The organism is Ochrobactrum sp. 19YEA23 (genome assembly GCF_029909865.1).
GTDB classification, from domain to species: Bacteria; Pseudomonadota; Alphaproteobacteria; order Rhizobiales; family Rhizobiaceae; genus Brucella; species Brucella gambitense.
On sequence record NZ_JASAMQ010000015.1, the window covers coordinates 1 to 57,671 of the forward strand.

The following is a 57,671-nucleotide window of genomic DNA, read 5'->3' on the forward strand; positions in this document are numbered from 1 at the left end:
GTTTGCTCGGCAACAGCGGTGCAATAATCGACCATTCTCGTTCTGTGAGTTCATAGCGGCGACGTGACATCAAAGACCTCCAAATCCGAGGTCTTCAAATAACTAATCCATTCAAATAGCTAGCCTATTTATGAGTGCACGGCCTAGCACATAACAAAACCACTTCTAGTGGTTCAAGCGTAGCGTCCCAAACCTCCACCTCTGGTGGAGGTCATGACTTGATCACGCGCTGTTACTGTCATCAACTCTACTGTCAGGATGTGAGAATTAACTGTACCGCATATTGATATCCGTCGATCCATCGCCATTTGCAGAAAACGGCGTCCGGAACCCGATCGTATATGAGCCCCTCATGGCGATCTTTTATGTTTCCAGATTGAGAGTGAAACCGACAGACGGATACTATATGGCGAAGACAACCAAACGTCGCGCATTGCTGATCGTGAACCCCAATGCCCGCAACGGGAAGGGGTTTGGCGGCCAAATGAGAACGGAACTCGAGCGTGGCGGAATGGAGTTGTTTGAGCACCAGCCCCGTGAAGGCGAGACGATTTCTGATATTATCCTGCGCGAGCGGGATCATGATCTGGTCGTCATCGGCGGCGGAGACGGTTCACTCAATGCAGCGGCAAAAGGGCTGATGGAGACAGGGATGCCGCTCGCCATTCTGCCGCTTGGAACAGCCAATGATTTTGCCCGCACTGTAGGTATTCCAGCCGACCCGGTGGAGGCGGCCCGCCTGCTCGTGGCCTATAACACCCATCCAATCGATCTGGGCGAGGTGAACGGTCATCTTTATTTCAACGTTGCTAGCATCGGTTTCAGCGCCGAGCTTGCGCAGCAACTGAGTGCGGATGCGAAAAAGAAATGGGGCAAGCTCGGTTACGGTCTTGTCGCAGCGCGTATTCTGATGCGCTCAGAGCTGTTTACAGCCTATCTTGAACATGACGGCATGACCGAAAAGATCAAAACCCTGCAGGTGTCGGTCGGCAATGGCAAATTCTACGGTGGCGGTATGGCTGTTGAGAAAGACGCTGCCATTGATGATGGTAAGCTGGATTTCTACAGTCTTGAAGTCGACCATTGGTGGCATTTGCTGCGGCTGTTGCCGAGTTTGCGGCGCGGCACACAGTCGAAATGGCGTGATGTGCGGGCCTTTCCCACCACGGAAGTAATTATCCGCACCAAGAAGCCGCGCGCGGTGAATACCGATGGTGAGCTTTCCACCTGGACGCCGGCGCATTTCAAGTTGCATCGGCAGGCAATTAACGCACTTATTCCCCCGCCATCGGCGCGTAGTCGCTGAAATTTAGTCAAAAAAAAGGGCCCGCAGCTATGAAGCGCGGGCCTAATCATGACGTTAGGTGACTGGCTCAGAGGTCAAGAGAGCCACTTCTAAAACGGGATACTCCTCCGAATGTTCCCTCTTTAGAAGAAAAAATACCAGATAATCAGCACGAGGATGAATGGTACGCCCAGAAGCCACAGAATGAGTGCTCGAAACATGATGTTCTCCTTGTTGTATGTTTCCAACTCTGTGGGAGGCTGGTTGGTTCCACAATTCAGGGAGGCGACGGGCTGGGCTGTTAATCATCTTGTGCGTGTAGCGACTCAAATTACAGCTTTTCTGAAAGTTTTAATGATCCGTCAATAAATCGGTGACATCACTGGATTTATGTAAAGTGCAGCCAGCGTTCTTGGCTGCCTGTCGAGTAACGGGCGTGTGGCGTATGAGTTCGAAGCGTGGGCTGAAAATTTCGGTCAGCGAGAAGGCGGCGATGTTGCGTGACAAGCGCGGCTCGGTCGCCATGATGACCTTCATGGCTCTGGCCGTTGCATTGGCCGGTTGCGCCACGCCCCCACAGGGCAAACCTAAGCAAAAGCGCTCCAAGGAATATTTCGCCGAGTCCAAATATGGCGTGAAGGCCAGCCCGCGTGTTGCCTATGGCACTGGTAAGCCTCTGCCGCGTGGCGGCGGACGTGATCAGACCGGCCAGCCTTACAAGGTCAAGGGCCGCTGGTACTATCCGAAAGAAGACAAGAACTATACGGCTGTCGGGCGTGCATCCTGGTATGGCGAGGCTTTCCATGGTCGTCTGACCGCCAATGGCGAAGTCTATGATATGGCGCATCTGACCGCAGCACATCCGACCATGCCGCTGCCGAGCTACGCCCGCGTGACCAATATGGATACCGGCAGCTCCGTCATTGTGCGCGTCAATGATCGCGGCCCCTACGAATATAACCGCGTGATCGATCTGTCGCAAAAGGCGGCGGAAATGCTAGATTACCAGCATCATGGCACCGCCAATGTGAAGGTGGAATATGTCGGGCGCGCACCGCTGGAAGGCAACGACGACGCCTATCTGATCGCATCCTACCGTCCGTCCGGCGGTGATATGATCGGTCAGCCGGCATCTGGCGTTATGATGGCCATGAACGGCCCGACGCCAACATCGCCGAAATCCCGCATTCCGATGCCAGCCATGGCGCCGCAGAGTGCGCCTATGCCGGGCTATGCACCAGTTCCGCAGGAATCGCCGTTCTCGGTTAATCCGGCTTATGGTGATGCTTCCGGCCCCGCACCGATTTTGCCGCCGAATGTGCCGACGCCCTCGCGCAAGCCGAATTCCAGCTTTGGCATGGCCAATGCCGGTCATATCAACGGACTGGCAGGTTATGCGTCTGACCGGATCGCCGCGAGCGCTTATACCGAAGAGCGCACCTATGGCAGCATCCTGACGCCGAGCGCAATTTCCAACGCATGGAAGCGCCGCAATGCCGAAGAGCATGGCGAATATGTAGAGCTAGGTCTGTTCGACACGCTTGCTGCTGCTGAAAAGATGCAGCGTGCGCTCCCGAAAACAGCTAAAATCAGTCGCACAAAGGTGCCGACTGAAAAGGGCGAGTTCTACGAGTTGACAGCAGTTGCGGAAAAGGGCGGTGACGACGCCCTGCTGCGCGCCGCCTGGAAGGCTGGAGCGAGCAACGCATTCGTCGTGCGCATGGACTGAGTGTCTGACCTAAAAGTCGCCATGCCGGTCTGCAAATGGCAATTTCTGTGCTTCCGGTGCTCACGTACCCAAATGTACGCTGCGCTCCGGTTCTCGAAATCACCATTTTCGCCACGGCCTGACACTTTTTGATTCAGACACTAAACGTTGCTCAACCGCATCATATTTGAGTGATGCGGTTTGAAGGATTGATTTTGGTCGAATTCGTTGCGTAAGCTTGCGTTCAGTGCGGTCGTGACAGGATTTCCATGGGGCTTCATTCGAGAATTGCTGGGGTTTTAGCAGCAGGAACGGTGGGAATCGCTACCGTTCTGACGTCTTTTGCCGTTGTTGCTGCACCGGTCGAGACTTCGCTCGTGGTCAAGGCTCCGCAAGCCCTGCTGGTCGATGACCGAAGCGGCACTGTGCTTCTCTCAAAAGGTGCAGAAACCCCGATCCCGCCCGCATCGCTTGCCAAGCTGATGACGGCGGAAGTGGTGTTTGAAGCGCTTGAGAAGGGCCAGACAACACTTGAAACACCCTACACGGTCAGTGAAAATGCCTGGCGCACCGGCGGCGCGCCATCGGGCACTTCGACCATGTTCGCCCGCATCAAATCCTCGCCGACCGTTGCGGATCTTCTTCAGGGGCTGATTGTTCAGTCGGCTAACGATGGTGCAATCATTCTGGCCGAAGGACTGGCTGGAAGCGAGCAAAGCTTCGCGGAGCGGATGAACCAGCGCGCCAAGGAACTCGGTCTTACCCATTCCGTGTTCGTGAATTCGACCGGTTTGCCAGCAAGCGGTCAGTCGGTCACGCTGGATGATCTGGCCAAACTTGCGCGCCATATTCACTCGGCTCACCCGGATTTCTATAAGTATTATTCGCAGGAAGCCTTTACCTGGAACAACATAACGCAGCGCAACCGCAATCCGCTGTTGCGGCTGGACGTCGGCGCGGATGGTATGGGCACGGGGTATACGGAGGCGTCGGGCTATGCGCTTGTCGCCTCGGCTCAGCAAAACGGACGGCGTCTGTTCCTCGCATTGAGCGGTCTTGGCAGCGTCAAGGAACGCGAAGAAGAGGCGAGAAAGCTCATTCAGTGGGGCATGACGTCGTTTGACGATATGCGTCTTTATTCGGCAAACGATATTGTCGGTGAAGCGCAGGTCTTTGGCGGCACGCAGGCCAGTGTTTCGCTGAAAGTCAAAGATGATGTTGAATTGCTGCTGCCAAAAGAGGGTCGCGAGAAGCTGAAAGCGCGGTTCATTTATGAGGGACCGCTGCATGCGCCGATTGAAGCGGACAGCAAGGTCGGACTTCTGGAATTCGACCTCAACGGCAATATGGTCCAGCAAGTGCCGCTGTTTGCGGCACAGTCTGTCGAAGAAGGCTCTCTCGCTCAGAGGGCATGGAGCAGCGCGGTCGAACTTTCGACCGGTTGGCTGCGGAAATATCTTTAGACAGTTTTGAGGATGTGCTCAAAATTCTCGACCTGACCGCCAAAGGCCGGTATGAACTTGAATCAAGCTCTTGTGGCGATTGACTCTTTTCAGAACGTAATGCGGAAGCCAGAGTGTCAGGATTATTCATCACATTCGAAGGCGGCGAAGGTGCAGGCAAGTCGACGCAGATCGCCTTGCTGGCCAAATATTTGCGCGCAAACGGATTTGATCCCGTCATTACGCGTGAGCCCGGCGGTTCGCCGGGTGCCGAGGCTGTGCGGCACGTTATCCTGAGCGGCAATGCCGAAAGCTATGGTCCGGCCATGGAGGCAATGTTGTTTGCAGCTGCCCGCGCCGATCATGTTGACCAGCTGATCCGCCCGGCACTGGCCGAGGGCCGCGTGGTGCTGTGTGATCGGTTCATCGATTCCAGCCGTGCCTATCAGGGTGTGACGGGTAATCTCGATGCGACCTATATGGCGGCGATTGAACGCATAGCAATCGATGGGGCCGTTCCCGATATGACGGTCATTCTCGATATTCCGGCTGAAAAAGGGCTTTCCCGTGCCGGGAAACGCCGCGGAAACGAGACTGCGGATCGTTTTGAAAAGGAAGATATTGCCGTGCATGAGGCGCGCCGTCAGGCATTTCTGGCTATTGCGGAAGCGGAGCCTGAGCGCTGCAAGGTTGTTGCGGCTGATCGACCGCAGGAAGAAATTGCCGAGGATATCGGCGCACTGGCCAGTGAACTCCTGAAGAAGAAGGGGCTGTTGTGATCGACGAACTCGACGTCCCCAAGGCGCATGATTCCATTGAAGGCATTCCGGAGCCGTCCGCGAGCGATTACCTGACCGGCCACGGAGAGGTGACGCGCTTTCTGGCGCAGGCCTATCGCGAAGGCCGGATGCATCATGCGTTGCTGCTTCAGGGCGAGCAGGGCATTGGCAAGGCGACGCTGGGCTTCCATCTGGCAGGGCACATGCTGAGCCATGGCGATCAGGCTAATGCACCGGAAGACATCGGCACGCCGGACTTCGCGAGGCCGCTTTGGCGACAGATCGCGGGGGGAATGCACCCGGCGGTGTTGCACATCAACCGCCCATTCGATCAGAAAACCGGCAAATTTCGTACCGGCATCACGGTGGAGGAAATCCGCCGCGTCACGCATTTTCTGACACGCACCGCTTCGGACCATGCATGGCGCATCGTTATCGTCGATCCTGCCGATGACATGAACCGTAATGCGGCCAATGCGCTTTTGAAAACGCTGGAAGAACCGCCAGCGCGTGCGCTGTTCGTTCTGGTATCGCACTCATCCGGTCGCCTTTTGCCGACCATCCGCTCGCGTTGCCAGAGCATCCAGCTGCGCCCGCTGGACGAGGCGGCAATGAAGGATGCGCTGTCCCATGTGGGTGCGCATATCGGACTGGATGCGTCAAGTGTCACGCCGACGCTTTTGGAACGCGCCGAAGGCAGCGTACGCAAGGCGCTTCTGCTTCTCGCGCATGGCGGCATTGAGATTTCAGACACGGTTGATGGAATACTGGAAAGGCCCGCTTTCGATCTGCCCAAGGCGCAGGCGCTCGCCGGTGTACTGACAGGGCGTGAGGCGGAAATACAGTATCAACTGTTCCGCGACCATCTGATGGAGCGCATCGCCGCCGAAGCGCGCAGGCGCGCCGAGGCCGGACAATTGCGCGAGGCCGATCAGTGGTCGCGATTTTGGAGCGATCTCGGTCGCGAGATCATCGATGCCGAAACCTATAATCTTGATCGCAAGCAAGCGGTTGTGATCTTGCTGGAGAAGACGCATCGCGCTTTTCACACCGGCGCCGGGTCGTAGCTCCAGATCAGCCAAACTTGCTGCACTGCGGCGTGACATGACCGCTCACATGGTTTATGTCACAGCCGACGATTTTCTCTTGTGTGTGTCTGGTGATCGTTCCCGCAAACGGTCAGGCGCGCTTTCAAACATCGAAAGACCGGGTCCATAATGAGCCGCGAAAAATACTATATCACCACCGCGATTGCTTACCCCAATGGCAAGCCGCATATCGGTCACGCTTATGAACTGATTGCGACCGACGCGATGGCGCGTTTTCAGCGCCTGAACGGCAAGGATGTGCATTTCCTCACCGGTACGGACGAGCATGGTATCAAGATGCTGCAAAGCGCGCGCAAGGAAGGCATCACGCCTCGCGAGCTTGCAGACCGCAATACCGAAGCTTTCCGTCGCATGGCCGAGGTTCTGAACAGCTCGAACGACGATTATATCCGCACCTCCGAAGAGCGCCATTACAAGGCTAGCCAGGCCATCTGGCAGGCAATGGCCGCCAATGGCGACATCTACAAGGGTGGTTATGCGGGCTGGTACTCGGTTCGCGACGAAGCCTATTATGGCGAGGAAGAAACCGAAGTCCGTGCGGATAATGTTCGCTACGGTCCACAAGGTACGCCTGTCGAGTGGGTTGAAGAGGAAAGCTATTTCTTCCGTCTTTCGCAATATCAGGACAAGCTGCTCGAGCTTTATGAAAAGAATCCGGGCTTCATCATGCCTGCCGAACGCCGCAATGAAATTGTGAGCTTCGTGAAGTCCGGTCTGAAGGACCTGTCGATTTCGCGCACCACTTTCGATTGGGGCATTCCGGTGCCGGGCGACGAAAAGCACGTCATGTATGTCTGGGTCGATGCGCTGACCAACTACATCACGGCGCTTGGCTATCCCGATACGACCAGCGACAAGTGGGCTTATTGGCCAGCCGATGCGCATATTATCGGCAAGGATATTTCGCGTTTCCACGCCGTCTACTGGCCTGCATTCCTGATGTCGGCAGGTATTCCGCTGCCAAAGCGCGTCTTTGCACACGGCTTTCTGTTCAACCGCGGCGAGAAAATGTCGAAGTCGCTTGGCAACGTGATCGATCCGTTCGGTCTGGTCGAGCGTTACGGACTGGATCAGCTGCGCTACTTCCTGATGCGCGAAGTGCCGTTCGGTCAGGATGGCAGCTACAGCCATGACGCCATCGTCAACCGCACCAATGCCGATCTCGCCAACGACCTTGGCAATCTGGCGCAGCGTTCGCTGTCGATGATTGCCAAGAATTGCGAAGGCAAGGTTCCGCAGCCGGGCGAATTCTCGGATGCCGACAAGGCCATTCTCGATCAGGCTGACGCGGCGCTGGAAACGGCGCGTAAAGCCATGGACGATCAGGCGCTGCATCTGGCGCTCGGCGCGATCTTCGCCGTTGTCGCGGAAGCCAACCGTTATTTCGCAGGGCAGGAGCCTTGGGCGCTGCGCAAGACCGATCCGGCGCGCATGGGCACTGTGCTCTATGTGACGGCGGAAGTCATTCGCCGCGTCGGCATCATGGTGCAGCCTTTCATCCCGCAGTCAGCTGAGAAGCTGCTCGACATTCTGGCGGTCCCTGCCGACAAGCGTCAGTTTACCGACGTGGCGGCAAGCCAGCTGGTTGGCGGTGCCGATCTGCCAGCCCCGCAGCCGGTTTTCCCGCGCTATGTGGAAACAGAAGAGCAGAACTGAGTTCGATGATGCTTGTCGATAGCCATTGTCACCTCGACTTTGCTGATTTCGAGCCGGAGCGCGATGCTGTTGTGCAGCGCGCGCTCGACGCCGGGATCAAGCGTATGGTGACGATCTCCACGCGGGTTCGCAAATTCGATACGATCCGCGCCATCGCGGAAGCCTATGAGTCCGTCTATTGCTCGGTCGGCACCCATCCAAACAACGCGCATGAAGAACTGGATATCACGGCTGATGATCTCGTGCGCCTTGCGGAACATCCGAAAGTTGTCGCCATAGGCGAGGCGGGTCTTGATTATCATTACGACTACGCTCCGCCCGAAGCGCAGCGTCAGGGGTTTCTCGTTCACATCGAAGCCGCGCGCCGGACACAGCTGCCGCTTGTCATCCATGCGCGCAGTGCAGACGACGACATGGCCGAAATTCTGGAACAGGAAACGGCCAAGGGTGCTTTCCCTTTCATCCTCCATTGCTTTTCTTCCGGACGAGCACTGGCGGAAAAAGGCATTGAACTTGGCGGCTATGTTTCCTTCTCGGGCATTCTGACTTTCAAGAACTCGCCGGAAATTCGTGAAATAGCCACCATTGTTCCGCGTGACCGCCTGCTGGTGGAAACGGATGCGCCGTTCCTTGCTCCGCTGCCGCATCGCGGCAAGCGCAACGAACCGTCTTTTGTGCAGCATACCGCTGCCATGCTGGCCGACACGATTGGCGTGAGCAATGACGAAGTCGCGCGTATCACGAGCGACAACGTGTTCAGGCTGTTCTCCAAAATGCCTCGGCCGTCAGAGGAAGTTTGAGCGTGGCTTCTCCCCGAAATTGCTTGCGTTTCACGGTTCTGGGCTGCGGTTCGTCGCCCGGTGTACCGCGCATCAATGGCGATTGGGGCAATTGCGATCCGCAGAACCCGAAAAACCGTCGCACCCGCACATCCTTGCTGGTGGAACGTTTCAACGCGAGCGGTAACCACACCACGGTGGTGATCGATACGGGGCCGGATTTCCGCACGCAGATGATCAATGCCAGCGTGCATTCGCTGGATGCGGCGGTCTATACCCATCCGCATGCCGACCATATTCACGGCATCGACGATCTGCGCACCTATGTGGTGGATAATCGGCGGTTGATGGATGTCTACGCCAACCGCTTCACGCGTAACCGGCTTTACGACGCCTTCGGTTATTGTTTTGAGACACCAGCAGGCTCAAGCTACCCGCCGATCCTGAGCCTGCATGATATCGCAGCCGAGACACCCTTCACCATTGAGGGTGCAGGCGGCGAAATCCGGTTTGAGCCCTTCCGGCAGATCCATGGTGATATCGAGTCACTCGGCTTCCGCATTGGCAATGTTGTCTATTGCACGGATGTCAGCGCGTTCCCGGATGAGAGCCTGCGTTATGTCCGTCATGCCGATGTGCTGATCCTCGGCGCTTTGCAGTATCGCCCGCATCCGAGCCATTTCTCGCTTGAGCAGGCGCTGGAATGGATCGAGCTATTTGCGCCAAAGCGGGCAATCCTCACGCATATGCATGTGCCGCTCGACTACGAGACGGTGCTGCGTGAAACGCCTGATAATGTTGAGCCCGGTTATGACGGGCTCCGGTTTGAAATTCCTGCCTAAAATTAAAAGCCCGGCAGAGATGCCGGGCTTTTTGTCGTTTGCTGTCTCAGCAATCAGGCGCGCGCCGGGAAGGGCATCACATTGCTGCCTTCTGCGTTATCTTCTGCGCTGCTCTCAGCAGGTTTTTTGGTCTGCTTGTCTTCGAGAGCCAGACCACCGGCACGGAGCAGGTCGGAGAAACGACCGCCACGGGCTGCAAGCTCATCAAAGCTGCCGCGTTCGACCAGATGGCCCTTGTCCATGAACAGAACCTGATCCGCCGAACGGACCGTCGACAGACGGTGCGCGATGATGAAGGTGGTGCGGTTATGACTAAGATCATCCACAGCCTGCTTCACCTTTTCTTCGGTCTCGACGTCGAGCGCGCTTGTCGCTTCGTCGAGCACGAGGATCGGAGAATCCTTCAGGATCGCACGAGCAATAGCCAGACGCTGGCGTTCACCACCGGAAAGCTGCGAACCGCGCTCGCCGACGACCGTGTCGTAACCATTGGCCTTGGCAAGAACGAAGTCATGCGCTGCGGCAGCCTTGGCGGCGGCATGGACTTCTTCATGCGAGGCGTTTTCACGACCGACGCGGATATTTTCCTCAACGGTACGGTTGAAGAGGCCGGCATCCTGAAACACGGTGGCAATGGCATGACGCAGCGAGCGACGGCTGACAGTGCGCGTATCGACACCGTCGATCAGCACGCGACCGGCCGCCGGGTCGAACACACGCTGCAGAATATTGATCAGCGTGGTCTTGCCTGCACCGGTCGGACCGACGATGGCGACCGTCTGGCCGGGCTTTACCTCGAACGACACGTCATAGACGCCCTGACCGGAATTCGGGAATTCAAAGGTGACATTGTCGAAAATGATGTCGCCCTTGACGTTTTCCAGATCGGCCACATTCTGCGGTTCCTGACGGTCGGCAGTTGCGTCTTCCATTTCGAAGAATTCTTCAAGCTTGGCGCGTGCCGTCACGGTCTGGTTGATGAAGGCGCTGATCTGGTCGAGACGTCCAATCATCAGCTGTGCAAAGCCGATAAAGGCAATCACATCACCAACGCGCATTTGACCCTTAGTCACGAAGTAAGCGCCGAGAACCAGCACGACCACCATGGAGAAGGTCGAAGCCATGCGGTTCAGACCGCTGGCAAGCGCCCACCAGTTGAGAACTGGAAACTGTACCTTTTCCAGATTGCGCGCATAGTCGCGCAGCGCCTGTGTTTCAGAGGCAATGCGGTTATAGCTCTGCACGACCGAGACATTGCTGATCGTATCGCTGACATGCTCGAACAGCTTGTGATGGTGCTTTTCGACAGCCATCTGGCCGTCCTTGGTCTTGCGCATGACCAGCTGACCGATCATGACATAGATCACGCCGAGCACGATCAGGACGAGCGACATGCGCATGTCCATGTTCATGGCGACCGGAATAAGCGTAGCCAGAGCCACAACGGTGGTCAGGTGCTGACGCATGAATTCGAGCCAGAGCGTGAAGAGCGAATCCGTGGCGCGGATCAGCGTGTGCAGGGCATTGGACGTGCCGCGCTTCTGATGCCAGCCGAGCGGCATGGTGATCAGGCGCTCATAGGAGTCGATCATCACGCCGAGACGGCGGCGATGCGCAAGCCTATCCGCACCACGCGCCACGAAAACGGCTGCGATGATGTTGAAGACGCCAAGTGCGGCCCACATGGACAAAGGCGAGACAATGTCTCCCTTATCCGAGATAGCCTGAATGACCTGACCGAACAGGATTGGTTCGGCCAGCGTAACAAGGGCAACGAGGACACTCGCAACACACATCGATATCGTTGCGGCTTTCTCGGCCGCAAGATATTCCATGGCTCGCCAGTATATCTTGAGCAATGACACTTTCGCACTCCCGCTCGTTCTATTTAGGGGGCTAAATGGTACGACCCCACTGTTCTATCAATATCTAATGTCGGGAAGAAGTGGCTATTGGGTGTCAGAACCAACCATAAATTAAAAACGTGTGTAACTGAGTGTGAAGATTCAGGCCTTTTTCGCCCATTATCGGCTGGAAGCGGCGTGAAAGGCTTCAAATCGCAGTTTTCCGGAATTGCACTAGCAATCGGGGAAACTCACGTCTATTGACAGGATTAACGAGTTGGCGCGCACGGTCGCGCCCCAAAAGATATTGATCGGGTTTCTCCATGGCAGGCGTTGAACAGAAGATTGTGGATACGAGCGAGGCGGGCATGCGTCTCGACCGCTGGTTCAAGGTTCACTTTCCTGGGCTGGGCTTCGGTCATCTGCAAAAACTGCTGCGTTCCGGTCAGGTTCGCGTGGATGGCGGTCGTGCCAAGGCCGATACGCGCCTTCAGGCCAACCAGATGGTTCGTGTTCCGCCGCTGGGCGTCGATGAAAAGGCGAAAGGTCCGGTTACAGCGCGCACCATCCGCAGCCAGCAGGACGGCGACGTTCTTTCGCAGATGCTGATCTATGAAGACCCGAAAGTGTTCGTCTTCAACAAGCCTGCCGGTCTGGCGGTGCAGGGCGGTTCGGGGTTGACGCGTCATGTTGACGGCATGCTGGAAGCCTGGCGCAATAAAAGAGGCGAGAAACCCCGTCTGGTGCACCGCATCGACCGCGATACGTCCGGCGTGCTGGTCGTTGCCCGTACACGTGGCGCCGCGCAGGCTTTGACCGCCGCATTTCGCGAGCGGGACACGAAGAAGACCTACTGGGCCTTGGTGAAGGGCGTTCCACGCAAGCGCGAAGACAAGATTTCGACCTGGCTGGTCAAGGAACAGACGCCGGATGGCGACAAGATGCGCGTTTGCCAGCACGGCGAGCCGGATTCCGATCATGCGGTTTCCTATTACCGCATCATCGAAAAGGCGGGCAACAATCTGACCTGGCTGGAAATGGAGCCGTATACGGGCCGCACGCACCAGCTACGTGTCCATGCCGCCTATATCGGCCATCCGATCATTGGTGACCCGAAATATTTCGAAGCCGACCAGAACTGGGAGTTCCCCGGCGGCATCCAGAAGCGCCTGCATCTGCACGCGCGTCGCATCCGCATCCCCAACCCATCGGGCGGTGTGATCGACGTGACTGCGCCGTTGCCGCCGCATATGGTGCAATCGTGGAACCTGCTTGGCTTCGACGAGGACAGTGCGGAAGACTGACAACATAAAGAAGAAGTGAAATGGCAGGGGAAAATGGGGGGACGGCGCAAAGCCGGGCTTCTTTCGATGGGCTGGCCATTGCTCTGGTCATCTTCATCATGTTCAGCTGGGGGCTCAATCAGGTTGCCGTGAAGATCGGCAATCAGGGTTTCAATCCGATGCTGATGGCATCCGCCCGGTCGGTTCTGGGCGGCATATGTGTGTTTCTCTGGTGTTTCTGGCGGCGCATTCCGCTGTTCAGGAAAGATGGAACTTTGCTGCCCGGCATCCTTGCCGGATTGCTTTTCGGCACCGAATTCGTGCTGATTTTCATCTCGATGGACCTGACAAATGTTAGCCGCGTGACCCTGATGATGAATGTCATGCCGTTCTGGGTGGCGATCGGCAGCCATTTCCTGCTTGGCGAGCGCATGTCCGTCAGGGCCTTTGTCGGCATGTGTGTGGCCTTTCTGGGGGTATTTGTCGTCTTTTCCGACCATGTCAGCCGACCGGGGCCTTACGCGTTCTATGGCGACGTACTGGCGCTCGTTTCCGGTATCCTCTGGGGATTGACCACACTCGTCATCAAGCGCAGCAAGCTTGCTTATGCCGTTCCGGAGAAGATTCTGCTCTACCAGCTTGTCATTGCGACTTTGGTTCCGTTGCCGTTTATCGGCCTTGCCGGTCCGCTCGTTCGCGATCCGAATGTGCTTTCGGTGATTTCGCTGCTGTTTCAGTCCTTCTTCGTGGTCGCGTTCACCTATCCGCTCTGGTTCTGGATGGTGAACCGCTATCCGGCGTCGAAACTTTCCAACTTTGCCTTTCTCACGCCCGCCTTTGGCGTATTGTTGAGTGGCATTGTTCTGGGTGAAGCGTTGAGCTGGAAGATATTCGCAGCCTTGATCCTGATCGGTCTCGGCTTGATAATCATCAATCGACCGGCAAAGGTGGCAACAGCACGATGAAACTTGTTCTTTTCGATTGCGACGGCACTCTGGTCGATAGTGGTGATTTTATTCATCGTTGCATGGTGGAAAGTTTTGCCGATGCGGGGCTGACGCCGCCAGAACAAGCCCAGACGCATTCGATCATCGGTCTGTCGCTTCCTTTGGCCATAGCGCGATTGCTGGGGCGCGAGCCAGACGAGCAGGTCGATTGGCTGACGCAGCGCTATAAGGAAAATTTCATCCGCTTGCGTCAGGCACCGGATTTTGCGGAACCGCTTTATGATGGCATTCTGCCGCTTCTGACCGAACTTGGAGAGCGGGACGATCTTCTCCTGGGTATTGTCACCGGCAAGTCGCGTCGCGGCGTCCATGCGGTGTTCGAGCGCCATGGCATCGGCAAGCATTTTCTGGTTATCCGCACGGCAGACGATTGCCCGTCCAAGCCGCATCCGGCAATGGTGCTTGAATCCTGCGCTGAAATGGGGATAGAACCCGACCGAACCATTGTTATCGGCGATGCGATCTACGATATGCAGATGGCTCGCTCAGCGGGCGCTCTGGCGGCAGGTGTGTCGTGGGGTTATCATGACCACCAAGCGCTCGTCGAAGCCGGTGCACAGCATATATTGAGCACGCCGCACGACCTTCATCCGTTGCTCAAAGCGATGGATGCACTGTAAAAAGTTGGAAAGACCCCCATGCGTGATACTTTGAGCGATCTTGAAGCCGGAAAGCAGCTTTCCGACGAGAACCCCATCATTCGGGCCCAGAAGCTGATGCAGGCACAGCTGCCGAAGCGCTTCTATGAACAGGTGGACATCGCCGAAGTGGATGATGGCTTTGCGGTTCATCTCGATGGTCGCCCGGTGAAGACGCCAGCGCGCAGTCTGCTGCTGCTGCCGACAGCTGCTGCGGCAGAAATCATCGCGGAAGAGTTCCGCGCGCAGGAAAAGGTTATCGATCCGGGTAAAATGCCTGCCACCCGGCTTGTGAACACCGCTATTGACGGCATCGCACAGGATCCGCAGGCGGTGCTTGAGGATGTGTTGCGTTTCGCAGGCACCGATTTGCTGTGCTATCGCGCCGACGCACCACAGGAACTTGTTTCCCGCCAGACGGCGCGCTGGGATCCGCTGATCGATTGGGCGGAAACCCTTGGCGCTCGGTTTGCGCTCGCCGAAGGTGTGATGCATGTCGAGCAGCCGCGTGAGGCGATCACGGCATTTGGCATTCATCTGTCGGTGTTCAACGATCCGATTGCGCTCGCGTCGCTTCATACGATGACGACACTGACCGGTTCGGCCATCATCGCGCTGGCTATTGCCAAGGACGAAGTGTCCGCCGAAGACGGCTGGGCTTTGGCGCATATCGATGAAGACTGGACGACTGAGCAGTGGGGCGAAGACGCCGAAGCTGCAGCGCGACGCAAGGCACGCGAAATTGAAATGATGATTGCGGCGCGTATACTCAAGGCGCTCTGAATTCAATTCTTAGAGCTGTACGCATTATCCTACGCAAAACCGCTACGCACTTTTGCTGGAAATGCTCTAGATAGCTTCTTCAAAGTACTGAATACAAAAAGAAAACCCGGCCATAAGACCGGGTTTTCTTTTGCGCGTTTTTAAAAACGCGTCGTTCCCCTCGGTAACTCTTGGAGTTGCGGGAGCGCAAGCGCCCCCGCTTACCCGTTGATTAGACCGAGTAGTACATGTCGAATTCGACCGGATGCGGGGTCATTTCGTAACGCATCACTTCGGCCATCTTCAGTTCGATGAACGAGTCGATCTGGTCGTCGGTGAACACGCCGCCGGCCTTCAGGAATTCGCGATCCTTGTCGACTGCCTGCAGCGCTTCACGAAGCGAGCCGCAAACGGTTGGGATCTTCTTCAGTTCCTTTGCCGGCAGGTCGTACAGATCCTTGTCCATGGCCTGGCCAGGATGGATCTTGTTCTTGATGCCGTCGAGGCCAGCCATCAGCAGCGCTGCGAAGCAGAGATATGGATTGGCAGCCGGATCCGGGAAGCGAACTTCCAAACGCTTCGACTTCGGCGAGGAGCCGAATGGAATACGGCAGGAAGCCGAACGGTTGCGTGCCGAGTAGGCCAGCAGAACCGGAGCTTCATAGCCCGGAACCAGACGCTTGTACGAGTTGGTCGACGGGTTGGTGAATGCGTTCACAGCCTTGGCATGCTTGATGACGCCGCCGATGAAGAACAGGCAGTTTTCCGACAGACCGGCATATTCATTGCCAGCAAAGGTCGGCTTGCCATCTTTCCAGATCGAGAAGTGAACGTGCATGCCCGAGCCGTTGTCGCCGAAAATCGGCTTCGGCATGAAGGTTGCGGTCTTGCCATAGGCATTGGCAACCTGATGCACGACATATTTGAAGATCTGCATCTTGTCGGCGTTGCGAACGAGCGAGTCGAACTTGACGCCCAGTTCGTGCTGTGCAGCCGCCACTTCGTGGTGATGCTTTTCAACCGTTACGCCCATTTCCGTGAGAACGGTGAGCATTTCAGAACGCATGTCCTGGCAGCTGTCGATCGGCGGAACAGGGAAATAGCCGCCCTTGACGCGCGGACGGTGGCCGAGATTGCCGGTTTCATAGTCGGTGTCGTCGTTGGACGGCAGTTCGGTCGAGTCAAGCTTGAAGCCAGTATTGTACGGGTCAGCCTTGTACTTCACGTCATCGAAGACGAAGAATTCAGCTTCCGGGCCGACATAGACCGTGTCGCCGATGCCGAGCGACTTCATGTAGGCTTCTGCCTTCTTTGCGGTCGTGCGCGGATCGCGGCTGTAAGCCTCGCCCGAGATCGGCTCGAGAATGTCGCAAAGAATGACCAGCGTGGACTGTGCGAAGAACGGATCGATATGAGCCGTTGTCGGATCAGGCATCAGAACCATGTCGGATTCGTTGATGGCCTTCCAGCCAGCGATCGACGAACCGTCGAACATGACGCCGTCAACGAACATTTCTTCGTCAACAAGGCCGATATCCATCGTGACGTGCTGGAGCTTGCCCTTCGGATCGGTGAAGCGAAGGTCGACAAACTTGATGTCGTTGTCTTTGATCTGTTTCAGAATATCGTTGGCGGTCGTCATTTTAATTCCCTGTTTGCACGACGAAGGATAGGTAGGCTGATGTCAATCAGATGGCGTCCACGCCGGATTCACCGGTGCGGATACGAATGACTTCTTCAATGTTGGAGACGAAAATCTTGCCGTCGCCGATGCGACCCGTCTGGGCTGCCTTGCGGATGGCTTCAATCGCGTTGTCCACGGTTTCATCCGCTACAATGACTTCGACTTTCACCTTGGGAAGAAAGTCGACGACATATTCGGCGCCGCGGTAAAGCTCGGTATGACCTTTCTGTCGTCCAAAACCCTTGGCTTCGATGACAGTAATGCCCTGCAAGCCGACTTCCTGAAGGGCTTCCTTCACTTCATCGAGTTTGAAGGGCTTAATAATGGCTTCGATCTTTTTCATCAGAGAATGGTCTCCGCTTTTCTTCAGAAATGAGCGTTGTGCCCGTTTCACTGTAGGAGAAGCATGAAGCGTGCCAGTTTGGAAAACTTAGGCAAAATTTTCTCTTCTCTTCCATTTCCTTAGCAGAGTGGCACTAAAGGCGGCACATTTGCAAGGCGGTGCCTGTTGCTGGGGTGTGGAAGAGTGATCCCGATACTGAATGTATGATTAAAAAGTAATCAATTTGCGACAAATATAGGCTCTCTTGCACAAAGCCCTCTGCCGCGTGTTTAATCACCCCAAAACCCGTCTTACGAAACAGGTGTGCGATGTTGGAATTGCTTTCGCCCGACGAAATGGCCGCAGCGGACCGCTGGACCATGGATAATGGCGTACGAGACGGCTTTTCCCTGATGTTGGCGGCTGGACGGGCCGTGGCGGATGTCGCACGGCGCATGTTCGCCAACAAGGGACCCGTCGCAGTTTTGTGCGGGCCGGGCAATAATGGCGGTGACGGTTATGTCGCAGCACAATATCTTCTGGAAGCAGGTTTTGAAGTGGTGTGCTTCAGTGTCGCGTCGCCACGAAAGGGCAGTGATGCGCTTCGGGCCTCGCTGTTTCACAAGGGCGAGGTGCGCAGCATCAACGAATTTTCGCCTGCGAGTTTTTCGGGCGTCATCGATGCAATCTACGGTGCGGGACTGACCCGCGACGTTCATGGTGCGGAAGGCGTGGCAATCGACGCCATCAACGCTTCTGACATTCCGGTTGTCGCCGTCGATCTGCCAAGCGGTGTGTCGGGCGCCAGCGGGCAGATACTGGGCGTGGCCGTCAAGGCACGGGCGACGGTTACATTCTTTCGCAAAAAGTCCGGCCATTTATTGCAGCCGGGTAGGGGCTTATGCGGCGTTCTTCATGTTGCGGATATTGGAATTCCGGATCGCGTTTTGGACACTATTCACCCGCAGGCGCATGAAAATGCCCCGGGATTGTGGCTTGAAAACCTGCCAGTCCTGAGCGTCAACGCGCATAAATACAGCCGTGGCCATGTCGCGGTCTTTTCCGGCGGGATGCACGCCACAGGGGCAGCGCGGCTGTCGGCGCTGGCTGCGGCCAGAAGCGGTGCCGGAGCCGTAACGCTGTTGTCGCCGCCAGACGCCGTGTCCATAAACGCCGCCCATGTCACCAGCATTATGGTGCGTGAAACCCGTAGCGCCAAGGATGTACGGGACTTCGTCGCTGATCGAAAAGTCGCATCAGTTGTGCTCGGCCCCGGCTATGGAAATGCGGTTCTCGCACGCGAGCATGCGCTCATGCTGGCCGCAGGTTCGGCATCGGCGTTTCCCGCGCTTAACGGGCTTGTGCTGGATGCGGATGGCATAACGGCATTTGAAAAGAACCCGCGTGAACTGTTTGAGGCCAGAAAAGACGCAACGACTGCCCTTGTTCTGACGCCTCACGAAGGGGAGTTCCGTCGGCTCTTCCCGGATGTCGCGAGCGAAGATGCGTCAAAGCTGGACAAGGCGCGCAAAGCTGCGGCTCTCGCCAATGGGGTGGTGATCTATAAGGGACCGGATACGGTCATCGCCGCACCGGATGGTCGCGCCGCGATCAATGCGAATGGAACACCACTTCTGGCCACCGCCGGGTCTGGCGATGTTCTGGCAGGCATTGTGGGCGGATTGCTGGCGCAGGGAATGCCGTCCTTCGAGGCGGCCTGTGCGGCTGTCTGGGCACATGCCGATGCCGGTCGGCGTTTCGGTCACGGATTGATTGCAGAAGACTTGCCCGACCTGCTGCCAGCCGTCTGGTCGGCATTGGCGGTTGCAGCGAGGAGCTAAGGATTATCGGTGACGGGAGCCGCCTCTGCCAGTGCCGACATCGATGATGATATCGCCGGAGACAGAAACATCGGTGTTGCCGACCCGAAAATTCTTCCAGCTGCCTGCTGGCGTTCCATCCGGCTCCGGGGCGGGCGGCGGAGCCGAGACGAGCGGCTTTTGCGGTTCAACGCCCGGAAGACCGGGCGCAGATTTTTCCTGAGCGAAAGCGCCTGATACCAAAACAGTTGAAAAAGCCAGCGTAACAAACTGAAAAACTGTATTTTTCACCGTTCTTTATCCTTTCAGACGGGGTCTGCGACCGCGTCGATCAGCTGTTCAGCCATTTCGAGGGTGAACTCGTCATAATGCGAAATCACGCGGCTCGGCTCGTAATGCTGGACCGGAAGGTCGGTATAGCCGAAATCGACGGCCACCACGGGAATACCAGCAGCCTTGGCCGTGTCGATATCTGTGCGACTGTCGCCAACCATAAGCGCGCGATCCCGATTGCCACCTGCGCGGGCAATAGTGTCGGTGAGATGGCGCGGATCAGGCTTTCGCCAGGCGAAGGTGTCCGCGCCGCAAATGGCGGCAAAGCGCGCGGCTTCGCCCATCGAGGTCAGCAGCTTGACCGAAAGAGATTCGAACTTATTCGTGCAGACAGCCAGTTCGAAGCCGTGTGCCTGAAACCGGTCGAGCGCTTCCAGCACGCCAGGGTAAAAGGTGGAATGTCCGGGCATATTGTCTGCATAATGCTCGCGGAACTCTTCCACCAGACGGTCGAGACGCGTTTCGTCGATCTGCGTCTGCTGGGCGGCAAAGGCGCGCTCGATCATGGTGCGTCCGCCCTGACCGACAAAGCGGCGCAAAGCTGCGCGATCTGCCGCCTTGAGGCCTGAAATGGACAGGCAGTGATTGAGACTGTCGAGAAGGTCCGGCGCGGTATCGACGAGCGTGCCGTCGAGATCGAAAACGATGATGGGCTTGGCACTGGCAACGGACATACTGTCTCTCTCGTATAAAATGATGTCAGGCATTCGTAACCGATAGCGCTCGGCGGCTCAAGGCCGGGCTCTTCAGTCGCGCAGATGTGAAATTCTGCGTCATATTTAAATAGATGCTTTGTTGTGATGCCTGCGCGTGCTAGAGGCGAACCGAATTGGGACGAGAATCCGCCGGGTCAACCCGGAGGATATGCTAGGATTTCTTTCATGGACGAAGCACGCAAGCTGAAGATCGCCGCCGCAGCCGAGGCACTGACGCATGTCAAAGACGGTATGCGTCTCGGCATCGGCACCGGCTCCACGGCAGAAGAATTCGTGCGCTTGCTGGCTGAGAAAGTGCAGGGCGGCTTCAGGATCATCGGCGTGCCGACATCTGAACGCACTGCCAGCCTGTGTCAGGAACTGGGTGTTTCCCTCACAACACTGGAAGAAACCCCGCATCTCGATCTGACCATTGACGGCGCTGACGAAGTCAATGGCGAGCTTTCGCTCATCAAGGGCGGCGGCGGTGCGTTGCTGCGCGAGAAGATCGTGGCCGCGGCTTCCGACGCCATGATCGTCATTGCAGACCAGTCGAAAGTTGTGGAAACGCTCGGTCGTTTTCCGCTTCCAATCGAGGTCAATCGCTTCGGTCTCGGCGCAACGATGCGCGCAATCGAGGCGGCAGCCACGAAATGCGGCCTTGCAGGCCCGCTGAACCTGCGTTTAAAAGATGGTTCGCCTTTTGTAACAGATGGTGGACACTACATCGTCGATGCATCTTTTGGCCGCATTCCCGAGCCAAAGACACTCTCTGACGCTCTCTTCGCCATTCCTGGTGTTGTCGAGCATGGACTTTTCATCGGGCTGGCGCGTGCGGCAGTAATTGCCGGAACCGACGGCATTCGAACCCTGAACCGGTCTTGAACTGCCAGTGCTACAACTGGTGTTGAACTGATTGAACGGAGTATTGAGCATATGATCCCGGCAACTGGCTTTCGTCGTCTGATTGCACCGCTTTCCGTATTCGCCCTGATGGCCGGCGTTCATGCGGCTTCGGCGCAGGAAATCACTGATGCCCATCTGCAGGCTGCCCGCGAAGCGATCTCCGCGATCCACGCAACCGAGCAGTTCGACGAGATTCTGCCGAACGCAGCCCGTGCGCTCAAGGGCGAGCTGATCCAGAAGGATCCGAACCTCGAAGGTCTGATCACCAAGACCGTCGATGAAAAGGCTCTGGCTCTGGCTTCCCGCCGTTCGGACCTCGAAACCGAATCCGCTCGCGCCTATGCAAAGGCATTTTCGGAAGAGGAACTGAAGGCAATCTCGACCTTCTACACCTCGCCAGCTGGCAAGAAGCTGCTGTCGGAAGGCCCGATCGTGACCCGCGAAGTCGTGAAGGCCGCCAATGTCTGGCAGAATGGCGTTGCTCGTGACCTCGCTCGCGACGTTGCAGAAGTTCTGGCCGCTCAGACGGGTTCCACAGCCGCTCAGCCGGCGGAACAGCCTGCTCAGCAGTAATTTGCGATCAGCATGAAAAAAATTGAAAGCCCGGCGACTTGGCCGGGCTTTTTCTTTTGCTTACATATCAGGCGAATCTGTTGTTGACGCAGAATCCTGCCGGAAAGGCCTCGGGCATACCGGCATCGCGATTCATAAGGAGAATTCCCATGGCCAGCTACGACTACGACCTCTTTGTTATCGGCGGCGGTTCCGGCGGTGTGCGTGCAGGCCGTCTTGCAGGAGCCATGGGCAAAAAGGTCGGTCTGGCGGAAGAATATCGCATGGGCGGCACTTGCGTCATTCGCGGCTGCGTGCCGAAAAAGCTGTTTGTCTATGCCTCGCAATTTCCCGAGCATTTCGAGGATGCGGTCGGTTACGGCTGGACCGTGGGCGAGAGCAGCTTCGACTGGAAGAAGCTCATTGCCGCCAAGGACAAGGAAATTGACCGTCTGGAAGGTCTTTACAGCAAGGGGCTGGAAAATTCGAAAGTCGAAATTTTCGCAAGCCGCGCGGTGCTCGTTGATGAGCATACGGTCGAGCTGAAGGCCGATGGGCGTCGGGTTACGGCCGAGCATATTCTGGTTGCCACAGGCGGTCGTCCGAACCCGCATGAGGCTCTGCCCGGCCATGAGCTTTGCATCAGCTCCAACGAAGCCTTCCATCTGGAAGAATTGCCCAAGGCGATTGTTATTGCGGGTGGCGGCTACATCGCGGTGGAGTTCGCCAATATCTTCCACGGTCTTGGTGTGGAAACCACGCTTGTCTATCGCGGCAAGGAAATTCTGAACGGTTTCGACGGCGATGTTCGGCATCTGTTGCATGAAACCATGGAATCCAAGGGCATTCGCATCATTTGCGAGGCGGTTTTCGAAAACGTCGCGAAGCAGACAAACGGTCTGTTGTCGATCACGCTGTCGAATGGCGAAACTCTTGAAGCCGGGCAGGCGATGCTGGCGCTTGGCCGCATGCCCAACACCGACGGCCTCGGTCTCGAAGCTGCTGGCGTGAAGCTCGACAAGCTGGGTGCTATCGAAGTGGATGACTATTCGCGCACCAGCACCGCCAATATCTGGGCGGTCGGCGATGTCACCAACCGTGTGCAGCTGACGCCTGTGGCCATTCACGAGGCAATGTGCTTCCTCGAAACGGTGTTCAAGGACAATCCAACCAAGCCGGACCATGAACTGATCGCAACCGCCGTCTTTTCCCAGCCGGAAATTGGCACTGTTGGTCTGACGGAAGAGCAGGCTGCGAAAAAATATCCGGAAGTCGAAATCTATCGCGCGCAGTTCCGTCCGATGAAGAACACACTTTCGGGCCGCAATGAAAAGATGCTGATGAAAATCGTCGTCGATGCGAAGAGCCGCAAGGTGCTTGGCACCCATATCATGGGGCCGGACGCTGGTGAAATGGCGCAACTTCTGGGCATCTCGCTGAAGGCTGGCGCGACCAAGGACGACTTTGATCGCACCATGGCAGTGCATCCGACAGCAGCCGAAGAACTGGTCACCATGTACAAGCCAAGTTATCGCGTCGTAAACGGCGAAAAGGTCGACGGCTGATCCTTTCGCCGCAGGCGAATATCCTTAACGAATATTACTGGCATAAAACCCGCGCGTGCATTATATCAGCGCGACCCACGCACGCCGGGGTTCCGACATGTGCTGGCATCTTCTTCAGGTGCAAGCATCATGGTTGGGAATTCCGGCTTTCGTGTAAGGAGGATATAATCCGAGGATTATCGAGCGGATAACGCAAAACAGGTGCTCTAATGACGAAGAACTGGACCCCGCATTCCTGGAGAAACAAACCGATCAAGCAAGTGCCGTTTTATCCAGACGCACAGGCTTTGAACGACGTTGAGGCCCGTCTTCGCACCTATCCGCCATTGGTTTTTGCAGGCGAGGCGCGCAAGCTCAAGCAGCAGCTCGCAGCTGTAGCGGAAGGCAAGGCATTTCTGCTTCAGGGCGGCGATTGCGCCGAAAGCTTCGCTGAACATGGCGCGGACAATATCCGCGACTTCTTCCGCGTGTTCCTGCAAATGGCCGTCGTTCTCACCTTTGGTGCTTCCAAGCCGGTGGTGAAGGTTGGCCGTATTGCCGGTCAGTTCGCCAAGCCGCGTTCGACGGACATGGAAACGAAGGATGGCGTCGAGCTGCCATCTTACCGTGGCGACATCATCAACGGTATCGATTTCGACGCGGCCTCGCGCACGCCAGATCCGCAGCGCCAGGACATGGCTTACCGCCAGTCGGCAGCGACGCTGAACCTGCTGCGCGCTTTCGCGCAGGGCGGCTATGCCAATCTGGAAAACGTGCACCAGTGGATGCTCGGCTTCGTTGGCAAGAGCCCGCAGGCTGAACGTTACACGGCTCTGGCGCAGCGCATCTCCGAAACGATGCACTTCATGCGCGCTATCGGCATCACCTCCGACAGCAACCATTCGCTGCGCGAAACGGATTTCTACACGAGCCACGAAGCCCTGCTTCTCGGCTATGAAGAAGCGCTGACCCGCGTCGACTCCACGTCGGGTGACTGGTACGGCACGTCCGGTCATATGATCTGGATCGGTGATCGCACGCGTCAGGCTGACCATGCGCATATCGAATATTGCCGTGGCATCAAGAACCCGCTTGGTCTCAAGTGCGGCCCGTCGTTGCAGCCGGATGATCTCATCCGTCTGATCGACCTGCTTAACCCGGAGAACGAAGCTGGTCGTCTGACGCTCATCGCGCGTTTCGGCTACGACAAGGTGGGTGATCACCTGCCGCAGCTCATCCGCGCTGTCGAGAAGGAAGGCCGCAAGGTTGTCTGGTCCTGTGATCCGATGCATGGCAATACGATCACTGCTGGCGGTTACAAGACGCGTCCGTTCGACCGTATCCTCAAGGAAGTGGAATCCTTCTTCGCGATCCATCGCGCCGAAGGCACGCATCCGGGTGGCATCCATGTCGAAATGACCGGCAAGAACGTTACGGAATGCACGGGCGGTGCACGCGCCATTTCCGCAGACGATCTTCAGGACCGCTACCACACGCATTGCGATCCGCGCCTCAACGCCGATCAGGCACTGGAACTGGCGTTCCTGCTGGCCGAACTCCTCAAGAAGGAGCGCGATGCGGGCGCTGACAAGCAGGTCGCAAGCGCCTGATCAGTTCTTAAATTACCATCAAACGCGCAGGGCGGAGGTTTCGATCTCCGCCCTGTTGCTTTTGAGACAAAGTTCTCTAAAGCATTCTCGGGCAACACGCGAAACCGTGACCAACGTCTCTTGGGGGTATTTATGCAGCGCATTTTTCTGGCTTTTATAAACTCCATGCGGGCGCTGAAGTATCTCGCGGGCAATGAAAAAGCCGTGCAACAGGAACTGGTATTGTTTCTGATCTCGTTGCCGGTTGCATTCTTCCTTGCGCCAACGTGGCTGGCCTTCCTGCTGATGACCGGCTCGATCCTGTTTCTGATGATGATCGAAATTCTGAATACCGGTATCGAGGCCACATGCGATGCGGTTTCGCTCGATTTCCATAAGGAAATCCAGATTGCGAAGGATTGCGGATCGTTAGCTGTGTTGATTGCGATTATATTTGTCGTCGCAACATGGAGCTATGTACTGATATCGTCTTTCTACTCATAAGAAGAATACAATATCAATTTTAATAATTGGCATACGAATAGTTTCTTAATTGTTGGTATTTTGTAAATTATACTGATTGGTATCTTCTCTTGGAAATGATTCCAGGAGAAGATAATGACCAGAATAATTTATCTGTTTTTGTTGCTGATATTCGTAGTTTCGGCTGGGCGTTATTTTATCGATGCTCATGCAGCCGATGCTGCGCCTTCGAAAATGAATGCGCATGATTGTGATAGTTATGAAAATCTGGCGGATTACATTCGTTGTCTTCCTATAACGCCGAACGAAGATAGTGTGTGATTTTATTCCTCGCAACTACTTTGAAATATATCGCATTTTTGAATATTATTATTACATAAAATTCTTATTTATAAATTAAATATATCTTGCGAATAATTTAATAATTATTGGTATTTTTAATTTTTCTATTTTGAATATTATGTAATAGTAAATTCAAACCGGAGAATAGTGATGAATAAATTTATTATATCTTTAATTATCGTATCTTCTTCCTTGTCTTTTTTTGCTTATTCGGCGAACGCATGTATATTTTCTGGTGAAAATGTATTTGAATGTTTACAAAGATGCAAAGACAGCGGCGGTGATATTGCCTATGCCGGTTGCACTGTTGGGGTGGTTAATCCGTTCGCGAATGAAAAATAATCCCTAACTGGCACGTTACGAATTGCCAGAAGAGTCCTTTCTATGTTGAGCCATGTGCGGAACTTCCGTTTCGGGTCAGCAGATTAAACGCCGGAGGGGAGGCGTACCGGTCATTGCATCCCCTCCACTCCCACGCTAAATCTCTGACAGAAATAGTGTTGGTGAGAATCTCATTATGCTTCGTATTGCAGTCGCGCAGCTCAATCCCGTCATGGGCGATATCGCCGGAAATCTTGTTAAAGCTCGCGCGGCTCGCGCGCAGGCTGCCGAGATGAAGGCCGATCTCATCCTGTTCACAGAGCTGTTCATTGCCGGTTATCCGCCTGAGGATCTGGTGCTGAAGCCGTCCTTCGTCGCGTCCTGCGAGAATGCAGTGCGCGAACTCGCCGCCGATACGGCGGATGGCGGGCCGGGGGTTATCATCGGAACCCCTTTGCGGCGTGAGAGCGGTTTGCATAATTCGGTCATGGTGCTGGATGGCGGTGAGGTCATCGCCGAGCGGTTCAAGGTTGATCTGCCGAATTACGGTGAATTTGACGAAAAGCGCGTTTTCGAGGCGGGGCCATTGCTTGGCCCGGTCAATTTCCGCGGCGTGCGCATCGGTATTCCGATCTGTGAGGATATCTGGGGTGAACTTGGCGTTTCGGAAACACTTGCCGAGAGCGGCGCGGAATTCCTTCTCGTGCCCAACGGCTCTCCCTATCATCGGGGCAAGCTGGACCTTCGCTACCAAGTCGTTTTGAAGCAGGTGCTGCTGGCAGAATTGCCGATGCTCTATGTCAATCAGGTTGGCGGACAGGATGAGCTTGTCTTCGACGGCGCGTCATTCGCTTTCAATCCGGGCAATAATTTCCCGTGCCTGCAAATGCCGCAATTTGCCGAGCAGATTGCCTTGACCATCTGGCAACGTGACGGTGACACGTGGCGTTGCGAAGAGGGCGAGAAAGCCACACTTCCGGAAGGGTTGGAGACGGACTATTCCGCGTGCGTGTTGGGCCTGCGCGACTATGTGAACAAGAACGGTTTCAAAGATGTCGTTCTCGGTCTTTCGGGCGGTATCGACTCCGCAATCTGCGCTGCCATGGGCGTCGATGCATTGGGGCCGGAGCGTGTGCGCTGCATCATGTTGCCATACCGCTATACGTCGGATGAATCCCTGAAAGATGCAGCCGATTGCGCCAAGGCGCTTGGGGTGCGTTACGATATCGTGCCAATTGCTGAGCCGGTCGAAGGCTTCATGAGCGCGCTTCAACCGCTCTTTGCCGGAACCAATAGCGGCGTGACCGAAGAAAACCTGCAAAGCCGTGCGCGTGGCACGATCCTGATGGCCGTGTCGAACAAGTTCGGCTCCATGGTCGTCACGACCGGCAACAAGTCTGAAATGTCGGTCGGTTACGCCACGCTCTATGGCGACATGAATGGCGGCTTCAATCCGATCAAGGACGTGTACAAGATGCAGGTCTATGCGATGTCGGAATGGCGCAACAGCCATGTTCCGCAAGGTTCGCTCGGACCGACAGGCGAGGTGATCCCATACAATATCATCTCCAAGGCGCCGTCCGCCGAATTGCGCGAGAACCAGACCGATCAGGACAGCTTGCCGCCTTATCCGGTGCTCGACGATATTCTGGAATGTCTGGTCGAAAACGAAATGAGCAATGCTGATATTGTTGCGCGTGGTCATCCGGTTGAGACCGTGCAACGGATCGAACATCTGCTCTATCTGGCTGAATACAAGCGCAGGCAATCTGCACCGGGTGTAAAGATTACCAGGAAGAATTTTGGACGCGATCGCCGTTATCCCATAACGAACCGCTTCCGCGACCGCTGAACATACTGACTGAAAGCCTTTGAAATGACTGTAACTGTGCGTTTCGCTCCGTCGCCGACGGGCTATATTCATATCGGCAACACGCGCACTGCGCTGTCCAATTGGCTTTTTGCCAAGAAAAACGGCGGCAGATTCATCCTGCGCTATGACGATACGGATGTTGAACGGTCGCGTGTGGAATATGCCGAGGCCATCGCCGTCGATCTCGACTGGCTGGGCGTGAAACCAGACCGCATCGAATATCAGTCGAAGCGTTTTGATGTTTATGCCCGCGCAGTGGAAAAGCTGAAGGCCGCAGGCCTGCTTTATGCCTGCTATGAAACCGCTGACGAACTGGAGCGCCGCCGCAAGCTGCGTCTCGCGCGCCGCCTGCCGCCGGTTTATGGCCGCGAGGCGCTGAAAATCACCGATGCGGAAAAGGCTGCTTTCGAGGCGGAAGGCCGCAAGCCGCATTGGCGTTTCCTGCTGCCGAATTTCGAGAGCGATCCGTTCGTAACACAGCGCACCGAAGTTCATTGGGAGGATCTGGTGCGTGGTCCACAGGTCGTCGATCTGGCATCCATGTCGGATCCGGTGCTGGTGCGTGAAGACGGCACCTATCTCTATACGCTGCCTTCGGTCGTGGATGATATCGATCTCGGCGTCAGCCATATTATCCGTGGCGACGACCATGTGACGAATACAGGTGTGCAGATTGCGATCTTCCGTGCACTTGGCGCTGAGCCGCCAGTCTTCGGACACCATAATCTGCTGACGACCACGACGGGCGAAGGACTTTCAAAGCGCACGGGTGCGCTTTCGGTCGGCTCGTTGCGTGAAAATGGCTACGAGCCGATGGCGGTTGCTTCGCTGGCTATCCTCATAGGCACGTCGGAAAACGTCGCCGCTGCACCAACCATGGATGCGCTGGCAGAACGTTTCGATCTTGCGTCGATTTCAAAATCGTCGGCCAAGTTCGACCCGGCAGAACTGGACACACTCAATCGCGCATTGTTGCACGAAATGTCTTTTGCAGATGCCAAGCCGCGTGTCACAGCGCTTGGTATTGAAGGCGAGAAGGCCGAGCCATTCTGGCTCGTTGTGCGGGGTAATCTGGATCGCTTCGGCGATGTGCAGCATTGGTGGCAGATCGTGACCGGCGATTTGCCGGAAGCGCCGGAACTGTCGGATGAAGATCGCGAATTCGCGCGCACCGCGTTCACGCTTCTGCCAGCAGCCCCCTGGGATCAGCAGACCTGGAAGATGTGGACGGATGCGATCAAGTCGGAAACGGGACGCAAGGGCAAGGGGCTCTTCATGCCGTTGCGTCTGGCGCTGACCGGACAGGCTCACGGGCCCGAGCTGGCCGACCTCTTGGTGCTGATGGGGCCGGAAAAAGCTCAAAGCCGACAGCCCTGATCGGTTCGTTTCGATAGAAACAAAAAAAGCCGGCGCAGTGGATACTGTGCCGGCTTTCTTGTTTTGGAAGGTGCTTACTTGCGAAGTTTTGCCTTGCGGGCAGGCGCTTCGCCTGCGCGCTGCAGCGCTTCCACAATCGACAGAGCGGTCATGTTGACGACGCCGCGTGATGTGACCGAAGGCGTCAGAATATGTGCCGGGCGGGCCGCACCGAGCAGGATCGGGCCGACATGCAGCGCATCGGTGACGGTCTTGACGACGTTCAGCGTGATATTCGCCGCATCGAGGTTCGGGAAAACCAGAAGGTTGGCTTCACCCTTGAGGCGCGAATTCGGGAATACGCGGTCGCGCAGCGCCTGAGACAGGGCCGAGTCACCGTGCATTTCGCCGTCAGATTCAAGATCTGGAGCCTTTTCCGCGAGAATGGCCGCAGCCTGACGCATCTTTTCCGCACTGGCGCTTTCCTTCGAACCGAAGTTCGAATGCGAAACGAGTGCAGCTTTCGGGACGATACCGAAACGGTCGATTTCCTTGGCGGCGAGAATTGCCATTTCGGCAAGCTCACTCGCATTCGGATCGACATTCACATAGGTGTCGGTCAGGAACAGCGCGCCGCGCTGCGAAATCAGCAGGCTGAGTGCGGAGTAATCGCGGATACCCGGCACAATGCCGATGATCTGGCGCACAACGCGCAGATGGCGTTCGAACCGGCCTTCGAGGCCGCAGATCATCGCATCCGCTTCGTCACGCATCACGGCGAGTGCCGCAATGGCGGTCGAATTGGTGCGCACGATGGTGCGGGCAGCTTCCGGCGTGACGCCCTGACGGCCCGTATAGGACAGGTACAGGTCGACATAGTCGCGGTAGCGTGGATCGTCTTCAGGGTTGATCAGTTCGAAATCGACGCCCTGACGGATTTTCAGGCCATAACGGCGCAGGCGTGTTTCAACAACCTGTGGACGACCGACGAGGATCGGCGCAGCGATACGTTCTTCGATCACCACCTGCGCAGCGCGCAGCACACGTTCGTCTTCACCATCGGCGTAGATGACGCGCTTCGGCTTGTCTTGCGAGCGGGCGGCCGCGAAGACCGGCTTCATGATGAGGCCCGAGCGGAACACGAAGCGGTTCAGCCTGTCGAGATAGGCTTCCATATCTTCGATCGGGCGCGTGGCGACACCGGTTTCCATCGCAGCCTTGGCGACAGCCGGAGCAATACGAAGGATCAGGCGCTGATCGAAAGGCGACGGAATGATGTAATCCGGGCCGAAGGTCGGCGTGTCGCCGGAATAAGCCTTGGCGGCCACATCGGAAGGTTCTTCACGCGCAAGCGATGCAATGGCCCGCACGGCGGCAAGCTTCATCTCTTCATTGATCGCGGTTGCGCCGACATCGAGCGCGCCGCGGAAGATGTACGGGAAGCAAAGAACGTTGTTGACCTGGTTCGGATAGTCGGAGCGTCCGGTGCAGATCATGGCGTCGGCGCGCGCAGCGCGTGCCTCCTCTGGCATGATTTCCGGCTTTGGATTGGCAAGCGCCATGATCAGCGGCTTTTCGGCCATCTGATTGAGCAGTTCCGGCTTCAGGACGCCCGCGGCTGAAAGGCCGAGGAAAACATCTGCACCACCGATGACATCGGCCAGCGTGCGTGCGTCGGTCTTCTGCGCATAGATTTCTTTCCAGCGGTCCATCAGCGTGTTGCGGCCTTCATAGACCACGCCTTCCAGATCGCAGACCCAGATGTTTTCACGCTTGGCGCCGAGATTGACGAGAAGATTGAGGCAGGCGAGAGCCGCCGCACCGGCACCGGAGGTGACGATCTTGGCGTCTGCAATCTGCTTGCCTGCAAGTTCCAGACCGTTCAGCACAGCGGCGGCCACGATGATCGCCGTACCATGCTGGTCGTCATGGAAAACCGGAATATTCATCTTGGCGCGAAGCTGTTCTTCAACTTCGAAACATTCCGGTGCCTTGATGTCTTCCAGATTAATGCCGCCGAAGGTCGGTTCAAGAGCGGAAACCACATCGACAACGCGGTTGATTTCAAGCGCATCGATTTCGATATCAAAAACATCGATATCGGCGAATTTCTTGAACAGGACGGCCTTGCCTTCCATAACCGGCTTCGATGCAAGCGCGCCGATATTGCCGAGGCCGAGAACAGCCGTACCGTTCGAAACAACCGCGACGAGGTTGCCGCGCGCCGTATATTCGGCAGCGGTTGCCGGGTCTTCCTGAATAGCGAGGCAGGGCGCGGCCACGCCCGGCGAATAAGCGAGCGCAAGGTCTCGCTGGTTTCCGAGCGGCTTGGTTGCCTGAATTTCCAGCTTTCCGGGCTTCGGATATCGATGGAAAAACAGGGCTGCTTCATCGAAGTCCGAACGCGTCGGCGTGGAAGGAGTTTTCTTGGTCATAGTCGCATCGCTTTCCATTTTTCCGCACCGCCGGGATGATGAGCGGCGCGTGGAGGGTGCAATCACATGCACACCGAGCCTTTAAACACGTGGGTCGGGCGCTTTGGGTTTTAGCTTAAACTCTCACGTCCCATTAGGCCCGTTTTGGAGAATGAGTTTATCTGTAATGTTGTGGCCGCATCAGAAGGCACTTTGATAAGCGCCGCCGTCAATAACGAGATTCTGGCCCGTTATATAGCCTGCATGCTGCGAGCAGAGAAAGGCGCAAGCCTTTCCGAACTCTTCCGGCTGGCCAATCCGTCCGGCCGGGATACGCGCCGCGCGTTTTGCGGCTTCCGCTTCTGCGGTGGTGCCGGTCTTCTGCGCGGAGAAGGCAAAGCCCTTGCGCAGACGGTCCGTATCGAAGGCGCCGGGCAGAATATTGTTAATGGTGACATTGGCCCCTGCAACGGTGCGCGCAACGCCAGCCAGAAAGGCCGTCAACCCGGCACGGGCGCCGGACGACAGGTCGAGCCCTGGAATGGGCGCATAAACTGAAGTGGAGGTGATGTTGACGATACGTCCAAAGCCGCGCTCGACCATGCCGTCGATGACGGCCTTGATCAGCTCAAGCGGGGTGACCATGTTCTGGGTCACGCCATCGAGAATGGCTTCGCGGTCGAGCAGGCGGAAGTCGCGGAACGGCGGCCCGCCATTGTTGTTGACGAGAATATCGGGGTTGGGGCAGGCGGCAAGCAAAGCCAGCTGGCCTTCCGGGGTCGAAACATCAGCAGCCACGGCAACCACATTGACGCCATAGGCTGAGCGGATGGCTTCAGCTGCTTCAAGCAGCGTTTCTTCACTTCGACCGTTCAGCACGATATCGCATCCTGCTTCAGCCAGTGCTTCGGCGCAGGCGCGGCCCAGACCTTTGCTGGAAGCGCATACGATTGCCTTGCGACCTTTCAAGCCCAAATCCACGGCTCGATCCTCTTTGCTTTTTTAAAGGTCATGGAGACATGCCACCAAGCACCAAGTGCAATCAACCGGATTCTGGTTGACGCGGTGATGTGTCCACTTTTCTCGTGCTCGAATTGGGCATTTTTCGGTGTTTTTCACGCACAATATTTGGTGATCATAGCTTTCAGATGGCTGTCAGCCCGTTCGCCGCTGTCATATGCGCGTTACAGTCCCGTCATGCCTCTGTGACATGAATCAGGTTCTCTGCATGCAGTTTCAGGTTGCCATTGAGAGGGACAACCAAAATGAGCACTGACGCAGCACAGGCGAAGAAATTCCGGACGATTTTCATCTCGGATGTGCATTTGGGTTCAAAGGCCGCGCAGGCCGACCTGCTTCTCGATTTCCTGCGTTATCATGATGCGGATACGATTTATCTGGTCGGCGACATCGTCGACGGCTGGCGGTTGCGGCGCAACTGGCACTGGCCGCAGGAACATAACGACGTTGTCCAGAAGCTGCTGCGCAAAAGCCGCAAGGGCACCAACATCATCTATATTGCCGGCAATCACGATGAGTTCCTGCGTAATTTTCAGGGAACACATTTTGGCGGCATTGAAGTCATGAACCGCTCCATTCACGAGACGGCGGATGGCCGCAAGTTTCTTGTGATCCACGGCGATCAGTTCGACGTGGTGGTGCGCAATGCGCGCTTTATCGCTTATCTCGGCGACTGGGCCTACGATACCGCGATCTGGATCAACACATTGATGAACCGTGTGCGGTCCCTGTTCGGTCTGCGCTACTGGTCATTTTCGGCCTGGGCAAAGTTCCGGGTGAAGAAGGCGGTTAATTTCATCGGTGAGTTTGAAACGGTGGTGTCGGAAGAGGCGAAGCGTATCGGTGTTGATGGCGTCATTTGCGGCCATATTCACCACGCCACCATCGAAAAGATGAATGATGTTGAATATATCAACACCGGCGACTGGGTGGAAAGCTGCACAGCGGTGCTGGAGCATTTCGACGGGCGTATGGAACTGGTCAGCTGGACCCAGATGCGCGACGAGAAATCGTCCGGCGGCAAGGCCATTTCTCACGATACTTCCTCTGACGGCAACAGAATAGTCCGGCTTCCCCGCACTGCCCGTAATGCGGCGAAAATTGCCGGATGAACAAGCTCGTCATCGTCACCGACGCCTGGCATCCACAAGTCAACGGTGTTGTTCGGACACTGACCAAATGCCAGGAAATGATGCGTGCACGGGGTTACGAGGTGGTCGTCGTTTCCCCACTCGATTATAAGTCGTTTCCGTGCCCGACCTATCCCGAGATCAGGCTTGCTCTCACGACGCCCGGTGCATTTCGGCGGCGGCTCGTCCAGATGAAGCCGGATTATATCCATATCGCCACCGAGGGCCCGCTGGGCTACATGGCGCGGCAGGCGTGCCTGAAAATGGGCTGGAGTTTTACCACCAGTTTTCACACGCGCTTTCCTGAATATGTGGCGGAGCGCTTTCCGGTTCCGTTGAGCTGGAGCTACGCGTTTCTGCGGCACTTCCACAATGCCGCTTCGCATACGCTCGTTCCCACACAGTCCATTCTCGATGATCTGAAAGAGCGCGGCTTTACCGGTCTCAATCTATGGACGCGCGGCGTGGATCGGGGTGTCTTCCACGCCCGCGCCAATGTGAACCGCGATCTGCCGGGGCCAGTCTTCATCTGCGTTGGACGTGTTGCGACGGAAAAGAATCTTCCGGCCTTTCTCAGTCTCGATCTTCCCGGCACCAAATTGATTGTCGGTGATGGTCCAGCGCTTGATGATCTGAAAACACGCTTCCCGGATGCGGTATTTGTCGGCAAGCGGGAAGGCGAGGCGCTTGCGGAAACCTATGCTTCCGCAGACGTCTTCGTTTTCCCCAGCCGGACAGATACGTTCGGTCTCGTACTGCTTGAGGCGATTTCATCCGGCCTGCCTGTTGCGGCATTTCCCGTACCGGGATCAAAAGACGTCATCGGCGCGACGGGCGCAGGTGTTCTTTCCGAAGATTTGCGCGCGGCCTGCTTGGCCGCGCTGGAGCTTGAACCATTCGATCCCGAACAGGTTCTAAAACCCTTCACCTGGGAAACCTGCGCCGACATCTTTGAAGAGGCTTTGACCTCGATTGCCGGTGATCGTCCGCCAGTTCGAGATTATCGAGAGGCAGCTCAGCCCCAGACGGTCGCTTCCGGCGGGTAAACAAGCGCGCCGTCGTAACGAAGGCCCGGATCGCGGTCATGTGCAAGCAGTAGTGGTCCGTCCAGATCCACCACCGTTGCCTTCTGGGCGAGCAGCACTGCGGGCGCCATACCGAGCGATGTACCGACCATGCAGCCGACCATGATTTTCAGGCCAAGACCAATGGCCTTTTCGCGCATCACCAGACCTTCGGTCAGTCCGCCTGCCTTGTCGAGCTTGATGTTCACCGCATCGTAGCGCTTCGCAAGTTCTTCCAGACCCTCTGACGTATGAACGCTTTCATCGGCGCAGATCATGACTGGACGCTCGATCTGGCTCAGGATCGCATCCTTGCCAGCGGGTAGGGGCTGCTCGATCAGGATCACGCCCGCATCGGCGGCAGCGCGCATGTTTTCGGCAATGTTCGCGTCGGTCCAGCCTTCGTTTGCATCAATGATGATCCGGCTGTTCGGTGCCGCGGCGGCGACAGCGCGAATGCGCTCAATGTCATTTTCGCCGCCCATCTTCACCTTGATCAGAGGGTAATGTGCAACTTTGGCCGTGGATTCTGCCATTTCCTCTGGCGTGCCCAGCGAAACGGTAATCGCCGTTTCAAGCGGCTTGAATTCACCGCCCAGCGTATAGGCAACACTTTTACCGGTGATCTTGGCCTCCAGATCCCACAAGGCGCAGTCGACAGCGTTGCGCGCGGCACCCGCGGGCATCAGCTTCTGAATGTCCTGACGTGTCGCGCCGCTTTCGATTTCTGCCCGGACGGCTTCGATCGCGGCAGTGACGCTTTCAATGCTCTCACCATAGCGCGCATAAGGAACGCATTCGCCGCGCCCCAGATGCTCACCGTTGCCGATTGCACACACAACAACAGCAGCTTCGGTCTTCGATCCGCGAGAAATTGTGAATTTTCCAGCGATAGGGTAGCGTTCAACGAGGATGTTCAAGGTATTCTGCATGGAGAGCCTTCCGAATCTTAATCCCGAAAAGTTGATGGGCTTTTGGGATGAGATAGTGCGTGAGAGCGCGAAATTGGGGTATTCGTCTGATTCATCGGGCGGATGCTCCAATACGTTGTATTTCGGTCGTGTTACGACTCGTATATGAGGTTTGCCATGTTGACCGACACTGCTGACAAAGCAAGGGCTGCTGCGAATGTCGCGCCAAAGATCGATGTGACGGATCAGGATGGCGTGCGCCTTGTTCGCCTGAGTGGGCGCTGGGTTTCGCAAAGCGTCCATCTCGTCGATGACAAAATGCGCAGCCTCGAAAAAGTCGCGGATGGTCAATCCATACAAATCGATGCTTCCGGTATATCGGGCCTCGACACGGCTGGCGCTTGGCTTGTCGAGCGGTTGAGGCAGCGTCTGCTCACCAACAAGGTTGATGTGAAGCTTGAAGGTGTCCGTGAATCCTGGTCTCCGCTAATGGATGAGGTTGGCGGAGCGGTAGAGCGGGCGCTCGATGTTCCGCGTGTCAAGAAGCCGTTCTTTCTGATAGCGTTTCTGGCCGCTTTGGGGGGCGGTGTCGTATCGATTTTCGACGACTTTAAAATGTCGATGCATATTCTGGGCGCGACTATTCGTGGCGCGCAGCTCAAATATGGTCGCGGAAGCGGCATTCCGATTGCAGCCATCGTAACGCAGATGGACCGCATGGGCGTCGGCGCCATTCCCATTATCATCCTGATGTCGACCATCGTCGGCGCGATCATCGCGCAGCAGGGAGCGTTTCAGCTGCGCTATTTCGGTGCTGAAATTTTCGTCGTCGATCTGGTCGGCATTCTGGTCTTGCGTGAATTGGGTGTGCTTTTGACCGCGATCATGATCGCCGGTCGTTCCGGCAGCGCGATAACGGCGGAAATCGGCTCCATGAAAATGCGCGAGGAAACCGATGCGTTGACGGTCATCGGGCTCAATCCCGTTGGTGTTCTGGTGTTTCCGCGCCTCGTCGCGCTTGTGATCGTGTTGCCGCTGCTGACCATTATATCCAATCTGGCTGCATTGGTCGGGGCGGGCGGCGTCGCGTGGTTTTATTCCAATATCTCGCCAGAGGCCTTTATCAGCCGTCTGCATGATGCCGTGGCGCTGAACACCTATTTTGCTGGTTTGATCAAAGCGCCATTCATGGCGATGATCATCGGTATTCTCGCTTCGGTCGAAGGTATGAAGGTCGGCGGAAGCGCAGAATCGCTTGGTCGCCGGGTCACCGCATCGGTGGTGAAGGCGATTTTCGTGGTTATCGTCGTCGACGGCATGTTTGCGATGTTCTACGCAGCGATTAATTTCTAGAGATTTGTATGACCGTTGTTTTGTTTGGGGTCTTTGAGACACAGTTACACAGAAAACTGAACCTGCGGTCGCTTTCGGCTGTTCAGTCGGAAGCTTGGCTCGGTTAAAGAATAGATATGGAGAACGGTATCGACGTAGAGTCGCAACCACAGCAGGATGAAAGCCATCACACGACGAAACCGATCATATCGGTACGCGACGTGACGGTTTCGTTTGGCCGTTCGCCGGTGCTGGATAAGCTTTCGCTCGACATTTACAAGGGCGAGGTACTGGGCTTCATCGGTCCGTCGGGATCGGGCAAGTCCGTGCTGATGCGCACCATTCTAGGGCTGAACAAGAAGCAGTCTGGCGAAATCGAGATTCTCGGTCGCAACATTGATCGCCTCAATGAGATGGAAAAAATGGCCATCGACATGCGGATGGGCGTTCTCTTCCAGCATGGTGCACTGTTTTCCGCGCTCAATGTGCTTGAGAATATTCAGGTGCCGATGCGTGAATATCTCGATCTGTCGCCAAAGCTGATGGATGAGCTGGCGCGACTGAAGATCGATCTGGTGGGACTGAAGCCGGATACGGCAGAGAAATTTCCGTCGGAGCTTTCTGGCGGCATGATCAAGCGCGCCGCTTTGGCGCGTGCGCTGGCGCTCGATCCGGACATCGTCTTTCTCGACGAACCGACATCGGGGCTTGATCCGATAGGTGCTGCGGAGTTCGACGAACTGATCGCGAACCTGCGCGATACGATGGGCCTGACCGTCTATATGGTCACGCACGATCTCGACAGTCTATTCGCTATCTGCGACCGGATAGCTGTTCTGGGCAACAAGAAAGTGCTGGTCAGTGGCACAATCGAAGACATGCTGCATGTAGACGATCCTTGGGTTAAATCCTATTTTCGGGGCAAGCGCGCGCGCCAGATTGATCCTTCGGCGCCAACAAGACGGCGGCCCGGCAGCCGCTTGCAGACGGGATAAGATATGGAAACAAAAGCCAATTACGTTCTGGTCGGGGTTTTCACGCTGCTTGTCAGCCTGCTGGCTTTCGGATTCGTGTACTGGATCGCACGCTTCGGTGAGGCTCGCGATTCCATTCCCATGGATGTGCGAATTCCAGGCTCTGTGACGGGCTTGTCCGTCGGCAGCCAGGTGCTCTTCAACGGTATCAAGGTCGGTGATGTTCGTGGTTTGCATCTCGATGAGAGCAACCCGGAAATGGTGATCGTGCAGACCCGCGTAAACGGCAGCACGCCCATCACGCGTTCGACTGCTGCAACGCTTGGTTTTCAGGGACTGACCGGTCAGGCCTATATTGAACTCAAAGGCGGTCGTCTGGATGAACCGAACCTGCTGACGGAAGCGGCCAAGGAAGATACCGTTGCACGTATCGATGCCGACCCGTCTGCGGTCAACAATCTCCTTGCCACGGCGCAGGACATTTTTGGACGCGCCAACACCGTTCTCGGCGAGCTGGAAGGTTTTGTCAAAGAGGCCCGTGGTCCTCTGACCGACACGATCAACAACACCAAGACATTCACCGATGCATTGGCCAAGAATGCCGATGTCATCGACGAACTCGGCTCCAACGCCGGTAATATCAGGCAGATCATCGAGGACGCGAAGGAAACGATGGCGCGTCTCAACGCTGCTTCGGTTCGTGTTGACGGTATTCTGGCCAAGACCGACAAGCTCTTGTCCACGGACGACAAGGACGGTGTTGTGGCGCAGGCCAAGGCAACGCTTGAATCCATTCGTCAGACTTCAGACAATCTCGACAAGCGTTTGGGACCCATTGCAGACAACTTGCAGCGTTTCTCCGGCCAGGGTCTTCGGGACGTGCAGTCGGTGGTTGTTGATAGCCGCCGCTCCATACAGCGCATCGAGCAGGCCATCACAGAGCTCGAACGCAACCCGCAACGTTTGATTTTCGGCGGGCAAGGCAGTGTACCTCAGTATAATGGAAGGGCGCGTCATTGATATTCTCGGCTGAAAATTCGAAAAGCGGGTTTATGGGCGTGAAATCGCGTCGCAACCTTCCTCTTGCGGGTTCCGTTTCTCTCGTTCTGGCGGCGCTTCTTGCTGGCTGTGGAACGACACCTCTCGATACGTTTAACCTCTCGACGCCGAAGCCAGCGGTTTCGTCGCCGAGCCGCAAGAGCTTGCAGTTGCTGATCCCAACGCCGACGGCGTTGAAGGCGCTCGACAGCGAAAACATCGTGATCAGTTCCGCGCCGGGTTCCATCGAGTATCTCAAGGGCGCGCAGTGGGGCGACAGGCTGACGAATATCGTTCAGTCCCGCCTCGTCCAGGCCTATGAGAATACCGGGGTGTTTGGCGGCGTTGGCCGTCCGGGTGACGGTCTGGCGATCAATTACCAGATCCTGACCGATCTTCGTATGTTCGGCGTTCAGGTCAGCGGCGGCTCCAGAACGGCTGTTGTAGAGCTGGCCATCAAGCTCATGAATGATAAAACCGGTGAAGTACGCGCAACGCGCGTGTTTCGCAGTACCGCGCCTGTTAGCGGAACCGGCAATGCGGCTTACGTGAAGGCGCTGGATGCAGCCTTTGACCGTGCCGCAAATGAAATTGTCAGCTGGACGGTTTCGGCTATTTAGAGCGCATCCCGAAAAGTGTGAAACGGTTTTTGGGAAAGATGCGCGTTAAAACAAAGAATTAGAGTGTCGACGGTCGGGCCATTCGACAGAAATGAATAAGGCGGGGTTCAAACCCCGCCTTTCTTTTTATCAGGTAATCGCAAAGCCACTTATGGAGAACCGCTGCCGTGTCGTAGAGACGAGCGGTTTCCCTGAAATTCCTCCCGTTGGGGCAATAAAAAACGCGGCCCGAAGGCCGCGTTCTGAATGGTTTGGCCTCTGGCGCTTGTTAGCGAAGGCGACCGCTGGCATGGGCCAGCATGGTGTAAACCTTGCCGGTATCGGACGTCAGATAGGTCTGCGTCACCATGTTGTCGCGGTCGTTACGGGCGACATCTTCAAGCAGGCGCTGGAAGTCGTCCATGTAACGGTCCACAGCGCGGCGGAATTCGCCATCCGTCTGATACTTGCGCTTGATGTCGTCAAACGTCTGCTGGCCCTTGAGCGTGTAGAGGCGACGGGTGAACACGTTGCGCTCGCCACGGCGGTAGCGGTCCCAGAGTTCAACCGATGCTTCATGATCGATAGCGCGGGCGATATCGACCGACAGCGAGTTCAGCGATTCAACCACATGGCTCGGCGAACGTGGAGCGGCGGTTGGCTGTGCCTTGGGCTGAACGGCTTCTTCTTCCTCACGCGATGCGCGGGCAAGGAGATCGGAAACCCAGCCACGAGGCTTGTCAGCGGTGGCAGCAGGTGCCGTTGCAGCCGGAGCCTTTGGCATTTCAACCGGACGCTGCCGAACGGCGACATCAGCCTGTGCGACCGGAGCAGCGGGCACCTGAACCGGGGCCGGGCGCTGTGCAGCGGGCGCAGGACGCGAAACCGGGCGGTCTGCGCGGCTTTCGCCAACATCGACCAGACGGCCAGACTTGTTGACGATTTCTGCCAGTTCCTTGAGCGCGCTGATCTGCTCACTCACGGCCTTGCGCATGGCAGTCGTGGTTTCCTTGGCTTCGGCAGGCATATCGAGAACGCCGCGCTTCAGCTCGCCACGCGTGGTGTTCAGCTCAGTGCGAATTTCGCCAGCGGTGCGACGGATATCGTCGGTTGCTGCCGAGAACTTCTGGGCTGCCTGCTCGACGATTTCCGAAACGCTTTCGCGCATCTTTTCCGCCGATGCTCGGGTCTGGCCTTCTGCACGCTGGAATGCCGAAGCAACCAGAGTTTCGAAGGACTGCATGAGCTTTTCGATGCCTTCCGACTTTTCGACGAGGCCGGATGCCAGCTTGTCGAGCGCCTGCTGGCGGTCGGACAGTGTGGTAACCAGACCGTTCTGAGCCGAATTGATCATGTCGGAGGCCGAGGAAAGAACCTTTCCATGGTCTTCGAAACGGTCGGCAATGTCGGCAATCTGCGACAGGGTGCTATCGGAAAGCGCACGCAGCGTACCGATATTGGTGTCGATCAGACCGGTCGATGCCTGGAACATCTGCGCGGCGCGGTTGGTGTTCTCGACAAAGCTCGACGTGGTGTCGACGAGACGTCCGTCGATGTCGGTCAGGTTGCGCGTTGCAGCGTCGATCAGCTTGCCAAGCTCGCCATTCGACGTGGAGAGGCGGTCGATCAGCTCGCTGACATTGTCGGAGAGACCAGCCTTTGCCTGCTGAACAGCGGCGATGGTTTCTGCCGTGCGGTTTGCCAGGGCATTGACCAGAGCGGCATTTTCCGAACGCAGGCGGTCGGTTGCGGCATGGGTTGCTTCTTCAAGCTGCTGTGCCAGACCGCGTCCGCTATCGGCAAGGCGCTGTACCAGCGGCTCTGCCGTATCGTTGAGGATCTTGGTGATTTCCTGCGAGCGGGCAGAGAGAACTGCATTGAGTTCACGCGTGCGCTCTTCAAGCGTAACAGCCGTCGTATCCGTGACCTGCGCGATGCGGGCTTCCACAGAACCGAGTTCCATTGTGATGCGCGAGCCAATGTCACCGAGACGGGTGGCAATTGCGTCGGCGCGTTCAGCAAGACGGGCTTCGGTGCCTGCCAGATTGTCGGCAACGCTGACCGAGAAGGTTTCGCTATGACCGGCAAGGGTCTCGCTCGTCTTCGATGCGGTATCGGCGATGCGAGCCTCGATAGCGCTGAGTTCGCCGGTGAGGCGGTTCTCGATGGCTTCCAGACCGCTGGCAATAGCGCCAGCGCGTTCATTGAGGCGGATTTCGGTGCCTGCCAGATTATCGACAACGCTGGCTGCAAAAGCCTCGCTGTGACCGGCAAGGGTCTCGCTCGTCTTGGTTGCCGTATCGGCAATGCGTGCTTCGATGGAACCGAGTTCGCCGGTGAGGCGGGTTTCGATGTCACCGAGGCGTCCGGCAATCGCGTCGGCGCGGTCACCAAGCCGGGCTTCCGTGCCAGACAGATTGTCGATCAGGCGTGCGCTGAAGGCTTCGCCGAAACCATCCAGAGCCTGACCGGCCTTGGCTGCTTCTGCGGAAAGCGTGCTTGCCGCTTCGCCGATCTTTTCGCGCAGCGAGGTGGCAACAACACCGGCGCTCTGTTCCAGCGCACGGCGAACATTGTCGACGCCGATAGAAAGCGCCTTTTCCATGGTCTGCGTGCGTTCTTCGATAATGCCGGTCTGGCCTGCGAAAGCATCGTTGATGACGGCGCTGCTATCCGCAATGACGTTACGCAGGTTGGCAGTATGCTCTTCAATGGCGCCGTTCTGACCCGCGAATGCCTGATTGATGAGGGCTCCGCTTTCAGCGATGACACTGCGCAGATTGGCGGTGTGTCCTTCGATAATGCCGGTCTGACCTTCGAAAGCCTGACCGATTGCCGAAGCACTGTCGGCAATTGCGCCGCGCAGATTGGCAGTGCGCTGATCCAGAACGTCGCTATGGTCTTGCAGGGACTGATTGAGCGAAGACGTGCTGTCGCTCAGCGTTGCGCGGATGGCCGCTGCACGCGTTTCAATCGTCTGCTCATGACCGTTCAGAATATCAACCAGCGAGTCGTTATGGTTGCTCAGAACAGAGCGCAGGCCGCTTGTGCGTTCTTCGACATGGCGAACATGCTCGCCGAGCGTTGCTTCGAAAGCATCGCGTCCGGCTGCGATGGATTCGCCGAGTGTTGCGGCGCGTTCGTCCAGAATGCGTGCCAGCGAAGACTGGTTGTCGGCAATGAGCGCCTGAAGCGAGTTGACGCGTTCATCGAAGGCGCGCGCCATGATTTCGCGATTTTCGTTGAAATTATCGCGCATTGCAGCCGTGCGTTCATCCATCAGCTGAGCAAGCATGGCCTGATTGCCGGTGATGACGGTATGCAGCGCGGTAGCGCGTTCTTCGAGCGAGCGGGCATGATCGGCAAAGCTCGCATCCAGCAGGGCCGAATGGCTCGCCATTGCCTGCTGCAGCGCATTGGTACGCTCTGCCAGAATGGCGGCATGATTGTCGGCGACAGAGTTGAGCGCCGACGCGCTGCCGTCAATCGCATTGCGGATGTCATCGGTGCGGGCCGCCAGCGTATCGGCGTGTCCGCGGATAACTTCCGAAACACGGTCGGTTTCGCCTTCCAGCGAAGCGGCCAGCACATCGCGGCTTTCGGCCAGCTTGCCTGCAAAGGCCGCTGCCTTTTCACCGAGAAGATTGCCAACGCTTTCACCGATCGAGGTCAGATCGTCGCTGATCTTCGTCTTGGTTTCATCGATCATCGAGCTCAGCGAAGCGCGACCGCCGGAGAAGGTCTCGGCGATTTCACGCGTGCGGGCGATAAGGTTTTCGTTGATCTGACGCGAACGGGTTTCCAGAGCGGCGTTGAGCTTTTCTGTGCTGCTGTCGAGTGCATGGGCGCGAGCCTCGAACTCGGAAAGCAGGGCATGACCGCGTTCGGACAAGGTGCCTTCCAGATTGGCAAGGCGCGTGTCGAATTCGCTGACCATCGATTCCGTGGAGCTGCCGAGCAGGTTGGCAATGCCAGCGGCACGTTCGTCGAGAGCTGTCGTGAAGCGTTCGGAAATCGTGCGGGACTGTTCGTCCAGCGTCGCGATACGCGTATCGAGCAGATTGGCAAAAGCCTCGCCCGAAGTCGTGATGCGCGAGCCGATATCGCCGGTCCGGGTTTCAATGGCTTCGGCAATGGAGCTGCCGCTTTCATTGATGCTGCCGATCAGGCGTTCGCCGGATTCGCTCAACAGCGAGCTGAGCTGCTGGGAAGCAGACAGAACATTGTCGCGAATGATGTTCGATGCGCTCGACAGTTCTTCCTTGAGCTGTTCATGCGCGCCGGAAATCGAGGAGCGGACGCGTTCAGCATGACTGACAACGGCTTCACGCTCATTACCCAGATCACCGACCAGCGAACGAATACGAACTTCATTGTCGCTATAGGCGCGTTCAAGCTGATTGACTTCAGACTGAACGAGGGTTTCCAGCTCGACCGCACGGGCAAGCGTGCGCTCGATGCCTTCATTCATTGCAGCCACTTCGCGGCGCACGGCCTGGCTCAGCGTCGAAACGCGGTCAGCCGATACGGCTTCCGGCTGAAGCAGCTTCATGGCGGCTTCAGACATGCTGCGCGCAGCGTTGTGCATTTCCTGCGCACGCTTCACAAGCTGCGCAAAGCCCCAGAACATGGCGACGGGCAGGGCAACGCCTGCAACCACACCAATGCCTGCAGGTGAGGTGAAGAAGTTTTTGGTGGCTTCAAGACTGGAGAAGACAGTCGGATCGATAGCCTTGCTAAGCGCGACGCCACCGGCGGCCCAAAGCACGCTGATCGCCGTCGTGGTCCAGTAAAGCTTGGATGTACGCTCGGTTACACGGCGCGGTGCGGTCGCGATAGCGCGGTCGTTGCGGGAATCGTCATTGGCGGGCGTGCGTGCTGCGGGCGTTGCAACGCTGACGGTTGCTGCCGGAGCGACAGGACGCAGGATGGCTTCCGGAGCTTCCGGCACGTCTGCAAGCTGAGGCGAAGGAGCGGCTTGCGTCGTGTCGGGCTTAACCGGGGCAGGTTTGTGCGGCGTATTGGCGACGATTTGCTGTATTGGCTGCTGCACGGAAGGTGCGGCTTTGACCACCGGCGGCACGGGCGGCGCGGCAGGCGTGGCGATGACGGATGCAGAAACGATGGGCGCGACCCTGGTTTCGATTGCCGCTGCTGCGACCTTCGCCGGCTCTGCTGCCTTCGTGTTCTGTTCCGCGACCAGCTCTTCAGCAGCGCGCGAAATCTGCTCTTCCAGATCGTCGACCGAGAAGCTCTCGTCGAACGCACTTAAGTCCATATCGATATCGAGATCATCACCGAAGTCGATGTCGAGTGCCTGTTCTAGTGCCTTTTCAACCTCAAGGTCGAGCTTCTGTGCCTTGGATTTGGAAGCCATTGTTCGCCTACCTCGTACTCAATTACCGTGACGGCCGGATCGTCAAAGAGCCGTTACTAAACTTTATCCGCCATTTTGCATCGTACCGGCTCGGTCCTGTTAAGGAAATAGGCGACGCCCGCTGATGCCTAAAACTTTAAATACAAGGTTAACAGAAAACGTTTGGGTTCACTAAAATGCGATGTTTCCGGGCTTTTTGCAATTATCAGCAAGTTGTGGAAATCAGTAGGGGTCGCTTTTTGCCATTCGAAAGGCGGTGCGAATTCGTTAACAAAATTGCCCGTATTTCGAATTCATGTTCCGGTATTGCAATCTTAAGGTGTATTGCTTTGGTGCAGGATTCGTTGATCCAATGGTCTGCATACCCATTTTTTTCATCATATGCCCCAATCTTGCACAACGGCAAGGCAGAGTTTTGCAGAAAACCTATTATATCGTCGCTGGCGCAGCCGCTTATACATTATATAACACGGCATATTGGCGCAGTTGGGCTTAACGGGGCACTCACAGTTGAAACTAGGGCCGGAACGCCGTATCTGCCTTTGCAAGATTATGCGTGCAGATCCCAATTTAGGGTGATCCGCCGCGAAGGATAAAAGATCGCGTGGCTTCACGCGTTTCAAGGAATGAAAATGACCAAGATCGTATTCGTATCCGCAGACGGCGCGGCACGTACCGAAGTTGAGGCCGATAACGGTTCCAGCGTGATGGAAGCGGCCATTCGCAATGGCATTCCGGGCATTGATGCGGAATGCGGCGGCGCTTGCGCCTGCGCAACCTGCCACGTCTATGTGGATGAAGAATGGACGGAGACAGTTGGCGGACCCGATCCGATGGAAGAGGACATGCTGGATTTCGCCTATGAGGTGCGTCCGACTTCGCGTCTGTCCTGCCAGATCCGCGTGACCGACGCTATTGACGGCCTCGTCGTTCAGGTGCCGGAACGCCAGAACTAAGAGGATGGCAGCGGCTCCGGGGATCGGTATAAAAAGCGATATAGCGATCATCGGGGCAGGGCCGGTTGCACTCTTCGCCGTTTTCCAGCTTGGCCTGTTCGGGTTCAAATGCCAGCTGATTGACGCGCTGGATCGGCCGGGCGGACAATGCACGGTCTTTTATCCCGACAAGCCGATCTTCGATATTCCGGGCTTCCCGACGATCATGGGCGACGAACTGGTGTCGCGGCTACTGGAGCAGATCACGCCTTACAGTCCTGCATTCCATTACGGTCAAACGGTCACTTCGCTGAAACGCGCAGGAGAGCGCTTTGTCCTGACCACAGACAATGCTGGCTCATTTTCGGCTGATGCCGTGGTGATTGCTTCGGGTCTGGGGGCGTTCGGACTGGATGGTCAGATCATGCGTCCTGATCCAATGGCCGAATTTGGTTTGGAGCGGGCAGGCAATGCGATTGCCGTTTCGCCCGAAAGCTTCGCGACGTCACAGCCCGATATCTATGCGATTGGCGATGCCTGTCACTATCCGGGTAAGTTGAAGCTGATCCTATCAGGCTTTCATGAAGCCGCTCTCATGACGCAAGCCCTGCGCAAGAGATTGCAGAAAGCCGGATCTTCGTAATCAGCGCGGCAGCTGGTTCATCTTTTCAAGACGATAAGTCAGCAGGCGCTCGAAGCGCTTTTCAAAATTGATGGTCTCAACGCGGTCGAAGCGTTGCTGGGCCTCGTCATGTTCTTCCATCAGACGTGCGGTAATCTTGTCGATATCCTTGCGCAAAACGGCGCAATCCGAACGCGACCGAAGTGCACGGATCTGCCGTTCCATCTCGCTGGCATGGCTGCGTGCGATGACGATGTGGCTTTCCTCGTGACGGCGAATATCCTGATAAAGCGTGTCCCAGATCAGCGCCAGTTCCGGCGTCGCCTTGCGGCGTTGCGCCCAGCGTGGCAACGAGACCTTCGCGTGAACATTGACGTAGACGTCCTGCACTTTGCACGCCTTGCCCGTTGCGCGGCCGTAACGGACCTTGGCGTCAAAGCGGATTTCCGCTGCGCCCGGATGATGCTGTCCGGTTTTCTTCAGGAAGGGGCCGCTACGGGACAGTGCCTTATCCAGTTCGGCGGGCGTCTTGCCATTCACGGTGTAATATTTGAATTCACGGAAGATAGAGGCGGCGTCGGCCTGAGATGCAACGATTGCCAGAGCTGCGCCAAAAGCCAGAATCCGCTTTTTAAAAATCATATCCTGGCACCTTTTTTCTAAACTCTGAATAAACTCAATTTTTGCCGTCGCAGCTTGGCATGCAAACGTCAAGAGAACTATAACGCATCTCGTTAAATGACATTGGACCAGCTTGGTTGCATCGCGGGTCTTAATTAACATCTATACAGGAATAACCGGAAATGGCGAAAATCTGGCATCTGGCTCACGGGCGCAGCCTTGAGTTCGGGGAAAAGTCCGTGATCATGGGCATTCTCAATGTCACGCCGGATTCCTTTTCCGATGGCGGGCATCACAGCGAGTTCGAAACGGCGCTCGCTGCTGCCGAAAAGATGATTGAGGACGGCGCAACCATCATCGATGTCGGCGGGGAATCGACCAGGCCGGGCGCGGAAAGCGTCGATGCCGCGACTGAAGAGGGCCGTGTCGTGCCGATTATCAAGGCGCTGACGGAGCGTTTCGGCTGCATCATTTCCGTCGATACCTATCGGGCATCGACTGCCAGAGCGGCGGTGGAGGCCGGCGCGCATATCGTCAATGACGTCTGGGGCTTGCAACGGGAACCGGCTATCGCCGATGTTGCTCGCGAAACCGAGGCGGGCCTTGTTATCATGCATACGACCCGCGACCGGGAAACCGATCCTGATGTCATCGAAGATCGCGCCGTCTTCCTGAACAAGTCACTGGAGATTGCAGCAGCGGCAGGTATCGATCGATCCCGCATTGTTCTCGACCCCGGCTTTGGCTTCGGCAAGAGCGTCGAAGACGACATTATCTTGATGGCGCGAATGGCGGAGTTGCAACGTTTCGGCTACCCTTGGTTGGTCGGTACGTCACGCAAGCGCTTTGTGGGCACGATCACAGGTGAGACCGACCCGTTGAAGCGTGATATAGCTACATCTGCGACTTCGGTGGCGTTGCGACTGGCAGGAGCCGACATCTTTCGCGTTCACAATGTCACTTTTAATAGAGACGCTCTTGCAGTTGCGGATGCTATCCTGCAAGTGAAGCGCAGCCAAAATAGAAAGTGAAGCCGTGTACACGATCCGGATTATGAATTGCGCATTCTTTGCGCACCACGGCGTGTTCGATGAAGAACACAAACTCGGTCAGCGTTTTTATGTCGACGCCATTCTGGATGTCGATCCGGGCAACGCGCTGGAAAGCGACGACATTGAAGGCACCGTCCATTACGGGACGGCTTTCACGGTGATCGAGGAAATCATCACCGGTCGTCAGCGTTATCTGATTGAAACGCTGGCGCTTGATGTCGCCAAGGCTCTGAGCAAGCGGTTTCCGCAGGTCAAACGCGCGGAAATCACTGTTCGCAAGCCCAATGCGCCGGTGCCGGGTGTTCTGGATCATGTCGAGGTTACGGTGGTCTATCCGCAGTGAGCGTAGCCGCAGGACCTTATCGCGCCTGGCTTGGCCTTGGCGGGAATATTGACGACCCCGTTATTTCAATGGCCAGTGCGTTGCGCATGCTGGATGCGCGCGCCGATACAAACGTCGTGGCTGTTTCGTCTGTCTATCGCACCCCGCCATGGGGCAAGACAGATCAGGCTTGGTTTCACAACGCCTGCGCAGAGCTGGAAACCAAGCTCGAACCGCTTGAACTCATTGCAACATGTCTAGATGTCGAACGCTCGTTGAAACGTGTGCGGTTGGAGCGTTGGGGACCGCGCATTATCGATATCGACATTCTGGCGATGAAAGATGCTGCCGGGCAGCCGATAAAGATGGCTCTGCCGGAACTGCAGCTGCCGCATCCGCGTATGCAGGAACGGGCCTTCGTTCTTGTGCCGCTCAACGATATCGCACCGTCACTGGTGGTTGCCGGACGCACGATTGCTGAGTGGAAAGCTGATATTCCATCATCCGAAATAGAAAAAGCCCGCACGGATGCGGGCTGGTGGAACCAATAAAACTGTAAAAATCAGTTCTTGGCGATGCTGCCGACGGCGACATTATCAATGCGCTTGAGGCTCATGCCGATGACCGGAACAAGTTCCTTTTCGACACGCACGGACACGGTGACATTCATCGTGTTCTGATCGGAAACGCGGGCCAGCATGGCGCCGTTCAGCTGTTTGCGATTGAGGCCGAAAACCATCTTGTTACCGCTGACGGAACCCGACGTCACGTCGAGGCCTTTGCCTTCCGAGCCGTCATTGAACTTGCCGGAATAACCGGAGCCGACGCGCGTGACGGTTGCCTTCATGGGCTGCGAAAAGACGCCGACGCGGCAACTGCCGTCCAGTGTCATGCCAACCGCATCGTCCGGTGTGGAACCAGCGAGATTGCAGACGAATTTGGTGCCCTTGTACTTGCCGGCAACGATTTCACCGGGACCGGACCACTGGCCTTCGATCGTCTGGAAAAACTGCTTGTCCTTGTCTGCGGCCAGAACCGGCGCAGCGGAAAGCGAGACGGGCAGCAGCGTCAGGCAGGCAGCGATGCAATTCTTCATAGTCGGCTCTGTCCCGGAATTTGCGACCTCAACTGGACGCCATTCCTAATCGTTGTTGGTCAGCATGTCACGACCGAATGTCATGTCATACGCTGCAAAAAGCCGGAATGACCGGCAATATCAGAAACAATCGGACTGAATGGACACGTCGAAACAGGATTGTGCCAAACGACCAGATCACTCGATTCTGACGCAGGATTTCTATCTGCTAATAATCGTCTTGAATGGTTAACGCTTGGTTTTCATCGGGCCGAAAGTCGGACGGTTTCTCCCGAAAACTCACGGCTGTGTTTTACCCGTGGACGTCTTTCCGGACTTCGGAGTGGCGGTTCTGTCGGCATTGAGGCGGGCCAGATCGCCGATAAAATCGCTGACGCCGGGACGTCTTTCCGCATTGAACGGGAAGGGGCGCACGACGTCCATTGCTGCTATGCCGATCCGCGCAGTCATGAGGCCGTTGACCACGCCTTCGCCGAGTTTGGCCGATAGTCGCGATGCCAGACCCTGGCCGACCAGCTGCTGGATCACGCTGTCGCCCATGGCGAGTGTGCCGGTGACGGCCAGATGGGCGAGAACACGCCGCGCCAGCTTGATGAAGCCCAGTGTGCCGGGTCTGCCGCCGTAAAGCTGCGAAAGCCTGCGAATGAGCCGCGCCGACTCAAAAATCACATAACCGATATCAACAAGCGCCCGCGGGCTGATCGCTGTGACGATCGATACACGCTTCGATGCATTGAGAATGAGCGTGCGCGCTTCACGGTCAAGCGGGCGCAAAATTTCGGTTTCCGCAAGCCGGATCAGATCTCGCCCATCGATAATGTCGTCGGTCAAACCGTTGAGTAGCTGACGTCCACGCGCCGTTTCCGGGAGATTGGCCGCAATGCCGCGCAGGTCATCGACAGCTTTGCGGGCTGCTGCCATGTCGTCACGCTCGGCGGCATCCGCTGCGTCCTTGCGCAAATGCTGCACGGAGGCGAGCCGCCGCAGGGCCAGCAATTCCCGGGTGATAATGGCGATGAATGCGGCGAGGGCTACGAGCGCTACCGCCAGTGCGGTCCAGCCAAGCCAGTCGGCACGGGCGAAAAGCGCCTGAATAAGATCTTCGGTCCAGATGCCAACGGCGAAGGAAACGAGAATGCCCAGTGCGCCGGTCAGGATTTTTCCGAGCGACCATCCGCCGAACCAGCCTTTGCGTTTGGGCGCTTCGAAGGCTGGATCAAGGATTTCGAGTTCGGCGGCTTCTTCGTCGCTGAGTTCGAAAATATCTGGCTCAACGACGATCTGCTCCAGATCTTTGACAGCACGAGGGCGGCGTGGCGTATCATCTGAAGCTTCCGGGAGAGGCTTTGCGCGGGGCGGAGCATCAACCTTGAAGGAGGTCGGTTTGCGCGGTGTGTCGTCGCTCATGCCAGACGATCTCCGATCAGGAACTGAAGGGCGCGGTCCAGCCTTATGTGCGGGAGCGACAGCGTCACCCCCTCGGCAGTGCGTTCAAGTCGTGGAGGACGGAACCGGACGAAGCGAATGGCAGGGTCTTCCGGCGTGGAAACCTGTTCAAAGATAGTATTAGGATTCTTTGGCAAGTCACCGGGAAATATAGCTGTTTCTGTTTCACCATCAAATATCTCGCCATCGATACGCTCGCCCTTGAGCGGTGTGCCGACGATGACGGGGAGAACCTCTTTTCCTTGCGTGACGGTGGCTTCGTGGGTTGCCCGCACTGCCGCCATGGCCAAAACATCAATGTCCGCGCCCGAAAAATTGGCGCGCTCGATGGCACGCTCAACGAGACGGCGCACAATAGCCTGCAACCGATCATGGCTTTCATGATGCAAATGGTCGGCCTTGGTCGCCGCCACGAGAATGCGCCCGATACGGCGTTGAATAAGGCCGGTGAGAAGATTGGCACGTCCGGGCCGGAAGCAGGACAGAATGTCTGTCAGTGCACGTTCGAGGTCCGCCACCACTGCGCCACCGGCATTCATGGCCTGCATCGCGTCGATCAGCACGATCTGGCGGTCGAGCCGTGCAATATGTTCGCGAAAGAACGGCTTCACGACATAGGTTTTGTAGGCTTCGTAGCGCCGTTCCATCATGGCGGCGAGCGTTCCGGCCTTTATGTCCTCCGGTGCAAGATTGGGCAGTGGTGCAAAGGTCAACGCGGGCGAGCCATCGAGATCGCCGGGCATCAGAAACCGACCGGGCGGCAAGGTGGAAAGCGCTCGCTCATCGGCTTTTCCGGCCCGCAGATAGGCGGTGAAGCTTTTTGCCAACCGCTGAGCGCTCAACTCGTCAGCCTTTTCGGTCGGATCGATAGATGCCGCTTCCACCAACCATGGCTGCGCAAGGTCGATATGGGTCGGTTCGTTGGCAAGCGCGAAGGAATCGGCGCTGAATTCGGCATAGCTCTTGCCGAGCAGCGGCAGATCGAGCAGCCATTCACCGGGATAATCGACAATATCGACCGAAAGTCGTCCGGGAGACAGCCAGCGTCCCCATGCAGAGGCTGTTTCGTATTCAATGGTCAGACGGAGCTGCGAAATGGCGCGCGTGGAGTCCGGCCAGATACGCTCATCGATAAGCGCCGAGAGATGTTCCTCATATTGAAAACGCGGAACGGCGTCGTCGGGCTGCGGCTCCAGAAGCGCGCGAGAAATACGGCCTGACTTATAAGCTTCGAACATCGGCAGCCTGCCGCCGTGAACGAGATTATGCACCAGTGCGGTAATGAAAACCGTTTTACCGGCGCGGGACAGTCCTGTCACACCAAGGCGCAGCGAAGGAGAAAGAAGCCCGGTCGCACGTTCCGTCAATGTGTCCAGTGCAATCTTGGCTTCATCGCCGATACTGGTTAGCTTTGCCAATGAGGTCCTCGCAGGGTGAATTCCCGTTCAAGCTATAAATAAGATGACGAGCCCATTTCGCAAGAAGAAGGCCGCTCAGCTTCATCTTTCAAGCTCATGGCTGCGGAAAACTCTCAAGAAATCCGTGTTCGCGACTGAGATCGCTCAGCTTTTCTGAAAAGGATATGGTGGCGAGGGCGGCGGTGGGAAAACCGGCATGCAGCCGTTCGAGGCTATCCGGATCGCCTTTTGCACAAAGCGCAAGTGCCAGATCTTCCATGCTGGGATTGTGCCCGACCAGCATTAGCGTCTCGACATCGCCATGCGCGCGGATGGATCGCAGATACTCTGCCGCGCCGCCGCTATAGATTTCGTCGTCGATGACGGTTTCCACTTCGACGCCCAGTCTTTCCAACAGGCCGAAGGCGGTTTCCCGGGTGCGGCATGAACCGGACAGCACCACACGGTCGGGCGCGAGGCCTGTTGCGCGCATCGCTTCGGCGAGCCGATCAAGCGCAGCATGGCCCTCTACATCCAGCGGTCTGTCGAAGTCCTTCATTCCGGGCTTGGCCCAAACGGCTTTGGCATGTCGTAGGAGAAGCAATCGACTCATGTGCACCGTCCCGAAGCTGGTTACACAGATGTTTTGACATGAATTTCGCTAAAATGCGCGGTGGTTGCGTTGTGTGATGTGATTTTCCACCGTTGCCTGACGTTGTTCACAGCGGATTTATGCCGATTTATTGGGCATAATAGAGCAACGAAATCTGAAATAGTGAATTCATGTTTCCCATTGCAATCTAAATTTAATCGCCGCTGTCATCCTCCAGACATAATGGGCGGCGTATCTGTGGCGCGCGTCATTTGCACAATTTTTTTGCAAATACACACAAAATTGATGCACTAAAAAGTAGTGGGATACGTTTCTTTGATGTTGTGTCGACTGGACGATGGACTTATATAACCGCACGCGTCTCCTAGATGTGGGGTGATTCAGAATGAGTGAATTAATCGACCTTGACTATAGGCCCACTGAAGACGAACCGTTCATGAATGAACGGCAGAAGTCTTACTTCCGCGCGAAACTAATCGCGTGGAGAAATGATATTCTGCGCGAAGCGCGTGAAACGCTTGAAGCGCTACAGCAGGAAAATGCAAACCATCCCGATCTGGCGGATAGGGCATCCTCCGAAACGGACCGGGCAATCGAGCTTAGGGCTCGCGACAGACAGCGGAAGCTGATTTCCAAAATTGATGCGGCTCTGAGCCGGATTGACGAAGGCACATATGGTTTCTGTGAAGAAACCGGCGAGCCGATCAGCCTGAAGCGTCTGGATGCACGCCCAATCGCGACGTTGTCTATTGAGGCGCAGGAACGTCATGAGCGTCGTGAAAAAGTTTATCGCGACGACTAATAACATAACGTTGGTTTGAGAAATTTCGAAGGCTGCGGGCAACCGCAGCCTTTTGTTTTTGCATATTATTCAAATGAAAACGCCAGCGGTATGACCGCTGGCGCTTCAATCTTACAAAGAACACTTCGCTTATGGGCGGGTTTCGTTCTTGGTCAATTCGCCAAGAAGCTTTTCCATTTCGTCTTCGATATCATCGGACGGCGTGTCGTCAGTCGCGGAGATATCGAGCGAACTCAATAGTTCATCCTCGAAGAAATCAGCCGTCAAATCAGCTTCCGGTTCAGGCGCTTCTTCCTTTACAGGCGTAACTTCTGTTTCGAGATCGGCCATGATCGCGTCGTGTAACGCGCCGCCCAGTCCTTCCAGACCATCATCTTCCGTCGTCGGTGCCGACTGTGACGGTGCTGCGACTGCCGCTTCCGGTTCGACACGCTTTGGTTCTGCTACGCTCGTGAACTCCGGTGTTACGGCGGACGAAACCGATGGACTGGTTACATCAAGCGGCGGCGTTGGCGTGCTTGTTGGAGCGGCAACTGGTTCGCGCTCGGGCACGATGCTGCCGAGGTTCGCTGAAGCGACGGTGGCTGTAGCAGCGCCAGCGGCGACAGTAGCGGCGGTGGCCAGATTCGAGGTGGAGCTGACCACACCGCGCGATACCTGGCTGAGCGGATAGGCAGGATGGGCGCGTGCAGGCGGCTGAGAAGGCTGCGGCGGTTGGGCCGGAAGCACAGTGCGCGGTTGTGGTGGATAATTCGGCGCGGGTCGTGGTTGCGGGCGGTTCTGCGGCGCTGCCTGTACGGATGGTGCTACCGGAGGCCGGACAGGCGCCTGCGGAGCTGCTGGAGCAACGGCTGGTGTGACCGGTGGGCGCGGCGGTATACGCGGTGCAACAACCTGTGGGGCTTCCTGGCGAACCGGCTCTTCCTTCGGCGGTTCCGGCTTTCGATAGACCGGCGTTTCAATCGCCGAGCTTAGCTGGATCGCTTCATCCTTTTCCGGTGCTGTTTCCGGTGCGGAGTTTTGTGATGACAGCGCCGGGCGCTCGCTCACATCGCTGGTGATCGTCGCTTCGTGCTGGCGAAAGCGCTCGATATGTTCCGGCTCGATACGCGAGGTCTGCACACGGTCATGCGCCCGTGATTCCATGACGATGTTCTGTTCGACCACTACATCGGTCGGTCCGCCGATAAGCAACAGATGCTCAACATCATCGCGACGGATGAGTACCAGCTTGCGGCGGCTGTCGACCGCTGCGGCATCCATGACGGAAAGTCGTGGCTGGCGCGACCGGCCGTTCGAGGTGAAACTGCCGCCGCTGAAACGGCGGATAATACTCAAGACAACGAAAATTCCGCCGAGAATGATCGCAAATATAAGCACAAAGCCGACAATATTAGCCGTGCTTTCCCCAACGATGCCGCTGAGCCATTCCTTCATGCGGATACCCTCTTAAATTCAATATTCGAAAAACGCTGATGAAACGGAGATTGTGCATCCCCCGACATTCCGCATCATCGCGCAACTTGCATTTTCAGGACAGTAGTTGAATTTGCAAGCGTTGGGAATGTTCTATCAAATTGTGGGCGAAATGCGGGAAATCTATGATCTCCCATCAAAACAGTGAAAAACGACCCGGTTTACACCGTTTCCGTGCAGCAACGCTTGTGCTGCTCGCCGATTAACGCATTCTGCGAATCGGATATACCAGATGCATGGCATTTCGCCTCGTTGCGTGATCGTCTATGGAGAACGCGCAAGGAAATGGCTGGCGACAGGATCGGGTTGCTTAATGAGTGAAAAGACGTCTTGGCTGATCGAAACGATGCGCGGCACAATCGCTGCCTGCAAGGAACAGTCATGCAGCATGGAAGGTCGGTGGGCTTGATGTCTCGACAGACGGACAACGCATATCCGAAACCGCTTGTCACACCGAAGCGTAATTCAAGTGGCGCGCTGCGTCTGCTGATTGTCGGCCTTCTGCTGACCGGGCTGGCGGTTGTCTATTTCCTGTTTCGCGACCGGATTGGCGATGGCTTCGCACTCATCCTGATGGGGCTCCTGTCGATGGTCGGCGTCTTCTATCTTCTGGGTGCGGCCACAGGCCTCATTCAGTTCAGCCAGCGCAAAGGCGGGCAGGATCTGGCGCATTCCTTCATGGATTCGCAGCCGGAAGGCACGGTCATTTCCGATTCTCGCGGCCAGATCGTTTATGCCAATCAGGCCTATGCCAATATGACCGGCGTCGCCAATGCCGACGGCATCCGCTCGCTCGACAATGTGCTGACGGCTGAACCTGCTGCATCCGACGCGATTTATCGTCTGACCAATGCGGTGCGCGATGGTCTCTCCGGGCAGGAAGAAGTGCGGTTGTCTGGCGGACTGTCCCGCGAGGCGCACGGCTCTTTGGCACCGGTCTGGTATCGGATCAAGTCTCGCCCCATTGAAGCCGGGCAGGACTACAAAGGCCCGCTCGTCGCATGGCAGATTGCCGATATTTCCGAAGAACGCGCCGAGCAGGAGCGTTTCTTTCAGGAGCTACAGGAAGCGATCAATCATCTCGACCATGCACCGGCAGGCTTTTTCTCCGCCGATCCATCGGGCCGCATCATCTATCTCAACGCCACTTTGGCGGAATGGCTTGGCGTCGATCTGACAGCCTTCACACCGGGTTCGCTGACGCTCAATGAGATCGTCGCGGGCAGCGGCATGGCGCTCATCAAGGCCGTCAAGGCAGAGCCCGGCACCAGCCGCAACACGGTGATCGATCTCGATCTTATCAAGCGCAATGGTCAAAGCCTGGCCGTGCGCTTTTATCATCGTGTACAGGCAGCACGTGACGGGACACGCGGCACCAGCCGCACTATCGTTCTGGATCGTGCGGAGGGTGATGATTCCTCGGCAGCGTTGCGTTCGGCAGAAGTGCGGTTCACGCGCTTCTTCAATTCCGCGCCAATGGCCATTGCCGCCGTCGATGCGCAGGGCCACACGCTGCGCACCAATGCGCGCTTCCTCGACATTTTCTCGTCCGTCGTGGATCGCGATTCCGTTGATCGCCGCGTGAAGCTGGAAAATGTCGTGCATGAGCGTGACCGCGAAGTGTTCACCAAAGCGCTTGCGGCGGCATTTGCGGGGCAGGCGAGTATCTCGCCGGTCGACACCGTTCTTCCGGGTAATGAGGAACGGCATATCCGTTTTTATATGAGCCCGGTCAGCGATATGGGTGGGGAGTCGTCGGAAGAGGCGGCAATCATTTCCGCCGTTGAAACGACGGAACAGAAAGCGCTCGAAAACCAGATGGCGCAGAGCCAGAAGATGCAGGCTGTTGGCCAGCTTGCTGGTGGTATCGCGCACGACTTCAACAACGTTCTGACGGCAATCATCATGTCGTCGGACCTGCTGTTGACCAATCATCGCGCATCCGATCCGTCTTTCCCGGACATCATGAACATCAAGCAGAACGCAAACCGCGCGGCCTCGCTCGTGCGCCAGCTGCTCGCGTTCTCGCGCCGCCAGACGCTGCGTCCGGAAGTGCTGGACCTGACCGACGTTCTCGCCGATCTACGCATGCTGCTTGCACGCCTTGTTGGCAAGGATATCGAACTGAAAATCGATCATGGCCGCGATCTTTGGCCGGTTAAAGCCGATCTTGGCCAGTTCGAACAGGTTGCCGTCAATCTTGCGGTCAATGCGCGTGATGCAATGCCTGAGGGCGGTGCAATCACGCTGCGGACCCGCAACGTGCCTGTCCACGAAGCGGCAAAACTCACCTATCGTGATCTTCCGGAAGCCGATTATGTTGTCTTCGAGGTCGAAGACACCGGCACCGGCATTCCAGCCGATGTGCTTGAAAAGATTTTCGAACCGTTCTTCACCACGAAGGAAGTCGGCAAGGGCACCGGTCTTGGCCTGTCGATGGTCTATGGCATCATCAAACAGACCGGCGGCTTCATCT

Annotated in this window: 50 protein-coding genes (1 of these 50 running past the window's edge); 35 read left to right on the top strand and 15 right to left on the bottom strand. The window is 56.7% G+C overall.

Annotation, left to right across the window (positions count from 1 at the left end):
• The first annotated feature begins 406 nt into the window (after window positions 1-406).
• The 8 genes from QBD01_RS23760 to QBD01_RS23795 all read left to right on the top strand — a co-directional run bounded on the left by QBD01_RS23760 (window position 407) and on the right by QBD01_RS23795 (window position 9,600).
• Window positions 407-1,306, top strand: a complete 900-nt coding sequence (locus QBD01_RS23760; protein WP_280994797.1) for a lipid kinase — start codon at window positions 407-409, stop codon at window positions 1,304-1,306.
• A gap of 424 nt (window positions 1,307-1,730) precedes the next feature.
• Complete coding sequence (locus QBD01_RS23765) at window positions 1,731-3,014, top strand: septal ring lytic transglycosylase RlpA family protein (protein ID WP_280994798.1); 1,284 nt, start codon at window positions 1,731-1,733, stop codon at window positions 3,012-3,014.
• Window positions 3,015-3,262: 248 nt separating this feature from the next.
• Entirely contained in the window at window positions 3,263-4,456 is a 1,194-nt protein-coding gene (locus tag QBD01_RS23770) for a D-alanyl-D-alanine carboxypeptidase family protein (RefSeq protein WP_280994799.1), read from the top strand.
• Between the two features lie 113 nt (window positions 4,457-4,569).
• Window positions 4,570-5,214, top strand: a complete 645-nt coding sequence (gene tmk, locus QBD01_RS23775) for a dTMP kinase (RefSeq protein WP_151589596.1) — start codon at window positions 4,570-4,572, stop codon at window positions 5,212-5,214.
• A complete protein-coding gene (locus QBD01_RS23780) occupies window positions 5,211-6,281 on the top strand; it encodes a DNA polymerase III subunit delta' (RefSeq protein ID WP_280994800.1) in 1,071 nt (356 codons plus the stop codon). Before tmk ends, QBD01_RS23780 begins: the two co-directional genes overlap by 4 nt.
• A gap of 150 nt (window positions 6,282-6,431) precedes the next feature.
• The gene (gene metG / locus QBD01_RS23785; protein WP_078338541.1) at window positions 6,432-7,979 is read left to right on the top strand and encodes a methionine--tRNA ligase; all 1,548 of its coding nucleotides are present in this window, start codon (window positions 6,432-6,434) and stop codon (window positions 7,977-7,979) included.
• Between the two features lie 8 nt (window positions 7,980-7,987).
• Window positions 7,988-8,779, top strand: coding sequence for a TatD family hydrolase (locus tag QBD01_RS23790; protein ID WP_280994866.1), 792 nt, complete (start codon window positions 7,988-7,990; stop codon window positions 8,777-8,779).
• Between the two features lie 2 nt (window positions 8,780-8,781).
• Window positions 8,782-9,600, top strand: coding sequence for an MBL fold metallo-hydrolase (locus QBD01_RS23795; RefSeq protein ID WP_280994801.1), 819 nt, complete (start codon window positions 8,782-8,784; stop codon window positions 9,598-9,600).
• A 53-nt stretch (window positions 9,601-9,653) separates the two neighbouring features.
• Here the strand turns inward: QBD01_RS23795 and QBD01_RS23800 are convergent, their stop codons facing one another.
• Window positions 9,654-11,465 (bottom strand): glucan ABC transporter ATP-binding protein/ permease, encoded by a 1,812-nt coding sequence (locus QBD01_RS23800; RefSeq protein WP_280994802.1) that lies wholly within the window; start codon window positions 11,463-11,465, stop codon window positions 9,654-9,656.
• A gap of 302 nt (window positions 11,466-11,767) precedes the next feature.
• Between QBD01_RS23800 and QBD01_RS23805 the strand changes: the two genes are divergently transcribed.
• From QBD01_RS23805 to QBD01_RS23820, 4 genes are read left to right on the top strand one after another with little or no spacing between them, the layout of a single operon-like run.
• Window positions 11,768-12,748: an RluA family pseudouridine synthase gene (locus QBD01_RS23805; protein ID WP_280994803.1), complete on the top strand. Its 981-nt coding sequence runs from the start codon at window positions 11,768-11,770 to the stop codon at window positions 12,746-12,748.
• A 20-nt stretch (window positions 12,749-12,768) separates the two neighbouring features.
• A complete protein-coding gene (locus QBD01_RS23810; protein WP_280994804.1) occupies window positions 12,769-13,692 on the top strand; it encodes a DMT family transporter in 924 nt (307 codons plus the stop codon).
• Window positions 13,689-14,354: an HAD-IA family hydrolase gene (locus QBD01_RS23815; RefSeq protein WP_280994805.1), complete on the top strand. Its 666-nt coding sequence runs from the start codon at window positions 13,689-13,691 to the stop codon at window positions 14,352-14,354. The genes QBD01_RS23810 and QBD01_RS23815 overlap by 4 nt, the downstream gene beginning before the upstream one ends.
• Window positions 14,355-14,372: 18 nt before the next feature.
• Window positions 14,373-15,155: an ATP12 family chaperone protein gene (locus tag QBD01_RS23820; protein WP_280994806.1), complete on the top strand. Its 783-nt coding sequence runs from the start codon at window positions 14,373-14,375 to the stop codon at window positions 15,153-15,155.
• A 211-nt stretch (window positions 15,156-15,366) separates the two neighbouring features.
• On the opposite strand, the gene glnA is transcribed toward QBD01_RS23820, so the two are convergent.
• Both glnA and QBD01_RS23830 read right to left on the bottom strand, forming a co-directional pair.
• A complete protein-coding gene (gene glnA, locus QBD01_RS23825; protein ID WP_280994807.1) occupies window positions 15,367-16,776 on the bottom strand; it encodes a type I glutamate--ammonia ligase in 1,410 nt (469 codons plus the stop codon).
• Between the two features lie 46 nt (window positions 16,777-16,822).
• A complete protein-coding gene (locus QBD01_RS23830; RefSeq protein ID WP_078338549.1) occupies window positions 16,823-17,161 on the bottom strand; it encodes a P-II family nitrogen regulator in 339 nt (112 codons plus the stop codon).
• A gap of 308 nt (window positions 17,162-17,469) precedes the next feature.
• On the opposite strand from QBD01_RS23830, the gene QBD01_RS23835 reads away from it, so the two are divergent.
• Window positions 17,470-18,981 carry an NAD(P)H-hydrate dehydratase gene (locus QBD01_RS23835; protein ID WP_280994808.1) on the top strand — a complete coding sequence of 504 codons (1,512 nt, stop codon included), beginning with the start codon at window positions 17,470-17,472 and terminating at the stop codon, window positions 18,979-18,981.
• Between the two features lie 3 nt (window positions 18,982-18,984).
• Here QBD01_RS23835 and QBD01_RS23840 read toward each other — a convergent pair whose 3' ends face one another.
• Both QBD01_RS23840 and QBD01_RS23845 read right to left on the bottom strand, forming a co-directional pair.
• Entirely contained in the window at window positions 18,985-19,203 is a 219-nt protein-coding gene (locus QBD01_RS23840) for a hypothetical protein (RefSeq protein WP_182520486.1), read from the bottom strand.
• Between the two features lie 62 nt (window positions 19,204-19,265).
• Window positions 19,266-19,967 carry an HAD family hydrolase gene (locus QBD01_RS23845; RefSeq protein ID WP_280994809.1) on the bottom strand — a complete coding sequence of 234 codons (702 nt, stop codon included), beginning with the start codon at window positions 19,965-19,967 and terminating at the stop codon, window positions 19,266-19,268.
• Window positions 19,968-20,174: 207 nt separating this feature from the next.
• Here QBD01_RS23845 and rpiA point away from each other — a divergent pair, with 207 nt between their 5' ends.
• From rpiA to gltX, 9 genes are all read left to right on the top strand, one after another.
• Window positions 20,175-20,873 (top strand): ribose-5-phosphate isomerase RpiA, encoded by a 699-nt coding sequence (gene rpiA / locus QBD01_RS23850; RefSeq protein ID WP_280994810.1) that lies wholly within the window; start codon window positions 20,175-20,177, stop codon window positions 20,871-20,873.
• A gap of 51 nt (window positions 20,874-20,924) precedes the next feature.
• Window positions 20,925-21,467 (top strand): DUF2059 domain-containing protein, encoded by a 543-nt coding sequence (locus QBD01_RS23855; protein WP_280994811.1) that lies wholly within the window; start codon window positions 20,925-20,927, stop codon window positions 21,465-21,467.
• Window positions 21,468-21,616: 149 nt separating this feature from the next.
• Complete coding sequence (gene gor / locus QBD01_RS23860) at window positions 21,617-23,011, top strand: glutathione-disulfide reductase (protein WP_280994812.1); 1,395 nt, start codon at window positions 21,617-21,619, stop codon at window positions 23,009-23,011.
• Between the two features lie 209 nt (window positions 23,012-23,220).
• A complete protein-coding gene (locus QBD01_RS23865; protein WP_280994813.1) occupies window positions 23,221-24,600 on the top strand; it encodes a class II 3-deoxy-7-phosphoheptulonate synthase in 1,380 nt (459 codons plus the stop codon).
• A gap of 132 nt (window positions 24,601-24,732) precedes the next feature.
• Window positions 24,733-25,083, top strand: coding sequence for a diacylglycerol kinase (locus tag QBD01_RS23870; RefSeq protein ID WP_280994814.1), 351 nt, complete (start codon window positions 24,733-24,735; stop codon window positions 25,081-25,083).
• A gap of 114 nt (window positions 25,084-25,197) precedes the next feature.
• Window positions 25,198-25,383, top strand: coding sequence for a hypothetical protein (locus QBD01_RS23875; protein ID WP_280994815.1), 186 nt, complete (start codon window positions 25,198-25,200; stop codon window positions 25,381-25,383).
• A 171-nt stretch (window positions 25,384-25,554) separates the two neighbouring features.
• Window positions 25,555-25,746 (top strand): hypothetical protein, encoded by a 192-nt coding sequence (locus tag QBD01_RS23880; protein WP_280994816.1) that lies wholly within the window; start codon window positions 25,555-25,557, stop codon window positions 25,744-25,746.
• A 175-nt stretch (window positions 25,747-25,921) separates the two neighbouring features.
• Window positions 25,922-27,577: an NAD+ synthase gene (locus QBD01_RS23885; RefSeq protein WP_280994817.1), complete on the top strand. Its 1,656-nt coding sequence runs from the start codon at window positions 25,922-25,924 to the stop codon at window positions 27,575-27,577.
• 24 nt (window positions 27,578-27,601) lie between these two features.
• The gene (gltX, locus tag QBD01_RS23890) at window positions 27,602-28,975 is read left to right on the top strand and encodes a glutamate--tRNA ligase (protein WP_280994818.1); all 1,374 of its coding nucleotides are present in this window, start codon (window positions 27,602-27,604) and stop codon (window positions 28,973-28,975) included.
• A 74-nt stretch (window positions 28,976-29,049) separates the two neighbouring features.
• Here the strand turns inward: gltX and QBD01_RS23895 are convergent, their stop codons facing one another.
• Both QBD01_RS23895 and QBD01_RS23900 read right to left on the bottom strand, forming a co-directional pair.
• Window positions 29,050-31,389 (bottom strand): NADP-dependent malic enzyme, encoded by a 2,340-nt coding sequence (locus QBD01_RS23895; RefSeq protein WP_280994819.1) that lies wholly within the window; start codon window positions 31,387-31,389, stop codon window positions 29,050-29,052.
• Window positions 31,390-31,569: 180 nt separating this feature from the next.
• The gene (locus tag QBD01_RS23900) at window positions 31,570-32,349 is read right to left on the bottom strand and encodes an SDR family oxidoreductase (protein WP_280994820.1); all 780 of its coding nucleotides are present in this window, start codon (window positions 32,347-32,349) and stop codon (window positions 31,570-31,572) included.
• Window positions 32,350-32,633: 284 nt separating this feature from the next.
• Between QBD01_RS23900 and QBD01_RS23905 the strand changes: the two genes are divergently transcribed.
• Together QBD01_RS23905 and QBD01_RS23910 are read left to right on the top strand one after the other, a co-directional pair.
• A complete protein-coding gene (locus QBD01_RS23905) occupies window positions 32,634-33,500 on the top strand; it encodes a UDP-2,3-diacylglucosamine diphosphatase (protein ID WP_280994821.1) in 867 nt (288 codons plus the stop codon).
• On the top strand, window positions 33,497-34,564 hold the full coding sequence (locus QBD01_RS23910) for a glycosyltransferase family 1 protein (RefSeq protein ID WP_280994822.1): 1,068 nt from the start codon (window positions 33,497-33,499) through the stop codon (window positions 34,562-34,564). Before QBD01_RS23905 ends, QBD01_RS23910 begins: the two co-directional genes overlap by 4 nt.
• Here the strand turns inward: QBD01_RS23910 and dgcA are convergent.
• Window positions 34,534-35,514 (bottom strand): N-acetyl-D-Glu racemase DgcA, encoded by a 981-nt coding sequence (dgcA, locus tag QBD01_RS23915; protein WP_280994823.1) that lies wholly within the window; start codon window positions 35,512-35,514, stop codon window positions 34,534-34,536. The genes QBD01_RS23910 and dgcA overlap by 31 nt on opposite strands.
• A 156-nt stretch (window positions 35,515-35,670) precedes the next feature.
• On the opposite strand from dgcA, the gene QBD01_RS23920 reads away from it, so the two are divergent.
• The 4 genes from QBD01_RS23920 to QBD01_RS23935 all read left to right on the top strand — a co-directional run bounded on the left by QBD01_RS23920 (window position 35,671) and on the right by QBD01_RS23935 (window position 39,457).
• Window positions 35,671-36,846 carry an ABC transporter permease gene (locus QBD01_RS23920; RefSeq protein ID WP_280994824.1) on the top strand — a complete coding sequence of 392 codons (1,176 nt, stop codon included), beginning with the start codon at window positions 35,671-35,673 and terminating at the stop codon, window positions 36,844-36,846.
• A gap of 116 nt (window positions 36,847-36,962) precedes the next feature.
• A complete protein-coding gene (locus QBD01_RS23925) occupies window positions 36,963-37,820 on the top strand; it encodes an ABC transporter ATP-binding protein (RefSeq protein ID WP_280994825.1) in 858 nt (285 codons plus the stop codon).
• Between the two features lie 3 nt (window positions 37,821-37,823).
• Window positions 37,824-38,819 (top strand): MlaD family protein, encoded by a 996-nt coding sequence (locus QBD01_RS23930; RefSeq protein ID WP_280994826.1) that lies wholly within the window; start codon window positions 37,824-37,826, stop codon window positions 38,817-38,819.
• Between the two features lie 32 nt (window positions 38,820-38,851).
• A complete protein-coding gene (locus tag QBD01_RS23935; RefSeq protein WP_280994827.1) occupies window positions 38,852-39,457 on the top strand; it encodes an ABC-type transport auxiliary lipoprotein family protein in 606 nt (201 codons plus the stop codon).
• 268 nt (window positions 39,458-39,725) lie between these two features.
• Here the strand turns inward: QBD01_RS23935 and QBD01_RS23940 are convergent, their stop codons facing one another.
• Complete coding sequence (locus QBD01_RS23940; RefSeq protein ID WP_280994828.1) at window positions 39,726-44,813, bottom strand: kinesin; 5,088 nt, start codon at window positions 44,811-44,813, stop codon at window positions 39,726-39,728.
• 632 nt (window positions 44,814-45,445) lie between these two features.
• Here QBD01_RS23940 and QBD01_RS23945 point away from each other — a divergent pair.
• Both QBD01_RS23945 and QBD01_RS23950 read left to right on the top strand, forming a co-directional pair.
• Window positions 45,446-45,769 (top strand): 2Fe-2S iron-sulfur cluster-binding protein, encoded by a 324-nt coding sequence (locus QBD01_RS23945; RefSeq protein ID WP_182520397.1) that lies wholly within the window; start codon window positions 45,446-45,448, stop codon window positions 45,767-45,769.
• A gap of 4 nt (window positions 45,770-45,773) precedes the next feature.
• A complete protein-coding gene (locus tag QBD01_RS23950; RefSeq protein ID WP_280994829.1) occupies window positions 45,774-46,391 on the top strand; it encodes an FAD-dependent oxidoreductase in 618 nt (205 codons plus the stop codon).
• Here QBD01_RS23950 and QBD01_RS23955 read toward each other — a convergent pair whose 3' ends face one another.
• Window positions 46,392-47,012, bottom strand: a complete 621-nt coding sequence (locus QBD01_RS23955) for a DUF922 domain-containing protein (RefSeq protein ID WP_280994830.1) — start codon at window positions 47,010-47,012, stop codon at window positions 46,392-46,394.
• 161 nt (window positions 47,013-47,173) lie between these two features.
• On the opposite strand from QBD01_RS23955, the gene folP reads away from it, so the two are divergent.
• From folP to folK, 3 genes are all read left to right on the top strand, one after another.
• The gene (gene folP / locus QBD01_RS23960; RefSeq protein ID WP_280994831.1) at window positions 47,174-48,022 is read left to right on the top strand and encodes a dihydropteroate synthase; all 849 of its coding nucleotides are present in this window, start codon (window positions 47,174-47,176) and stop codon (window positions 48,020-48,022) included.
• Window positions 48,023-48,026: 4 nt separating this feature from the next.
• Entirely contained in the window at window positions 48,027-48,386 is a 360-nt protein-coding gene (gene folB, locus QBD01_RS23965) for a dihydroneopterin aldolase (RefSeq protein WP_078338572.1), read from the top strand.
• Window positions 48,387-48,454: 68 nt separating this feature from the next.
• On the top strand, window positions 48,455-48,916 hold the full coding sequence (gene folK, locus QBD01_RS23970; RefSeq protein WP_280994868.1) for a 2-amino-4-hydroxy-6-hydroxymethyldihydropteridine diphosphokinase: 462 nt from the start codon (window positions 48,455-48,457) through the stop codon (window positions 48,914-48,916).
• Between the two features lie 11 nt (window positions 48,917-48,927).
• On the opposite strand, the gene QBD01_RS23975 is transcribed toward folK, so the two are convergent.
• From QBD01_RS23975 to QBD01_RS23990, 4 genes are all read right to left on the bottom strand, one after another.
• Window positions 48,928-49,461, bottom strand: a complete 534-nt coding sequence (locus tag QBD01_RS23975; RefSeq protein ID WP_078338574.1) for a hypothetical protein — start codon at window positions 49,459-49,461, stop codon at window positions 48,928-48,930.
• Window positions 49,462-49,740: 279 nt separating this feature from the next.
• Window positions 49,741-50,868 carry a TIGR01620 family protein gene (locus QBD01_RS23980; protein ID WP_280994832.1) on the bottom strand — a complete coding sequence of 376 codons (1,128 nt, stop codon included), beginning with the start codon at window positions 50,866-50,868 and terminating at the stop codon, window positions 49,741-49,743.
• Complete coding sequence (locus tag QBD01_RS23985; protein ID WP_280994833.1) at window positions 50,865-52,325, bottom strand: YcjX family protein; 1,461 nt, start codon at window positions 52,323-52,325, stop codon at window positions 50,865-50,867. Before QBD01_RS23985 ends, QBD01_RS23980 begins: the two co-directional genes overlap by 4 nt.
• Window positions 52,326-52,419: 94 nt before the next feature.
• Complete coding sequence (locus QBD01_RS23990; RefSeq protein WP_280994834.1) at window positions 52,420-52,917, bottom strand: histidine phosphatase family protein; 498 nt, start codon at window positions 52,915-52,917, stop codon at window positions 52,420-52,422.
• Window positions 52,918-53,302: 385 nt separating this feature from the next.
• Between QBD01_RS23990 and dksA the strand changes: the two genes are divergently transcribed.
• A complete protein-coding gene (gene dksA, locus QBD01_RS23995; RefSeq protein ID WP_078338578.1) occupies window positions 53,303-53,719 on the top strand; it encodes an RNA polymerase-binding protein DksA in 417 nt (138 codons plus the stop codon).
• A 129-nt stretch (window positions 53,720-53,848) separates the two neighbouring features.
• Here the strand turns inward: dksA and QBD01_RS24000 are convergent, their stop codons facing one another.
• Entirely contained in the window at window positions 53,849-55,156 is a 1,308-nt protein-coding gene (locus tag QBD01_RS24000) for a flagellar biosynthetic protein FliO (RefSeq protein ID WP_280994835.1), read from the bottom strand.
• A 447-nt stretch (window positions 55,157-55,603) separates the two neighbouring features.
• On the opposite strand from QBD01_RS24000, the gene cckA reads away from it, so the two are divergent.
• Window positions 55,604-57,671: the 5' portion of a cell cycle histidine kinase CckA gene (gene cckA / locus QBD01_RS24005; RefSeq protein WP_182520406.1), read on the top strand. 506 nt of this gene lie beyond the right edge of the window; only the first 2,068 of its 2,574 coding nucleotides appear in the window; its start codon is at window positions 55,604-55,606; its stop codon lies beyond the right edge, outside the window.

Excerpts from the sequence above, each read along its gene's own strand:
- QBD01_RS23790 (WP_280994866.1), top strand. The coding sequence starts at position 7,988 with ATGCTTGTCGATAGCCATTGTCACCTCGACTTTGCTGATTTCGAGCCG.
- folK (WP_280994868.1), top strand. The coding sequence starts at position 48,455 with ATGGCCAGTGCGTTGCGCATGCTGGATGCGCGCGCCGATACAAACGTC.
- QBD01_RS23855 (WP_280994811.1), top strand. The coding sequence starts at position 20,925 with ATGATCCCGGCAACTGGCTTTCGTCGTCTGATTGCACCGCTTTCCGTA.
- QBD01_RS23910 (WP_280994822.1), top strand. The coding sequence starts at position 33,497 with ATGAACAAGCTCGTCATCGTCACCGACGCCTGGCATCCACAAGTCAAC.
- QBD01_RS23865 (WP_280994813.1), top strand. The coding sequence starts at position 23,221 with ATGACGAAGAACTGGACCCCGCATTCCTGGAGAAACAAACCGATCAAG.
- dksA (WP_078338578.1), top strand. The coding sequence starts at position 53,303 with ATGAGTGAATTAATCGACCTTGACTATAGGCCCACTGAAGACGAACCG.
- QBD01_RS23935 (WP_280994827.1), top strand. The coding sequence starts at position 38,852 with ATGGGCGTGAAATCGCGTCGCAACCTTCCTCTTGCGGGTTCCGTTTCT.
- QBD01_RS23955 (WP_280994830.1), bottom strand. The coding sequence starts at position 47,012 with ATGATTTTTAAAAAGCGGATTCTGGCTTTTGGCGCAGCTCTGGCAATC.
- gor (WP_280994812.1), top strand. The coding sequence starts at position 21,617 with ATGGCCAGCTACGACTACGACCTCTTTGTTATCGGCGGCGGTTCCGGC.
- metG (WP_078338541.1), top strand. The coding sequence starts at position 6,432 with ATGAGCCGCGAAAAATACTATATCACCACCGCGATTGCTTACCCCAAT.
- QBD01_RS23925 (WP_280994825.1), top strand. The coding sequence starts at position 36,963 with ATGGAGAACGGTATCGACGTAGAGTCGCAACCACAGCAGGATGAAAGC.
- QBD01_RS23770 (WP_280994799.1), top strand. The coding sequence starts at position 3,263 with ATGGGGCTTCATTCGAGAATTGCTGGGGTTTTAGCAGCAGGAACGGTG.
- QBD01_RS23945 (WP_182520397.1), top strand. The coding sequence starts at position 45,446 with ATGACCAAGATCGTATTCGTATCCGCAGACGGCGCGGCACGTACCGAA.
- QBD01_RS23845 (WP_280994809.1), bottom strand. The coding sequence starts at position 19,967 with ATGTCCGTTGCCAGTGCCAAGCCCATCATCGTTTTCGATCTCGACGGC.
- QBD01_RS23950 (WP_280994829.1), top strand. The coding sequence starts at position 45,774 with ATGGCAGCGGCTCCGGGGATCGGTATAAAAAGCGATATAGCGATCATC.
- QBD01_RS23990 (WP_280994834.1), bottom strand. The coding sequence starts at position 52,917 with ATGAGTCGATTGCTTCTCCTACGACATGCCAAAGCCGTTTGGGCCAAG.
- gltX (WP_280994818.1), top strand. The coding sequence starts at position 27,602 with ATGACTGTAACTGTGCGTTTCGCTCCGTCGCCGACGGGCTATATTCAT.
- QBD01_RS23980 (WP_280994832.1), bottom strand. The coding sequence starts at position 50,868 with ATGAGCGACGACACACCGCGCAAACCGACCTCCTTCAAGGTTGATGCT.
- QBD01_RS23830 (WP_078338549.1), bottom strand. The coding sequence starts at position 17,161 with ATGAAAAAGATCGAAGCCATTATTAAGCCCTTCAAACTCGATGAAGTG.
- QBD01_RS23930 (WP_280994826.1), top strand. The coding sequence starts at position 37,824 with ATGGAAACAAAAGCCAATTACGTTCTGGTCGGGGTTTTCACGCTGCTT.
- dgcA (WP_280994823.1), bottom strand. The coding sequence starts at position 35,514 with ATGCAGAATACCTTGAACATCCTCGTTGAACGCTACCCTATCGCTGGA.
- QBD01_RS23885 (WP_280994817.1), top strand. The coding sequence starts at position 25,922 with ATGCTTCGTATTGCAGTCGCGCAGCTCAATCCCGTCATGGGCGATATC.
- rpiA (WP_280994810.1), top strand. The coding sequence starts at position 20,175 with ATGGACGAAGCACGCAAGCTGAAGATCGCCGCCGCAGCCGAGGCACTG.
- glnA (WP_280994807.1), bottom strand. The coding sequence starts at position 16,776 with ATGACGACCGCCAACGATATTCTGAAACAGATCAAAGACAACGACATC.
- QBD01_RS23875 (WP_280994815.1), top strand. The coding sequence starts at position 25,198 with ATGACCAGAATAATTTATCTGTTTTTGTTGCTGATATTCGTAGTTTCG.
- QBD01_RS23895 (WP_280994819.1), bottom strand. The coding sequence starts at position 31,389 with ATGACCAAGAAAACTCCTTCCACGCCGACGCGTTCGGACTTCGATGAA.
- QBD01_RS23820 (WP_280994806.1), top strand. The coding sequence starts at position 14,373 with ATGCGTGATACTTTGAGCGATCTTGAAGCCGGAAAGCAGCTTTCCGAC.
- QBD01_RS23805 (WP_280994803.1), top strand. The coding sequence starts at position 11,768 with ATGGCAGGCGTTGAACAGAAGATTGTGGATACGAGCGAGGCGGGCATG.
- QBD01_RS24000 (WP_280994835.1), bottom strand. The coding sequence starts at position 55,156 with ATGAAGGAATGGCTCAGCGGCATCGTTGGGGAAAGCACGGCTAATATT.
- QBD01_RS23835 (WP_280994808.1), top strand. The coding sequence starts at position 17,470 with ATGTTGGAATTGCTTTCGCCCGACGAAATGGCCGCAGCGGACCGCTGG.
- QBD01_RS23870 (WP_280994814.1), top strand. The coding sequence starts at position 24,733 with ATGCAGCGCATTTTTCTGGCTTTTATAAACTCCATGCGGGCGCTGAAG.
- QBD01_RS23760 (WP_280994797.1), top strand. The coding sequence starts at position 407 with ATGGCGAAGACAACCAAACGTCGCGCATTGCTGATCGTGAACCCCAAT.
- QBD01_RS23940 (WP_280994828.1), bottom strand. The coding sequence starts at position 44,813 with ATGGCTTCCAAATCCAAGGCACAGAAGCTCGACCTTGAGGTTGAAAAG.
- QBD01_RS23815 (WP_280994805.1), top strand. The coding sequence starts at position 13,689 with ATGAAACTTGTTCTTTTCGATTGCGACGGCACTCTGGTCGATAGTGGT.
- QBD01_RS23810 (WP_280994804.1), top strand. The coding sequence starts at position 12,769 with ATGGCAGGGGAAAATGGGGGGACGGCGCAAAGCCGGGCTTCTTTCGAT.
- QBD01_RS23905 (WP_280994821.1), top strand. The coding sequence starts at position 32,634 with ATGAGCACTGACGCAGCACAGGCGAAGAAATTCCGGACGATTTTCATC.
- folP (WP_280994831.1), top strand. The coding sequence starts at position 47,174 with ATGGCGAAAATCTGGCATCTGGCTCACGGGCGCAGCCTTGAGTTCGGG.
- QBD01_RS23920 (WP_280994824.1), top strand. The coding sequence starts at position 35,671 with ATGTTGACCGACACTGCTGACAAAGCAAGGGCTGCTGCGAATGTCGCG.
- QBD01_RS23880 (WP_280994816.1), top strand. The coding sequence starts at position 25,555 with ATGAATAAATTTATTATATCTTTAATTATCGTATCTTCTTCCTTGTCT.
- QBD01_RS23975 (WP_078338574.1), bottom strand. The coding sequence starts at position 49,461 with ATGAAGAATTGCATCGCTGCCTGCCTGACGCTGCTGCCCGTCTCGCTT.
- QBD01_RS23765 (WP_280994798.1), top strand. The coding sequence starts at position 1,731 with ATGAGTTCGAAGCGTGGGCTGAAAATTTCGGTCAGCGAGAAGGCGGCG.